The 57,671-nt window shown below is 59.7% G+C and carries 44 protein-coding genes (1 of these 44 running past the window's edge); 16 read left to right on the top strand and 28 right to left on the bottom strand.

Features of this window, described 5'->3' with window-relative positions; all coding sequences use genetic code 11:
- From fdhF to BMX61_RS20560, 13 genes are all read right to left on the bottom strand, one after another.
- Window positions 1–2,819: the 5' portion of a formate dehydrogenase subunit alpha gene (gene fdhF / locus BMX61_RS20625; protein WP_075628122.1), read on the bottom strand. It extends 64 nt beyond the left edge of the window; 2,819 of the gene's 2,883 nt are visible here — the first part of the coding sequence; its start codon is at window positions 2,817–2,819; its stop codon lies off the left edge, out of view.
- 4 nt (window positions 2,820–2,823) lie between these two features.
- Window positions 2,824–4,395: a formate dehydrogenase beta subunit gene (locus BMX61_RS20620; RefSeq protein WP_075628123.1), complete on the bottom strand. Its 1,572-nt coding sequence runs from the start codon at window positions 4,393–4,395 to the stop codon at window positions 2,824–2,826.
- Window positions 4,392–4,895, bottom strand: coding sequence for a formate dehydrogenase subunit gamma (locus BMX61_RS20615; RefSeq protein WP_075628124.1), 504 nt, complete (start codon window positions 4,893–4,895; stop codon window positions 4,392–4,394). Before BMX61_RS20615 ends, BMX61_RS20620 begins: the two co-directional genes overlap by 4 nt.
- A 169-nt stretch (window positions 4,896–5,064) precedes the next feature.
- Window positions 5,065–6,000, bottom strand: a complete 936-nt coding sequence (locus BMX61_RS20610) for a LysR family transcriptional regulator (protein WP_075628167.1) — start codon at window positions 5,998–6,000, stop codon at window positions 5,065–5,067.
- 174 nt (window positions 6,001–6,174) lie between these two features.
- Window positions 6,175–6,849 (bottom strand): sugar transferase, encoded by a 675-nt coding sequence (locus BMX61_RS20605; RefSeq protein WP_234794770.1) that lies wholly within the window; start codon window positions 6,847–6,849, stop codon window positions 6,175–6,177.
- 428 nt (window positions 6,850–7,277) lie between these two features.
- Window positions 7,278–8,270: a DUF6030 family protein gene (locus tag BMX61_RS20600; protein ID WP_075628125.1), complete on the bottom strand. Its 993-nt coding sequence runs from the start codon at window positions 8,268–8,270 to the stop codon at window positions 7,278–7,280.
- Window positions 8,271–8,538: 268 nt separating this feature from the next.
- Complete coding sequence (locus BMX61_RS20595) at window positions 8,539–8,757, bottom strand: hypothetical protein (RefSeq protein ID WP_075628126.1); 219 nt, start codon at window positions 8,755–8,757, stop codon at window positions 8,539–8,541.
- A gap of 244 nt (window positions 8,758–9,001) precedes the next feature.
- The gene (locus BMX61_RS20590) at window positions 9,002–9,796 is read right to left on the bottom strand and encodes a potassium channel family protein (RefSeq protein WP_075628127.1); all 795 of its coding nucleotides are present in this window, start codon (window positions 9,794–9,796) and stop codon (window positions 9,002–9,004) included.
- A gap of 335 nt (window positions 9,797–10,131) precedes the next feature.
- Window positions 10,132–10,611: a chemotaxis protein CheW gene (locus tag BMX61_RS20585; RefSeq protein ID WP_075628128.1), complete on the bottom strand. Its 480-nt coding sequence runs from the start codon at window positions 10,609–10,611 to the stop codon at window positions 10,132–10,134.
- A gap of 146 nt (window positions 10,612–10,757) precedes the next feature.
- Window positions 10,758–11,708, bottom strand: coding sequence for an arginase (gene rocF / locus BMX61_RS20580; protein ID WP_075628129.1), 951 nt, complete (start codon window positions 11,706–11,708; stop codon window positions 10,758–10,760).
- Between the two features lie 211 nt (window positions 11,709–11,919).
- On the bottom strand, window positions 11,920–17,670 hold the full coding sequence (locus tag BMX61_RS20575) for a translocation/assembly module TamB domain-containing protein (protein WP_075628130.1): 5,751 nt from the start codon (window positions 17,668–17,670) through the stop codon (window positions 11,920–11,922).
- A 74-nt stretch (window positions 17,671–17,744) separates the two neighbouring features.
- Window positions 17,745–19,673: an autotransporter assembly complex protein TamA gene (locus BMX61_RS20570; protein ID WP_083639474.1), complete on the bottom strand. Its 1,929-nt coding sequence runs from the start codon at window positions 19,671–19,673 to the stop codon at window positions 17,745–17,747.
- A 415-nt stretch (window positions 19,674–20,088) separates the two neighbouring features.
- Window positions 20,089–20,346, bottom strand: a complete 258-nt coding sequence (locus BMX61_RS20560) for a YMGG-like glycine zipper-containing protein (protein ID WP_075628132.1) — start codon at window positions 20,344–20,346, stop codon at window positions 20,089–20,091.
- Between the two features lie 527 nt (window positions 20,347–20,873).
- Between BMX61_RS20560 and hemA the strand changes: the two genes are divergently transcribed.
- Window positions 20,874–22,088, top strand: a complete 1,215-nt coding sequence (hemA, locus tag BMX61_RS20550; RefSeq protein WP_075628134.1) for a 5-aminolevulinate synthase — start codon at window positions 20,874–20,876, stop codon at window positions 22,086–22,088.
- A 179-nt stretch (window positions 22,089–22,267) separates the two neighbouring features.
- Here hemA and dxr read toward each other — a convergent pair whose 3' ends face one another.
- Window positions 22,268–23,467 carry a 1-deoxy-D-xylulose-5-phosphate reductoisomerase gene (gene dxr, locus BMX61_RS20545; RefSeq protein ID WP_075628135.1) on the bottom strand — a complete coding sequence of 400 codons (1,200 nt, stop codon included), beginning with the start codon at window positions 23,465–23,467 and terminating at the stop codon, window positions 22,268–22,270.
- Between the two features lie 221 nt (window positions 23,468–23,688).
- Here dxr and BMX61_RS20540 point away from each other — a divergent pair, with 221 nt between their 5' ends.
- The gene (locus BMX61_RS20540) at window positions 23,689–23,877 is read left to right on the top strand and encodes a type II toxin-antitoxin system HicA family toxin (protein WP_075628136.1); all 189 of its coding nucleotides are present in this window, start codon (window positions 23,689–23,691) and stop codon (window positions 23,875–23,877) included.
- 5 nt (window positions 23,878–23,882) lie between these two features.
- A complete protein-coding gene (locus BMX61_RS20535) occupies window positions 23,883–24,278 on the top strand; it encodes a type II toxin-antitoxin system HicB family antitoxin (protein WP_075628170.1) in 396 nt (131 codons plus the stop codon).
- A gap of 846 nt (window positions 24,279–25,124) precedes the next feature.
- On the opposite strand, the gene BMX61_RS20525 is transcribed toward BMX61_RS20535, so the two are convergent.
- The gene (locus BMX61_RS20525) at window positions 25,125–25,679 is read right to left on the bottom strand and encodes a transcriptional regulator (protein WP_075628137.1); all 555 of its coding nucleotides are present in this window, start codon (window positions 25,677–25,679) and stop codon (window positions 25,125–25,127) included.
- 1,652 nt (window positions 25,680–27,331) lie between these two features.
- On the opposite strand from BMX61_RS20525, the gene BMX61_RS20510 reads away from it, so the two are divergent.
- On the top strand, window positions 27,332–28,372 hold the full coding sequence (locus BMX61_RS20510) for a hypothetical protein (protein WP_083639475.1): 1,041 nt from the start codon (window positions 27,332–27,334) through the stop codon (window positions 28,370–28,372).
- A 115-nt stretch (window positions 28,373–28,487) separates the two neighbouring features.
- A complete protein-coding gene (locus BMX61_RS20505) occupies window positions 28,488–29,252 on the top strand; it encodes a metallophosphoesterase (RefSeq protein ID WP_075628140.1) in 765 nt (254 codons plus the stop codon).
- Between the two features lie 365 nt (window positions 29,253–29,617).
- On the opposite strand, the gene BMX61_RS20500 is transcribed toward BMX61_RS20505, so the two are convergent.
- Window positions 29,618–30,331: a hypothetical protein gene (locus BMX61_RS20500; protein WP_075628141.1), complete on the bottom strand. Its 714-nt coding sequence runs from the start codon at window positions 30,329–30,331 to the stop codon at window positions 29,618–29,620.
- Entirely contained in the window at window positions 30,328–32,106 is a 1,779-nt protein-coding gene (locus BMX61_RS20495; protein WP_075628142.1) for a VPA1269 family protein, read from the bottom strand. Before BMX61_RS20495 ends, BMX61_RS20500 begins: the two co-directional genes overlap by 4 nt.
- A gap of 223 nt (window positions 32,107–32,329) precedes the next feature.
- Here BMX61_RS20495 and BMX61_RS20490 point away from each other — a divergent pair.
- A protein-coding gene (locus BMX61_RS20490) for an IS630 family transposase (protein WP_092742964.1) occupies window positions 32,330–33,276 on the top strand; the annotation gives its coding sequence in 2 pieces (ribosomal slippage) (window positions 32,330–32,678 and window positions 32,678–33,276; 948 coding nt in all).
- Here BMX61_RS20490 and BMX61_RS24395 read toward each other — a convergent pair.
- Both BMX61_RS24395 and BMX61_RS20480 read right to left on the bottom strand, forming a co-directional pair.
- Window positions 33,243–33,782, bottom strand: coding sequence for a hypothetical protein (locus BMX61_RS24395; RefSeq protein ID WP_139198974.1), 540 nt, complete (start codon window positions 33,780–33,782; stop codon window positions 33,243–33,245). The genes BMX61_RS20490 and BMX61_RS24395 overlap by 34 nt on opposite strands.
- Before the next feature lie 774 nt (window positions 33,783–34,556).
- Entirely contained in the window at window positions 34,557–36,035 is a 1,479-nt protein-coding gene (locus BMX61_RS20480) for a hypothetical protein (protein WP_139198973.1), read from the bottom strand.
- Between the two features lie 234 nt (window positions 36,036–36,269).
- Here BMX61_RS20480 and BMX61_RS20475 point away from each other — a divergent pair, with 234 nt between their 5' ends.
- Window positions 36,270–36,716 carry a hypothetical protein gene (locus BMX61_RS20475; protein WP_075628147.1) on the top strand — a complete coding sequence of 149 codons (447 nt, stop codon included), beginning with the start codon at window positions 36,270–36,272 and terminating at the stop codon, window positions 36,714–36,716.
- 906 nt (window positions 36,717–37,622) lie between these two features.
- A complete protein-coding gene (locus BMX61_RS25470; protein ID WP_075628148.1) occupies window positions 37,623–37,964 on the top strand; it encodes a toll/interleukin-1 receptor domain-containing protein in 342 nt (113 codons plus the stop codon).
- A 67-nt stretch (window positions 37,965–38,031) separates the two neighbouring features.
- Here the strand turns inward: BMX61_RS25470 and BMX61_RS25360 are convergent, their stop codons facing one another.
- Complete coding sequence (locus tag BMX61_RS25360) at window positions 38,032–38,166, bottom strand: hypothetical protein (protein ID WP_267890859.1); 135 nt, start codon at window positions 38,164–38,166, stop codon at window positions 38,032–38,034.
- A 66-nt stretch (window positions 38,167–38,232) separates the two neighbouring features.
- Here BMX61_RS25360 and drt2 point away from each other — a divergent pair, with 66 nt between their 5' ends.
- The 3 genes from drt2 (at window position 38,233) to BMX61_RS20455 (ending at window position 41,512) form a co-directional block, all read left to right on the top strand.
- Window positions 38,233–39,594 carry an antiviral reverse transcriptase Drt2 gene (drt2, locus tag BMX61_RS20465; RefSeq protein WP_083639477.1) on the top strand — a complete coding sequence of 454 codons (1,362 nt, stop codon included), beginning with the start codon at window positions 38,233–38,235 and terminating at the stop codon, window positions 39,592–39,594.
- Window positions 39,595–39,621: 27 nt separating this feature from the next.
- Window positions 39,622–40,425 carry a competence protein CoiA gene (locus BMX61_RS20460; RefSeq protein ID WP_075628149.1) on the top strand — a complete coding sequence of 268 codons (804 nt, stop codon included), beginning with the start codon at window positions 39,622–39,624 and terminating at the stop codon, window positions 40,423–40,425.
- Window positions 40,426–40,579: 154 nt separating this feature from the next.
- Window positions 40,580–41,512 carry a hypothetical protein gene (locus tag BMX61_RS20455; protein WP_075628150.1) on the top strand — a complete coding sequence of 311 codons (933 nt, stop codon included), beginning with the start codon at window positions 40,580–40,582 and terminating at the stop codon, window positions 41,510–41,512.
- A 98-nt stretch (window positions 41,513–41,610) separates the two neighbouring features.
- Here the strand turns inward: BMX61_RS20455 and BMX61_RS20450 are convergent, their stop codons facing one another.
- The 5 genes from BMX61_RS20450 to BMX61_RS20425 all read right to left on the bottom strand — a co-directional run bounded on the left by BMX61_RS20450 (window position 41,611) and on the right by BMX61_RS20425 (window position 46,360).
- Window positions 41,611–42,249 (bottom strand): hypothetical protein, encoded by a 639-nt coding sequence (locus tag BMX61_RS20450; protein WP_075628151.1) that lies wholly within the window; start codon window positions 42,247–42,249, stop codon window positions 41,611–41,613.
- Window positions 42,250–42,759: 510 nt separating this feature from the next.
- Window positions 42,760–42,996: an AAA family ATPase gene (locus BMX61_RS20445; RefSeq protein WP_075628152.1), complete on the bottom strand. Its 237-nt coding sequence runs from the start codon at window positions 42,994–42,996 to the stop codon at window positions 42,760–42,762.
- A 111-nt stretch (window positions 42,997–43,107) separates the two neighbouring features.
- Window positions 43,108–43,716, bottom strand: coding sequence for a Cap15 family cyclic dinucleotide receptor domain-containing protein (locus BMX61_RS20440; RefSeq protein WP_075628153.1), 609 nt, complete (start codon window positions 43,714–43,716; stop codon window positions 43,108–43,110).
- Window positions 43,716–44,780, bottom strand: coding sequence for a nucleotidyltransferase-like protein (locus tag BMX61_RS20435; protein WP_075628154.1), 1,065 nt, complete (start codon window positions 44,778–44,780; stop codon window positions 43,716–43,718). Before BMX61_RS20435 ends, BMX61_RS20440 begins: the two co-directional genes overlap by 1 nt.
- A 1,277-nt stretch (window positions 44,781–46,057) precedes the next feature.
- Window positions 46,058–46,360, bottom strand: coding sequence for a hypothetical protein (locus tag BMX61_RS20425; RefSeq protein ID WP_075628156.1), 303 nt, complete (start codon window positions 46,358–46,360; stop codon window positions 46,058–46,060).
- Between the two features lie 89 nt (window positions 46,361–46,449).
- Between BMX61_RS20425 and BMX61_RS20420 the strand changes: the two genes are divergently transcribed.
- Entirely contained in the window at window positions 46,450–47,574 is a 1,125-nt protein-coding gene (locus tag BMX61_RS20420) for an ImmA/IrrE family metallo-endopeptidase (protein ID WP_075628157.1), read from the top strand.
- Here BMX61_RS20420 and BMX61_RS20415 read toward each other — a convergent pair.
- Together BMX61_RS20415 and BMX61_RS20410 are read right to left on the bottom strand one after the other, a co-directional pair.
- Window positions 47,564–48,496, bottom strand: coding sequence for an alpha-glutamyl/putrescinyl thymine pyrophosphorylase clade 3 protein (locus tag BMX61_RS20415; RefSeq protein ID WP_075628158.1), 933 nt, complete (start codon window positions 48,494–48,496; stop codon window positions 47,564–47,566). The genes BMX61_RS20420 and BMX61_RS20415 overlap by 11 nt on opposite strands.
- Window positions 48,474–49,481 carry a thymidylate synthase gene (locus BMX61_RS20410; protein ID WP_075628159.1) on the bottom strand — a complete coding sequence of 336 codons (1,008 nt, stop codon included), beginning with the start codon at window positions 49,479–49,481 and terminating at the stop codon, window positions 48,474–48,476. The genes BMX61_RS20415 and BMX61_RS20410 overlap by 23 nt, the downstream gene beginning before the upstream one ends.
- A gap of 864 nt (window positions 49,482–50,345) precedes the next feature.
- Here BMX61_RS20410 and BMX61_RS20405 point away from each other — a divergent pair.
- The 4 genes from BMX61_RS20405 to metH all read left to right on the top strand — a co-directional run bounded on the left by BMX61_RS20405 (window position 50,346) and on the right by metH (window position 57,010).
- Entirely contained in the window at window positions 50,346–51,245 is a 900-nt protein-coding gene (locus BMX61_RS20405) for an ROK family protein (protein ID WP_075628173.1), read from the top strand.
- 143 nt (window positions 51,246–51,388) lie between these two features.
- Window positions 51,389–51,883 (top strand): heme-degrading domain-containing protein, encoded by a 495-nt coding sequence (locus BMX61_RS20400; RefSeq protein WP_075628160.1) that lies wholly within the window; start codon window positions 51,389–51,391, stop codon window positions 51,881–51,883.
- Window positions 51,884–51,911: 28 nt separating this feature from the next.
- The gene (locus BMX61_RS20395; protein WP_075628174.1) at window positions 51,912–53,072 is read left to right on the top strand and encodes an AGE family epimerase/isomerase; all 1,161 of its coding nucleotides are present in this window, start codon (window positions 51,912–51,914) and stop codon (window positions 53,070–53,072) included.
- A gap of 155 nt (window positions 53,073–53,227) precedes the next feature.
- Window positions 53,228–57,010, top strand: a complete 3,783-nt coding sequence (gene metH / locus BMX61_RS20390) for a methionine synthase (protein WP_075628161.1) — start codon at window positions 53,228–53,230, stop codon at window positions 57,008–57,010.
- Window positions 57,011–57,254: 244 nt separating this feature from the next.
- Here metH and BMX61_RS24390 read toward each other — a convergent pair whose 3' ends face one another.
- Complete coding sequence (locus tag BMX61_RS24390) at window positions 57,255–57,584, bottom strand: hypothetical protein (RefSeq protein ID WP_139198972.1); 330 nt, start codon at window positions 57,582–57,584, stop codon at window positions 57,255–57,257.
- Window positions 57,585–57,671: the final 87 nt, after the last annotated feature.

Genomic DNA, 57,671 nt, shown 5'->3' with positions numbered 1-57,671 from the left:
TGCTGCCATTCGCTCGGGCCGTTGGAAGGGGAGACCTGCACGGCCGTCACCTTGTACTCAGGGCAATTGGTCGCCCAGTCGGAGAAGTCGGTGGTGATCACATTGGCCTGCGTATCGGGATGGTGGAAGGTGGTATAGACCACGCCCGGCGCCACGCGATCAGTGATCAGCGCGCGCAAGGTCGTATCGCCGGAGCGGCTGGCGAGCTTGATCCAGTCTCCCTCCTTGATGCCGCGCTGCTCGGCATCATGCGGATGGATTTCCAGCCGGTCCTCCTGGTGCCAGGCGACATTCTCCGTGCGCCGGGTCTGGGCCCCGACATTATATTGCGAGAGAATGCGGCCGGTGGTGAGCAGCAGCGGAAAGCGCGGGCCGGTCTTTTCGTCGGTCGGCACATATTCCGTGCGGATGAACTTGCCCTTGCCGCGCACGAAGCCATCGACATGCATGATCGGCGAGCCCAAGGGGAACGCCTCGTTGCAGGGCCACTGCACCGAACCCTTTTCCTCCAGATAGGCGTAGGAGACGCCGGCAAAGCTCGGCGTGGTCGCGGCAATCTCGTCCATGATTTCGGAAGGATGGGCATAGGTCCAGGCGAGGCCCATGGCCTTCGCCAGTTCCTGTGTCACCTCCCAGTCGGCATAGCCATTCTTCGGTGTCATCACCTTGCGCACCCGGTTGATGCGCCGCTCGGCATTGGTAAACGTGCCGTCCTTTTCCAGGAAGGTCGAGCCGGGCAGGAAGACATGGGCGTAATTGGCGGTTTCGTTGAGGAAGAGATCGTGAACCACCACGCATTCCATGGCGGCGAGACCCGCCGAAACATGCTTGGTGTCGGGATCGGACTGCAGAATATCCTCGCCCTGAATATAGAGGCCCTTGAACGAGCCATCGACGGCGGCATCCAGCATATTGGGAATGCGAAGGCCCGGCTCATTGTCGAGCTTGACGCCCCAGAGCTTTTCGAAGGTCTCGCGCGTGGCATCGTCGGAGACGTGGCGATAGCCGGGCAGCTCATGCGGGAAGGATCCCATGTCGCAGGAGCCCTGGACATTATTCTGCCCGCGCAAGGGATTCACACCGACGCCGGGGCGGCCGATATTGCCTGTCGCCATGGCGAGATTGGCGATCGCCATGACCGTCGTCGAGCCCTGGCTGTGCTCGGTGACGCCGAGGCCGTAATAGATCGCGCCGTTGCCGCCGGTGGCATAAAGCCGGGCCGCACCGCGCACCAGTGCGGCCGGAACGCCGGTATAGGCTTCGCTGACTTCGGGACTATGCTGCGGCTCGGCGACGAAGGCCGCCCAATCCTCAAATTCCGACCAGTCGCAGCGCGCGCGGATGAAGGCTTCATTGGCGAGCCCCTCTGTGACGATCACATGGGCAAGCGCGGTCAGCACCGCAACATTGGTGCCGGGCTTCAGCGGCAGGTGGAAGGCAGCCTCTACATGCGGCGTGCGCACGAGGTCGATCCGGCGCGGATCGATGACGATCAGCTTGGCGCCCTGTCTCAGCCGTTTCTTCAGCCGCGAGCCGAACACCGGATGGCCGTCAGTGGGGTTGGCGCCGATGACGAGCACGACATCCGCGTGTTCGACCGAATCGAAATTCTGCGTGCCGGCCGAGGTGCCGAACGCCTGGCCGAGACCGTAGCCGGTGGGCGAATGGCAGACGCGGGCGCAGGTGTCGACATTGTTGTTGCCGAAGCCGGCGCGCACCAGCTTCTGCACCAGATAGGTTTCCTCATTGGTGCAGCGCGAGGAGGTGATGCCGCCAACCGCTTCCCGTCCATATTGATACTGGATGCGACGGAATTCCGCGGCGACATGGGAAAACGCCTCTTCCCAGCTGACCTCTCGCCAGGGATCGGAGATCTTCTCGCGGATCATCGGATTGAGGATGCGGTCCTTATGCGTGGCGTAGCCATAGGCGAAGCGGCCCTTGACGCAGGAATGGCCGCGATTGGCCTGCCCGTCCTTCCACGGCACCATCCGCACCAGCTCTTGCCCACGCATCTCCGCCTTGAACGAGCAGCCGACGCCGCAATAGGCGCAGGTGGTGACTTCGGAATGCTCCGGCTGGCCGATGGCGATGACCGATTTTTCCGTCAGAGTCGCTGTCGGGCAGGCCTGCACGCAAGCGCCACAGGAAACGCATTCGGAAGAGAGGAAGCTTTCATGCGCGCCGGGCGAAACCCGGCTGTCGAATCCGCGTCCCTCGATCGTCAGCGCGAAGGTGCCCTGCACCTCTTCGCAGGCGCGCACGCAACGCGAACAGACGATGCATTTGGAGGGATCATAGGTGAAATAGGGGTTCGACTCGTCTTTTGGCAGATAGCGGGCATTGGCAACGCCATCGCTTGCGCGCGCCTTGACGTGATTGCCCCCGTCCGTGCCGTAGCGCACGTCGCGCAGGCCCACCGCGCCAGCCATGTCCTGCAGTTCGCAATCGCCATTGGCCGCGCAGGTCAGGCAGTCCAGCGGGTGGTCGGAGATGTAAAGCTCCATCACCCCCTTACGGATGGCCTTCAGCCGCTTGGTCTGGGTGTGGACCACAAGCCCCGGCATCACCGGCGTCGTGCAGGAGGCCGGCGTGCCGCCGCGCCCCTCGATCTCGATCAGACAGAGGCGGCAGGAGCCGAAGGCGTCGACCATGTCGGTGGCGCAGAGCTTCGGCACCTGAATACCGGCTTCCATGGAGGCCCGCATGATCGAGGTGCCGGCGGGCACGGTGATTTCGCGGCCATCGATGGTCAGCGTCACCTGCTCCTCGGCCTGCGAGGCTGGGGTGCCGTAGTCGATTTCGTGGATGAGGGCCATGGAATCACTCCGCCGCTTCAACGAGGGACGCAGGCTGGAAATCCTGCGGGAAATGGTTGAGCGCGCTCATCACCGGATAGGGCGTGAAGCCGCCCAACGCGCAGAGCGAGCCGAATTTCATCGTGTTGCAGAGATCGGTCAGCAGCAGCCTGTTCGCCTCCGGCTCGATGCCTTGCGCGATGCGGTCGACCACCTCGACTCCGCGCGTCGAACCGATGCGGCAGGGCGTGCATTTGCCACAGCTCTCCACCGCGCAGAATTCGAAGGCGAAGCGGGCCTGGGCGAGCATGTCGACCGTCTCGTCAAAGACGGTGATGCCGGCATGGCCGATGAGCCCGTCGGCGGCGGTGAAGGCCTCGTAGTCGAAAACCGTATCGAACAGCGAAGGCGGAAAATAGGCGCCGAGCGGGCCGCCGACTTGCACGGCCTTGACCGGACGTCCCGAAGCCGTGCCGCCGCCAATGCCCTCGACGATCTCCCCGAGCGTCAGCCCGAAGGCGATCTCGTAGAGCCCGCCATGCCTGACGTTTCCGGCAAGCTGGATCGGGATCGTGCCCTTGGAGCGGCCGACGCCGAAATCACGGTAGAAACCCGCGCCCTTCTCAAGAATGATCGGCACGGAGGTGAGCGACAGCACGTTGTTGACCACGGTCGGTCGGCCGAACAGACCCTGCAGTGCCGGCAGCGGCGGCTTGGCGCGCACCACGCCGCGCTTGCCTTCGAGACTGTTGAGCAGCGAGGTTTCCTCGCCGCAGACATAGGCGCCGGCGCCGGAGCGCACTTCCATGTCGAAAGCATGGGCCGAGCCCAGCACCGAAGGACCGAGTAGGCCTGCGGACCGGGCCCGTGCGACCGCCTCCTCCATCACCGCGATCGCATGCGGATATTCCGAGCGGATATAGACATAACCTTTGGTAGCGCCGACCGCGATGCCGGCAATCGTCATGCCCTCGATCAGCACGAAGGGATCGCCCTCCATGATCATCCGGTCGGCAAAGGTGCCGGAATCGCCCTCGTCGGCATTGCAGACGATATATTTCCGGTCGGCCTTGGCATCCGCGACCGTCTTCCATTTGATTCCGGTCGGAAAGCCCGCGCCGCCGCGGCCGCGCAGGCCGCTGTCGGTCACTTCGGCCAGGATCTGGGCAGGGCTCAAGGCGAGGGCGCGCGTGAGTCCCTTCAGCCCATCATGACGGCGATAATCCTCCAGCGAGAGCGGATCGGTGATGCCGCAGCGGGAGAATGTCAGCCGCGTCTGCCCTTTGAGAAACGGGATCTCCTCGGTTTTCCCGAGACATAGAGGATGGTCGGCGCCATCCAGCAGGCTTGCATTGAGGAGCCCGGCATCGAGGAGGCCGGGGACATCTTTTGCGCTGACCGGACCATAGGCGATGCGTCCTTCCGGTGTCTCGACCTCGACCAGCGGCTCCAGCCAGAAGAGGCCGCGCGAGCCATTGCGCACGAGGGTGATGTCGAGACCGCGCGCTGCCGCTTCCTGTGTCAGCGCCCTGGCGACCCGGTCGGCGCCGAGCGCGACGGCCGCCGCATCTGCGGGAATGAAGAGGGTGATGCTCATCGGCCGATCTCCGTGATCAGCTCAGCAAGGCCGTCGGCATCGAGCCGCGCATGAAGCTCGCCATCAAGCATGGCGGCAGGGCCACAGGCGCAGAGCCCGAGACAGAAGACCGGCTCCAGGGTGATCGTGCCATCGGCGGCGGTCTCGTGCCAGTCGATGCCAAGCATCGCGCGGGCCTGGTCGCCCAGCGCATGGCCGCCCAGCGCCTGACAGGCTTCGGCGCGACAGAGCTTCAGCACATGACGGCCGGCGGGATGCGCGCGAAAATCGGGATAGAAGGTGACGGTGCCATGCACTTCGGCGCGCGAAAGATTGAGCGCCGAGGCGATCACCGGCTTGGCGCCTTCGGGAATATAGCCGAATTCATGCTGGACCGCATGCAGGATGGGAAGGAGCGGGCCTTCCAGGCTTCGACAGTCGGCGACGATCTCCAGGATCCGTTCCTTGGCCGAAGCGGGAAGGCGGTCTGCCTCTTCGGGCGCGGTCGTATGCAGGGTCATCAGGTCAGTCCTCCCAAACCGACAAGCGGACGAAGATCGGCCCACTGGCGGATCCAGCCCCGGTCGGCGCGGCGATCAAAGCCTCTTGGCCTTTGCCCGCCCAGCCACTGTTGAAATCCGGGTGCGAGGCTCGTCGTCTACATCCGCCGACAATGAGGAGCGAGAGGGATCAGGTCAATAATGGTAATCCGTCGCTTGATAGCTTTTCTCTATCAAAGGCGGAGGCCGCGACGCCGGAGCGGGCGGCATGCAGCAGAGCGGAGACCAGCGGCGTATGCGGCTCGCGATGTGTGGCGACCAGGCCGACCATATGCTCGGCCTCCGGCTCGATGATCGGGATCATGCGAATTTCCTCGGAAAAACCGAAGGATTCCGCCACATTGCGCGGCATGACCGACGCCCATTTCCCGGTTCGGATATGGGAGAAGAGAACGATCATCGAGTTGGACTCGAGCGTCGGATGGGCGCTGACGCCGGCTTGGGCCATATGGGCATTGATGATGCGCCGGTTCTGCATATCGGCCGTCAATAGACAAAGCCGAAGACGCGACACTTCGGCCCAACTGACCTCAGCGCGATCGGCCAGCGGTGTTTCCGCACCGGTGATCAGATGATAGCGCTCGCTATAGAGCGGCACGGTGGTCACGCGCCCCAGCGGCTCGTTGTCGAGATAGGTGATGCCGGCATCGATCTCGAGATTCTCAAGCTGGCTCAGCACCTGCAGCGAGGTGCGGGAGGTTACGGAGAAAGTGACGTCGGGATGGCGTGCCTGAAAGGGTTCGGTCAGCCTGGGGACCATGGACAGTGCGGTGGGAATGACGGCGAGCCGCACATGGCCGGCGAGCCCCTTGCGCGCCGCGCGCATCTCCTCGCGCATGGTGCGCGCGTCTCCGACAATGCGGCGCGCCCATTCCAGCACGCGCTGGCCTTCCGGCGTCAGCCCTTGGAAACGCGAGCCACGCACCACCAGCGCCACGCCCAGCTGGTCCTCCAGCTGGCGCAGCGCGGCCGAAAGGGTTGGCTGCGAAATGCCCAGCTCCTCGGCCGCCCGGCCGAAGTGGCGCTCTTGCGCGAGGGTGATGAAGAATTCCAGCTTGTCGATCATGCGCCGCTCCGGCTCGTCAATCGGGACGCGCGCGGGCATGGCAGCAAGCGCGACGAGGCGCAACGGGGCGGTTTCGGCAAAGTGTCGATGATGAGCCGGATCATCATGTCACCCCATGCGCCCGTCAGGCCTGTCTGCCGGTTCCTGATATCAGGATCGGGCGCGCGTTCAGCTTCAAAAGCCCGTGCCGCCCCTCAGCTCGTTGGAAATGGTCCGCAGGATGATCTTCATATCGAGGAGAAGGGAGAAACGGCGAACATATTCCACATCGCAGACGATGCGGCGGATCGCCTTCCAGCGCTGCACGGTCGGCCCGCGCAAGCCGCGTGCCTGAGACAGGCCGGTGAGGCCCGGACGCATCAGGTGGCGATACTCATAGCCTTGGACGAGATCCGAATAGACCCGACCGGCTGCAAGCATGTCAGGCACATGGGGGCGTGGTCCGACCAGCGACATATCACCGATCAGCACGTTGAAGAGCTGCGGAATCTCGTCGAGATTGGTCTTGCGCAGGAAGCGCCCGATCCGTGTGACGCGCGGATCGCCATCGACCGTCTGCATCACGCCGGTCCTGTCCCCACGGTCGGTATACATCGAACGGAATTTCAGGATTTCGAAGGGGACCTCGTAGCGGCCGGTGCGCATCTGGCGAAACAGCACCGGCCCGCGGCTTTCCCATTTGATGGCGAGCGCGATGAGCGCCAGCACGGGGGCGAGCAGGACGAGCATAAAGCCGGATACGAGAATATCGATCAGCCGCTTGACGGCGAGCTGCACCGGCATGTCGGGAACGGCAACGGGCGTAATGAAGACATTGGCGCGCACGTCATAGGTGCTGGACGACTGCATCGACAACTTCTCCGACGTTGGGTCAAGCTTCTGCAATCCGTCAAGGCCGCGCGCGCCGTGGCTCCTGATGGTGAGATGCTCCTTGCTGCCTGGTTCTTGAGCAGATCGATTGGTCAAACGGTTCCTCCCGACTTGGCCAGTCCGCTCCTGCATATAACGGACAAGCACCATGCCTCGCTCACCGCTAGGTGAGACGGTGCATGTTCATTGACCCCGCTCGTCCGCTTTTGTCGCACTGGTGTCTCACATCGGGAATCGTTGTTGCATTTCGAAACACACCAACGTTTCTCTTCGTGTGAGACGCCTGTCCCCGTTCAGTTTTAAAAACTTAAGTTTTTTTGTTGGATAATGAGATATTAAACTAATGCCGATCTGGCAAGATGGCCCAGCGCAGACTCATGGTGCTTGGTTAATCCCGCCGTTGCTGCTCAAGGACGGTGCGCGGCCATGGCGGCGCTGTGCGGCAGGCCGCCGGTCACATGCTCCAGCGGCACGGTGCCCTTGGTGAAGAGCAGGCCGTCGCGAAACAGGGGCAGCCACTGCTCGCGGTCGAAGAAACGCTCGGACGGAGCGCGCGCCTGCGACCGCCGTGCTTCGGCGGCAAGGAAATTGTAGCGCGGGGTTTCGCCGAATTCCTTCTTCAGCTGAAGACGGCTGCCGAATTTGCGCTGGTCGAACTCTTCGGCATGCAGGATGCGACTGGCAATGTCGCCCGCATCCTCCCACTGCACCTGCTTGAAGAACAGCGCCGCCGCGCGGCTTGCCAGTCTGAGCACGGCTTCGCGGTCCTCGGGATGCTCGATGTTCATCTTGATGCGGAAGGTGTCGAACGCATCGAGCCGCGGCCCATGCACATAAATGAAGACCGAGGATTGCTCCGGCGCGGGGTCTTCCTCGGCCAGCGCATTGGCGGCCTTCGAGGGCGCAATCGACGGGCGCAGCGGCGGCTTGCCGACCGGCATGATGACGGAGCACTCGAAGCCGGAGGCGCCCTGACCGCCCAGTCCTTCGGCGCTGGGCTCCCAGGCCATGGGGTTGAAGCCGGCTTTGTCGAAAGCCTGGCAGATCCCGGCGGGCGGATCGAGGATCCGGCGCAGGAAGGATTGCTGCGGCGCCTTGAGGTCTCGGAACATGAGCGAGGGCAGCCTGATCTGCAACGCCGCGAGCCTTTCGCTCTTGCGCACCGTGGTCAGGGGCGAAGCTTCTGGCGGTGTGGACGAGGAGAAGCTTGTCAGCTCGTAGAGCCGCGCAACGACATGGGTCGAATCAAGCCCGAAACGCGCCATCAGGAATTTCAGGTTCCGCATGTCTTCGGCCAAGAGAACCGTCAGGCCGATTGCCAGGCTGATGAACAGAAGCATGATGAAAAAGAAGTTCCGGGCCGAGCGGCTTTTGCGCTTGCGCTCGCGGATCTTATCCATGACGTGGCTGGAGCTCCTGCTGTTCTGCGTGCGAAAGGGAGAGGCTGTCGCTCCTTGTGCGCCATGGCGGGGGAGGTCTGCAAGAACCTTCTTAAAAAGAGAATGGAAGAGGAGGCGCGACCCCCAGCTTTATCCCAGGTCCCGTTAACAAAAGTTCTATGATCGCGTTTCCTGCGGCGGAAGGCGCGAAAAATGTTCTCATCGCTTCAGCCGAGACGACCGACGGGGTGAGGCAGGATCCTTGGGCCCTGGCCTCCGATCAAGGATATTACAGCATCCAGCGGCCGGATTGAGGCAGACGGCCTCGTAAGGCGACGATGATGGCATAGGCGACCAGAAGCGGCCAGATGGAACAGGCGGCAATGCCGATCAGCCGCATCATGTCCCAGCGGCCGGCGCCGATGGTCTGGCCTTCCCGTAACGTATTGTCGAGGAAGACCACCGCGATAACGGCATACAGCGCCACGAAAATGTTGAACAGCATCATCGCTCCGCTGGAGCCGCAGCGGTGTGGCCGTTTCCGTCTGGCCCCTGCATGCAACTCCAAAGCTGAAATAAGACTGGGATTCCGACCCTCGGCCAGGCGGGCCGGCGGTCATCCCGATCTGGCGTCTTCTTTCCAAGACGCCGGATGTCTCAATCCAGATTGGCGATCATGGCTCAGTAAGGCGCGCACATCACTGTCTGTCGCCAAGCCTGCCTCAGCCTGACCTCCTGGGCGAACGCACCGATCACGATCCCTCGTCGGGGATGTTGAGCACTTGGCCGCACGCCTTGCAATGCACCGCATCGGCATCATGGCGCATCAATCCGCATTGCGGGCAGGGGAAAGTGACCTTGTAGGGCCGCACGATCGCTTGGGCGAGGCGGACGAAGAGCGAGATGCCGAAGATCATCGTCACGATCGAGGTCAGTTTCCCAAGCGTACCCGGCAAGGTGATATCGCCGAACCCGGTGGTGGTGATGGTTGCGACGGTAAAGTACAGCGCATCGACGAAGCCGTTGATCCCGGAATCCTGATAGAAGAAGGCGGTGTAGACGAAGCCCGTGACCAGGAAGAGAAAGGTGACGAAATTGATCACCGCGCGAATGATGTCTTCATAGGCCCTGCCGCCCAGCCGCGCGACGAGCACGCCGAACATGCGGCTCTGGCTGAGCGACCAGATGCGCAAGGCCCGAAGAAAAGCGAAATTGGAAAACAGCGCCGGGAAGAGCAGCGTGGCAAGGATGGCGAAGTCCACAAGCGTCATCGGGCGGACGAGCCAGCGCAGCGGCTTCTGCGCTACAAGGCCACGGGCGACAAGCTCCAGCGCGATGACGCCGGCCACCGTATAATCGACCGCCAGATAAGTGTTGCGCGATGTCAGATAGGGGCCGGCAAGGAAGAATAGGATAATCGCCAGATCGACCAGCGCAATGGTGACCTGAAAGCGCAATGCGGCCGCTCCGGTGCCGAGATAGAGCGCGCGCAGCCTTTCGCGCAGACGCCAGAAGCCTGTGCGGTCCCGTGTCTTGTCCTGCGCCATCCTCTGGGTTCCTATCAGCGAGACTGGGTATGAGGCCCGCCGCTCGTCTCTTCAGGCCGAGCTAAAGCGCCAGGGCGCTGCGTCAAGGGTTGCATCAGGGCAGGGCGATCGGGGCTACAGAGAAAAGCCAGGGCGGAGACGCGCGAACTGGCGAATGCACCCTACGCAAAAGCCCAGCCTGCGGGGCCGGGCTTTTGTCGATCGTCAGGCCGAATCGACACGCTGCTGGAAGCTGAGATCCGGTGCGGGCAGCAATCGCAATCGATGGCCGGGACATCCGATGCAAGAGCGAAGAATCGAGAGCGTCGGCCGATAACGACTTCCCGCTCGATGCTTTACGCTGCCCAGTCGTCGGTGTCGCGTTCCTTGAACATGCGGGCGAGATTGAGGAAGCAGATCATGCCGGCATCGCTGGCGATGATGCCTTCCGCGAAGCTGCGGTCGAAGGAGGTGGTGATTTCCGGAACCGGCTGCACTTGGCTGCCCTGAACCGTCAGAATGTCGGAGACGCGATCGACCACCAGGCCGACGACCATATTGTGCACTTCCGCCACGACGATGGCGCTGCGCTCGTTGGCAACAGTGCTTTCCATGCCGAGCTTGTGGGCGAGGTCGATGATGGGAATAACCGTGCCGCGCAGGTTCATCACGCCGATCACCTCGGCCGGCGAATGCGGGATGGGCGTGGAGGGGGCCCAGCCGCGGATTTCGCGGATGGTCGTGGTCTTCACGCAGAATTCCTGCTCATGCAGCCTGAAAGCGATGATTTCGAGGGTCTCGCCGTCGAAGCCGGCCATTTTCAAAGGGCTGCTCATAATCTCGTCCTTCCGATCCTCAAGCGCCGCCGTCAGTAGAGCGGCGCCGCAATAGCCTCTTGAAGCAAGATTAGCGATGATTTCTTAAGAGTTCTTATCGCTTTGGCACTCGAATTCGCAGGTTGCTTGGTGTTCGGATGCCCTTGTCAGGCGCTGCGCGTCGGCCGGTCGAAAATGCGCCGGCCAAAGAGGCTGGCGGTCAGCTCCACCAGGATGCGCGCGCTTTTGCCGCGATCATCCAGAAAGGGGTTGAGCTCGACCAGATCGAGCGAACTGACCAAGCCGCTGTCGCACAGCATTTCCATGATCAGATGCGCCTCGCGAAAGGTCGCACCACCCGGCACGGTGGTTCCGACGCCCGGTGCGACCTCCGGATCGAGGAAATCGACGTCGAGGCTGACATGGAGAAGGCCGTTTTCAGCCTCCACGGCCGCCAGGATTTCGCGCATGATCGCGGCGGCTCCCATTTCGTCGAGCGCGCGCATGTCATAGACATTGACCCCGTGCTCGGCGACCTCTTCGCGCTCGCGCGCATCGACCGAGCGAATGCCGACCTGGTAGACGCGGCGCGGATCGACCAGCGGCCGGTCGTCGGGCAGGATGCCGGGCAAAGCTGCCTCTCCGCAGAAAAAGGCAACCGGCATGCCGTGCATATTGCCGGATGGGGACGTCTCGCTCGAATTGAAATCGGCATGGGCATCGAGCCAGAGCACGAAGAGCGGGCGGCCGCGTTCGCTCGCATGCCGGGCCATGCCGGAGACGCTGCCCATGGACAGGGCATGATCGCCACCCAGCAGGATCGGCAGCTGTCCGGCGCTGGCGGCCGCATGGGTCGCCGCTTCCAGTGCGCGGGTAAAGCCGGCGACGATGGCAAGGTTTTTCGCCTGCGCCTGTGGTGGCAGACCGACCTCCAGCCCTTCGACGGGCTCGGGCTTCAAGTCACCCGCGTCGCTCACGCGGAAGCCGAGTTCCGCCAGCACCCTGTCGACACCGGCGATGCGAAGCGCCGTCGGCCCCATGACGCAGCCACGCCGGCCGGACCCCTCTTCCAGCGGCACGCCGATCAGGGTCACCGGGGTCTTGTTCGGTTCGGTCATGGCATTCAGCTCCTTGATTCTGCGGCTCGCGGCTGGACATGCAGCACCGACAGCATCATGCGGTCAATCCGATGCATCGTGATGTCAGGCAGGAATTCGGCTTCCTCTGTCCTACGCCGCGGCGGACGCCACGGGAGGCCCGAAAACGATGCCGCCATCGCGCCGAGATCCGGAGGACAGCCAAGACATGGCGTTCGCCAATCGCGTCCGATCAATATTCCCGCTCATAGAAGATGCCTGCGCCGCCGCCTTCGCTGCCGGCCTCGCCCTTCAGCTTGACGCCGCGTCCGACATCCAGATTGATAACCGCCTTTGCGCCATCCTCGGCGCTTTGCTGGAGTTCCAGGTAGGTGCGGTCGTTCAGGTAGCGCCCGGCGCGCACCAGGGCGCCGCCGCCGGCATCGGTGGAGACATCGAGGTCGTCGACGCCGAGCTGGTTGCGCAGCCCGTCGAGCAGCGAGGTGGAGCTGCCGCCGGCAAGCTGGGCAACGGCGCTCGCCAGCTGGGCGATCTGCACGGGCGACAGATTGGACAGCGAGCGGCGGAAGATCAGCTGCGCCAGGATCTCATCCTGCGGCAGGGACGGCGATGAGCTGAAGACGATGTTGGGATCGTTCGCCTCGCCGGCAACCGTCACGGTGACCGTTGCCGTATCGGTGGTCGATGTGGCCGAGAGGTTGAGTGTCGGGATCAGCCCGCCGCCGAAGGTGATCGTGCCTTCGCTGAAGGTGAGACGCCGGCCGATGACGTCGAGGCGGCCGCGCCGCATGGTGAAGCCGCCGGAGACGGCTGGCGCTGCCGCCGTGCCCTGGATCGTCAGGTCGCCACCCAGTTCGGCATCGATGCCACGGCCGCGCACATAAAGCTTGCTCGGTGCGGAGAGTTTGACATCGAGCGCGATGCCGCGATCGGTGCGTTCACCGGGCTGGCCTTGGTCCTTCGTCAGCAGCTTCTCCATCCGTTTGACATCGGCAGGCGCCTTGCGGTGCTTGATGTCGAGTTCCGACAAGGCACCGGGCAGGCGCTGCGGCACGGTGATCGCGGCCTTTTCAATATTGATCGTGCCGGCCAGTGTCGGCTGACCAAGGAGAGGCCCCTTCAGCGTCAGGGCGCCCGTGACATCGGCCGTCACCAGCGTGCCATCGACGTAAGTTGCTTTGTCCAGGCGGATGGCGAGATCGGCGGGATAGTTCGCTCCGGGGGCATAGCCGACCGTGCCGGTGACGGTCAGGCTGCCACCCGTCGCCAGCCGGCCCGTCAGCCTGTTGATCCGCGCCTGCTGCCCTTCGAGCGTGATCGCGGCCGTCAGATTGTTGAGCGTCAGATTGCGGCGCACATCCGTCAGCCGCGCGCCCGCCGTGTTGATCGTCCCGGAGATGGCGGGTGCAGAGACCGAGCCGCCGACGGCAATGTCGAGATCGGCCGTACCGGACGCGGTAAAGCCTTGGGCGGCGAGGATGGGCTCGGCAAGGCCGAAGGGCAGCCGGCCGGCAAAACGCATGTTCAGCGGCCGATTGCCCTCAAGCCTCAGCGTGCCGCCGCCCTTGAACGAAAGACCGCCACTGCCTGAAAGCGTCGTGTCGACACGCAGGTTCTGGTTTGCCAGTTGCCCCTTGGCCGTGATCGCCAGCTTGCCGACACCGGCCGAGCGGGTCTGGGCGAGCGAGGCATCGCGCCAGCCGAGATCGAAGGTGACGTCAGGGCGCTGCGCCGTGCCCTTGGCGGTGATGGTGCCGCTGATGGCGCCTTCCGCGCCGATAGTGGGTGCCACCGCATTGATCAGCCGCGCCGGCACGGCGTCGAGCCGCACGGCAAGATCCAGTGCCTGTCCGGCCGAGCCGTTGACAGTGATCGTGCCGTCGGACGCGCCGATGCGCGCACCAGAGAGAGACACCGTGCCGTTTTCGATGGCGATCGCTGTGGGCGCGGCCAGCTTCAAAGCAATCCGGCGCGGCGCGGCCTGAAGCTCGGCCAGGTTCAGGGTCAGCTTTGCGCCTTGCGCAGCGATATCGCCTCGGATCACCAGCGGAGCTTCATCATAGCGTCCGTTGACGGCGAAGCGCGTGGTGTCGCCACTGCGATCGAAATCGGCAGACAGGCCGGTCACGCGGTTTGCACCTTGGGCAAGCGTTGCCACTTGGAGCCGGCCATTGATGGCGAGCTTGGCGAGGTCGCTGATGGTCAGGTCCACCACAGGCCGTTCGATCACCAGATCGTCACGCTTCAAGCCGGTGCCGTTGGCCTTGAGGACGATGGAGGTCACCGCATCTCGCGTCGTGATATCCGCCGTGCCTGCGAGATCGCCGCTTGCACGCTGGCCGGCCAGGGCCGCGATCAGGCTGATATCCGGCAGCGTGAAGGTGAGGTTGCCGCTGGGCTTGAAATCGGGCGAAAAGGCGAGCGCCCCGTTGATTCGGTTTGGCCCGACTGTCACATTGAGCGCGGGCACCGTCGTGCCGCCGCTTTCCGCGCTCTGCACGGCAACGTCGATTGCCACAGGCTGCGTGTCGATGCTGCCCGTGCCCTTGATGGTGGCCTGCGGCGCGGTACGGCTGGCGGTGCCAGTCGCGTTGATCGTCAGATCGCGCAAGGGGCGGCCAACCAGGGTCGCCTGCGCCGAATTGAGCTGCAGGTTGAAGGCCGGCGCTGCCACCGGACCATTGGCCGAGAGCGTAAAGCCGGCGCTGCCCTTGGCATCGCCAAGCAGCTTGCCAAGATCGGGAAAACTGCCCTTCAGATCGGCGGCGAGCGTCTCGCCTTCCAGCGATACCTGACCGTCGGCTTTGATGCTTCCCGAATCGAGCCTGAGCCCATGAACATTGAGCGCACCATCGGCGGCACGCGCGACTTTGGCATTGACGGTGAGCGGCGTGTCGATCCGGCCGGCGAGAGCGGCAGGCAGGGCTGCCGGCGGGCTGGTCAGCGCGATATCGGCGTCGAGGCTGCCGTCCGTGAGGGTGAAGGCGCCGGTCACGCGGCCATCCAGGCCTGCCGTGTCGAGGGTCACCGGATTGAAGCCGATTCTCTCAGGCGTGACATCGACCGTTCCGTTCAGCACCAGTGGCCCGGCGACAAGCCGTGCAAGATCGGCATTGGGCGTGTTGAGCCGAGCCGCTTCGACGCGCGCCGTCGCCGTGCCCTGCCGTCCCGTCAGGTTGAAGCCCGGGCTTTGCACCTTCAGGCGGATCGCCTCGAGCCGTGCCTGTGGCGTGGCAAGCCAGGCAAGGTCGGCCGTGGCGTCGATCCGGGCCGATGTCATCGGGCCCTTGACCGTGGCGAGCGCCGAGGCAATGGCCACCCGTGCTTCACCGCCGGCAATTGGGGTGGCGAATTCGACAGCCGGCTTGCCTTCGACCTTCAGCGTCACGTCGAGGTCCGTACCGATGCGGCCGGAAAGCCGGGCTTCGCCGCCTTTCAGCGCGATTACCGTTTCCGGAAGGGCCAGCGCGCCCTGGTCAAGCGCCAGGGTCGTGGGATTGTCCAGCGTCAATGGAATGCCGCGCGGCGTAGCCTGAAGAGACTGAACGGTGACGGAGGGAGAGCCGCCTGCGCCGGCGCCGATCGTCGCGCGCAAGGCCAGCGGCGCTTTGTCATACGTGCCGTTGAGCGCCAGCGCGGTTTCGCCACCTGCACCGGTTCCGCCCGGGTGCTTCAAGGTGACCGTTGCGTCGGCAACCCGGTTTTCGCCCTGGGCCACCGCGCGCGCGGTGATCCGGCCTTCAGCCGCCAGTGTCTTGAGGTCGCTCACGGTCAGATCGACGCGGGGTTGATCAACCGACAGCGCGCCGCGCTCGATCTTCTGCCCTTCGGCCTGCATGGAGAGGGTGGAGCGACCATTGTCGGCGCCAAAGCGGGCGGTGCCCTTGAGATCGCCGGTCAGTTCCTGGCCTTCGCCCGTCTGCCCCGCCAAGGTGCCGACGCTTTTCAGGTCGGGCAGGTCGAAGGCAATAGACCCGGTCGGCATCAGGTCCGGTGTGAAGGCGAGCGCGCCGGTGATCTTGTTCTCGCCGATCGTGGCGGCGAGATCCGGCAAGGAGAGCGTGCCGTCGGCGCGCTCCAGCTTGGCCTGGGCCTCGACGGCCTGACCGTTGAGAGCGCCTGTGGCCGTCAGCGCAATCGTCTGCTCGGCCGCAAGCGTGCCCTGCGCATTGAGCGCCAGATTGTCGATCTGCCGGCCGGCGACGGTAGCCTGGGGCGAGGTGACCTGCGCCTTGACCGCGAGATCGGCAAGCGGACCGGAAAGCTCGGCGGAAAACTGTGCAGCCCCACTGGCATTGGGCGCCAGCTTGCCAAGATCCGGCACCTGGCCCGACAGAGCCGCCTTCAACTGGCCGTTTTCCAGCTTGGCCGACCCCGTGGCCGTCAGGCTCGATGCCTTAAGATCGAGATCGTTGAGGGCGAGGGCGCCGGTCGCAGCACGGCTGAGCCGGCCCGACAGCGCGACCGGACCCTCGACCCTCGCCTGCACGGCATCCGGCAGGCCTGTCTGCGGAATGGCCAGGTCAAAGGCGGCTTCGAGCGCCTGCGTCGCCCGACCGAAAAAGCCGTTGACCGTGCCGCTCACGCCTTGGCTCGACAGGATCAGGCGGTCGAAGCGGATGGTCTCGGGCGTGATGTCGATGGGGCCTGCCACCGTCAGAGGTGCCTTGACCAACCGGTCCAGATTGGGATCGGCAAAATGCGAACCTTGTGCCGCGAGAGCGAGATCGAGACGGCCCGTGCGGGCGCTGAGATTAAAGCTGTCAGTGCGTGCGGTCAGATGCATGGCTTCGACGCTAACTTGCGGCAGTGCTGCCTTGGCCAGCGAGGCGGAGAGGTCGACACGCGCGGCCTCGGGCCGGCCGGTGACCGAGAGGGCCGCGCGGTCGAGCGTGATGTCGGCCTGTCCTCCCTCCACCGGCAGGTTCAGCACCAGCGGGCCGTTCGGTCCGGTCAGCTCTGCCTGGAGGTTGCTCTTGCCTGCGGTCGTCACGGCGCCGGATGCCGTCAGGTTCAGTGCCCCGGTCGTGATGCGGCCACGGTCGATGCGGATCGGCGTCTGTGCATCCATGGAGGCGGCGATATCGATCGCCGTCTCGCCTTCGAAAAGCGGACGGCTGGCGGGCGGCATGAGCCCGGCGAACCGGCCGCCGCCGGCCAGCGCGAAGCTGCGTACACCGTCTGCCGTCAACTGATGGCGCCCGTTGAGCGAAAGCACCTGTTCCCCGTCGAGCGCGCCGGTGATGGCGCCCTGCCAGTCGGTCAAAGGTCCATCGCCCTTCAGCGTCAGGCCAACGGCCGGATCGTTGGGCAATTGCAGAAGTCGGGCGAGAACACCGCCCTTCGGTTCGGACAGCGCTGCATCGAGCTTCAGGGTTGCCGCCTCGGGCGCATAGGCGAAATCGGCGTTGAGCTTGGCATCGGGGCGGGCAAGTTCGGCGGCATTCAACTTGGCGGCGATCTGCCGAGAGGTGGCGGCGAGGCTGCCTTGCAGGGTCAGGCGCTCGTCCTGGCCGACCAGCGCCTTGCCGAGCATCAATTCCCTGATGTCGATCACATCGGCCTGGATCTCGATCGGCAGGGTGAAGCCGCCTGACGATGGCTGGCTGGGCTGGGTGCTGACCGGCTGGCGCTCGATGCGAACCGCCTGCGCCGTGAGGCTGTCGGCATCGAGACGGCCCGACAGAAGCGCCAGCGGATGCCAGACGAGTTCAGCACTGTCGATGACGGCATAGGCGCCGCGGCTATCGCTCAGCGTGATGCGTCCGGCCCTGAAGCGGCCCGTGAGCAGGGGGCCGGGTTCGGAAATGGAAATCGTCAGGTCCGGCGTGGCGGCGTAGCGCTCCACCAGGCCGGCGACGATCCGCGCACCCGGCGTGGTCAATCCGAGAAGGGCGACGGCAAAGACGAGGATCACCACGAGAATGCCGAGCGTGGCGGCAAGCCAGCGCAGAACACGTCCGGTCGGGCTGGTCGGCGTCATCGCTGTGTCCTCTCTCGTCATGCCATTGCCTGCACGCCATGTGCCTTCGGGAAAGGGCTAAAGCGTGTCGCGGATCAAAAGGTCTGGCCGATCCCGGCATAGATGCCGTAGCGCGTGCCGCCCGGATAGGGATTGAGCGGTAAGGCCACATCCACGCGGATCGGCCCGAAACCGGTATTATAGCGCACGCCAATGCCGGCGCCTGTCCGGATATCCTTGAAATCGGGCACGGCCTGGGCGGAGACGGCCGCCGCATCGATAAAGGGCACGATGCTGATCGTCTCGGTCACGCCGATGCGGGCTTCGAGGTTGACATTGACATAGGACCGTCCGCCCAGCGGATCGTCCTTGGCATTGCGCGGACTGATCTCCTGATAGGCAAAACCGCGCACCGTGCCGCCGCCGCCCAGGAAAAAGCGGCGGGTCGCGGGAATGTCATCCAGCGTATCGTCTCCGCCGCCAACGATGCCGGCGGCCAGACGGCCGGCCAGAACCGTGTTCCCCGTCGCGCCAAGGCCATAATAGCCGGTGATCGAACCCTCGGTCGAAACGAATGGCGTCTGCCCGTAAATTTCGTAGCTCGGCTTGATGGCAAGGCTGGCGCGGTAGCCGTTCTTGGGATTGAGCTTGTCGTCGCGTGCGTCGCGTACGAATTCGATCGGCACGGAAGCGGTCAGGTAATCGCGCTTGCCGAAGGCGTCGTCCACATCCGCCCAGGCCAGCTCGCCGCCGGCCGAAACGGTATCGGTGTCGTTGAGCTCGTAGCTTGCCATGACCAGGCCGGTGATGGTCTTGGCCTCATAGCTATCGGGATCCATCAACGCGGCCTTCAGGCTGACGGTCAGCGCCGTCGGCGGACCGAAGGCGCCGGGTTTGGTAAAGATGATGCCGGCCGAATAGTCGAAGTCGGTGACGTCCTTCAGGCCGAGCCGGCTGACCTCGCCCTCGATGCGCAGCGATTCGGCCTGACCAAAGAGATTGCGATGGCCCCAATAGCCCTGCGCGCCGAACCCATCGGCCGAGGAGAAATTCGCCCCGACGCCGAAATAGCGCTGCTTGCCTTCCGAGACCTCGATGGTCAGCGGCAGGCCACCGAGCTGGTCGAGCGCCGTACCCTCCTTGATCGAGATCGAGGAGAAGACGCCGAGCGCGCGCAGCCGCTCCTGCGCCTTGCGCAACTCTTCCGGCGAGTAGGGCTTGCGCGTGTCGAGCCGCGAATAGGATGCGACGAACGCCGGATTCATCGTCTTGGTGCCGGTGACGGCGACGTCGCCGAACGTGGCCTTCGGCCCGCTTTGCGCGCCGAGAGTCACATCGACGGTGTCATTGCCGTGATCGGCCACGGCCTGGCGATCGGTCAGCTTGGCAAAGGGGTAGGATTCCTGCTTGAGATCGTCGACTGCCTGACGGCCCGCCTTGAGTATCACGGTCGAATCGGCACGGCGACCGGTCTTCAGGTCATAGGCGGAAGGGTCGCCACCCGCGATGTCGCCCGTCAGCCGCACCTGGCCGATCGCGAAGACCGGGCCGGGCTTCACCCGCACGACCACCGGCACGGCCTGACCCCGCCGAAACTCCGGGCTCGGCGGAAGGCTGTCGATGGAACGCCCATCGATCAGCACATCGACCACGCCGCCATAGCGGGCCTGCTCATACAGCGCCGCCAGGAGCCGCTCGCGGTCGTCGCGTGCGCGGATCAGCAGGCCGAGATCGCCCGATGCCGGACGTTCACGCTCCTGGTAAAGCTGCGAGGCATTCTGCAGGGCTTCGGTCAGCGCATCGTCAGCGCTCGGCGCATCGATGGTGACGGAATAGGCGACCGGATCGGTGATCCGGGCAGCATCCTCATCCTCGTCGCTCTTGCCGAAGAAATTGATGCCGAAAAGCTTGAAGGCATGGGCCGGCGGGGCCGAAAGCGGGCCGCCAAGCGCCAGCGCCAGCGCCAGGGCGGCAAGGCCCAGGCCCGTTGTCCTTAGGAGTCGGCTGGCGGTCGATTGACGCATGTCGAGGCCCGTATCATCATGTCGAGGGGCCTTCCGGCATGTATCGTCGCCGCAATGGCCTGGCTGCGCGAGCAAGTCAGGATCATCCATTCCCATACAGACAAACTATACATTGTTTACCCCACGTTGAAGCCCTACTCTCTCCTTTGATTAAATTTGGATGAAAATAGGCCCCGTTGTGGCTTTGCCGAAACAGCCGCGCTGCGCCTCTGCCGGTCGAACATCTTCGATGAAGAAAGCATGACGCGGCCAATGCGAACCCAGCATCGGCATGAGAACGACCGAGATCAAACACCTTGCGATGGCGATCTGATCCGATCGGGTCTCCACGCCCGATGGACGGCTTTGAAGACACTCTGTCGTCACCGGCCGGGCGCTCATGAGGAACGCCGGCCGGTTTCCAGCATGGACGCGCTTAGCGCGGGCAGGCGTCGATGTAGCGGCGGCCGTAGCGGTCGCGGTAGTAGCACTGGCCAGGCTGTTCGGCGACCGAACCGATGACCGCGCCGGAGACGCCACCGATCGCCGCGCCGACAGCGGCGCCACGAACATTGCCGGTGACCGCGCCGCCGATAATGGCGCCCGACACCGCGCCGATGCCGGCGCCCTGTTCAGTCTGGGTGCAGCTTGCCAGGCCGAGTGCGACCACGACCAGCGCGATGGCTTTCTTCATTGCTCGTCTCCCTTTTGACGCCGCGGCCGCTTGATCGCTGAACCGCTCTTGACTGTCGGACGAACCGGCCGAGCCCGAAGGCTGAGCCTGGCGAAAGAGGCAATGCGCGGCGGCAATCGCGTCTTCATCCGTCCTGCGATGAAAACAATAGTTCGCACGGGGACAAAGTCTATCGCCGTCGCTCCGTGCGCAGCGCTCTTTTGCATTTGTCTACGCATTTTCGTTGATATGTCGGAACACGGGGCAATGGTCGATCGCAATCGGTATCGCCAATTTTACGGGATGGGGTTTTTCCTTCAGGCCTATCGTGTCAGTCTGGGCAAGGGGCCTGCGATCTCCGGAGCTTTGTGCCTGATATTGATTGACCGAAATCAATGACGGCCGAGGTCGGACCATGTAAGCATTGCAGGCATGAGAGGGTGTTTTGCCCGACGGGCGAATTGCCGCAGTGCGCGGCTCCGGCGCTGTTTGCGGTTGACGGGCGGGTCCGTCAGGCGCAGTCAGACGACGGATATCTGGAGACGGTGATGGATTTCGAAAGCTTCTTCAAATCGGAAATCGATGGACTGCACCAGGAAGGCCGCTACCGCGTGTTTGCCGACCTGAAGCGCCAGCGGGGCGAATTTCCCAAGGCGCTGCGCCATACCGGCGAAGGTGCAGGCGAGGTGACGGTTTGGTGTTCTAACGATTATCTCGGCATGGGCCAGCACCCGGCCGTGACCGAGGCGATGAAGCAGGCGATCGACGAATGCGGCGCCGGCGCCGGCGGCACGCGCAATATTTCCGGCACCAATCATTATCATGTGCTGCTCGAGCGCGAGCTTGCCGATCTGCATGGCAAGGAAGCCGCGCTGCTGTTCACCTCGGGCTATGTGTCCAACTGGGCCGCGCTCGGAACGCTCTGTTCGCGCATTCCCGGCGTGATCGTCTTTTCGGACGCCGGGAACCATGCCTCGATGATCGAGGGCATTCGCCACTCCAAGTGTCAGCGGGTGATCTTCCAGCATAATTCGGTGGACGATCTGCGCGCCAAGCTGATGGCGGCCGATCCGGCCGCGCCGAAGCTGATCGCGTTCGAGTCGGTCTATTCGATGGATGGCGACATCGCCCCTATCAAGGAGATCTGTGATCTCGCCGACGAGTTCGGCGCCATGACCTATCTCGACGAGGTCCATGCGGTCGGCATGTATGGCCCGCGCGGCGGCGGCATCGCCGAACGCGAAGGGCTGATGGACCGGCTGACGCTGATCGAGGGCACGCTGGGCAAGGCCTTCGGTGTGATGGGCGGCTATGTCGCGGCATCGGCCGCTTTGTGCGACTTCCTGCGCTCCTTCGCCTCAGGCTTCATCTTCACCACCGCGCTGCCGCCGGCGCTCGCCGCTGGCGCGCTTGCTTCGATTCGTCATCTCAAGGCCAGCAATGGCGAGCGCTTCGCGCATCAGTCCCGGGTTCGCCGCCTGCGGCACTGTCTTGATAAGAACGGCATTCCGCATCTGGCCAATCCCAGCCACATCGTGCCCGTGATCGTCGGCGATGCCGCCAAGTGCAAGTGGATCTCCGATCTGCTGCTCGACAATTGGGGCATCTACGTCCAGCCGATCAACTATCCGACCGTGCCGAAGAAGACCGAGCGCCTGCGCATCACCCCGACGCCGCTGCATACGGACGCGGACATCGATCATCTGGTCGGCGCCCTGCATGCGCTCTGGTCGCGCTGTGCCCTGGCGCGTGCGGTTGCCTGAGGCGATCGTCGTTCACAAGCCGATATGCGATGACGAGCCGCCTTCGGGCGGCTTTGTCGTTTCAGGGTGATGATGCCTGCCCTGAACCGTGGTCTAATCATCTAACATGTTGATGATCCACGTGAAACGCCTCTGTGAGATGCGTCTTTCAGACCTGTTTGGTTAGATTTGTGGCAGCCTCAAGCCGCCCGTTCCAGACGGCTGATCCGGCTTGCCGCCCGTGCGCGCGCTTCGGCATCGGCCGCGAAGACGACCTGCATGCCATCGCCGGCGGGCCAGTCGATCATCTCGTCCATTACCGCCTCGGCCACCTCCGCCATGGCGAGAAAGCCGATTCGGCCGGCAACAAAAGCGGCGCAGGCCACCTCCTCCGCCGCATTCATCACCGCGCTCTGCATGCCGCCCCGCGCCATGGCCAACCGTGCAAGGCGCAGGGCGGGAAAGCGCGCCTCGTCGGGCGCTTCGAAATCCAATCGGGCGAGCTTGGCGAAATCCAGGCGCTCGACATTGAGCTTCGGACGGCGTGGATAGGCGAGCGCATAGCCAATGGCCGTGCGCATGTCGGGCGCGCCGAGCTGGGCGATCACCGAGCCGTCGCTATAGCCGACCATGGAGTGGATGATCGATTGCGGATGGACGATCACTTCGATCGCCTCGGGCGCGACGGCAAACAGATGATGCGCCTCGATCATCTCCAGCGCCTTGTTGAACATGGTGGCGCTGCCGATCGAGATCTTGAGCCCCATGGACCAGTTGGGATGGGCGCGGGCGCGCTCCGGCGTGACGAGCGCCATCTCCTCCCGCGACATCTGGCGGAAAGGCCCTCCCGAGGCGGTGAGCACGATCCGCTCGACCGCATGGCGCTGATCGTCCTCCATCGACTGGAAGATGGCGCTGTGCTCGCTGTCGACAGGAATCAACGTGCCGCCGCCATCGGCCACCGCCGAGACGAAGAGCCGGCCGGCCGAGACGAGGCATTCCTTGTTGGCAAGCGCGATATCGGCACCGCGCCGCGCTGCTGCCAGTGTCGGCGCCAGTCCCGCCGTGCCGACAATTGCAGCCATCACCAGATCGACGTCGCGCTCTGCAGCCTCCATAAGGCCGGAGGCGCCAGCGGCAACCGCAATGCCCGTACCGGCCAAGGCGGATTTCAAGGCGCCATAGAGCGTCTCGTCCGCCGTCACGGCCATCTTGGCACCGACAGCCTTGGCCTGTTCGGCCAGAAGTCCGATATTGGCATGGCCAGTCAGCGCTTCGACCTCGAAGGCGTCGCGCCCGCCGAGTTGGCCAATCACGTCAAGCGTGTTGCACCCGATCGAGCCTGTCGCACCAAGAACCGTGATGCGCCGAGGGCTGCCCGTTCGTCCGCCTGAGGCCAAGATTCGTTCCTCCTGATCGAAGAAGGAGGCTTTACAGGCGAATAGGGGAGGGGACAAGGCAGGAGGAGATTGACCAACATCCTCGGCACGTGCGCAATCCAAAGCCTCGGCTCTGCTGCTTGAGCCGGGTGCAATAGATGCGGCGATTGCGTTTACCCCGCCGAAGACGACGTTCGAACTTTCCGGCTTGATGAACACACATTGGTGTGTATTCTTTCCGTATGGAAAGCGGTGAGATCATCAAGGCGCTGAAGGCAGATGGGTGGTATCACATCGCCACAAAGGGCAGTCATCTGCAGTTCAAACACCCTTCAAAGCCTGGACGAGTTACCGTTCCGCATCCTAAGCGGTATCTTCCCATAGGGACTATCAAGAGCGTTGAAAAGCAGGCCGGGTTGAAATTGAGGTGAACATCATGCGCAATTATATCGGATTGATCCACAAAGACGCCGATAGCGACTACGGTGTTTCGTTTCCTGATTTTCCAGGTCTTATTACAGCTGGCACAGACCTCGACGACGCACGACGCATGGCCGAAGAAGCTCTGTCTCTTCATGTTGAAGGGATGGTCGATGACGACGAAGCTGTGCCGGAACCTTCTAGTCTGGAACAGATCATGGCCAATCCAGAGAGCAATGGTAGCGTCGCGATTCTGGTGACCTTGAAATCTCCCGCTCCAAAGATCGTTCGCGTGAACATCACGCTCCCAGAGGATGTGCTCCGCCAGATCGACAGCTACGCAGCAAGCAATGGACTAACCCGCTCTGGATTTATCACAAAAGCTGCAAAGCGAGAGCTTGAAATCGTATAATCTAATAGCGGACTATGTGAATCGCTGGTGATCCCGGCGCGATTCGAACGCGCGACCCCCAGATTAGGAATCTGGTGCTCTTTTTGGGGCATACCAGTTCATACCGTTCGGAGCATTTACTAAGACGCATCCGCCGACTAGGCGGATTCCGTTTAGGTATACGAGCCGTTCGGACCAGCGACCCAACGTCTGGCGGTCCGTTCGGCCCGTATACAAAACAAAAGCCGGGCCCGTAGGGGCCCGTCATTATCGTCTCGCTTGCGAGACGCCTCGGCTTTAGCTTGGTCACTGTGAGCGCAACCGCGACATCAACAAACGGGCACACGTAACAAGTTGTCCGCCGCGTTAGGCGCGGTATTGGACGGGGGTCTCTCGTTTGAATTTCTTCCAACGGACACCGACGCCGCAGAAGTGTTTTGTGGCCACGTCGTTCCACCCATGGAACTCGACATGGTTCCATTCGTCGGACTCATGATAGAGACGTATAAGCTCCGTGACCGGGTCCTGCACGGGCACATCACGAAATGCGCGCCGGGGCGATCTCGCAAAGGTTGGATGCAGCGCTAACAGCAATGCTCTACGCGGGGAGTTGGAGCCGAGCGAGCTCGTGACCATTATGGGAGTCAGTGTGTGGTCAGCACGGCGAGGGACGGCAGCCCTACTCAAACCTGGCGTCATCCGCCATCGTATCGCTCAATTCGGAACGATTTCTTCGAAAATCTATCAAGGTGGACGCTGAAGAGCCTCAGTTTCCCCTACAACGCAGCAGATTCACCGAAACAGGCACTCTTCAATTTTTCCATTATTTGAGCATAGGCGTGAAGCTAAAATAGCGTGTTCGAAAAACTAGAGCTTCGCCGTCGCTTTCCGTTCTGCCTTCCACCGTACTCCGACGCCGTAAAACTTTCGAGTAGAAGGTTCTCCCCAGCCAGTAAATTCCACACCTTCCGCTTCGTAGAAAGCTACGAGTTTCTGATAGGATTCAGCCCATTTTTTCCCGGCTTCCAGACCCTTCACGGCAGCGATTGTAAGTCCAGCTGCTTTTGCGATGTCCCTCTGCTCTCTGTTCAAGAAGGCGCGGGCAGCCTTGAAGGAAACAGAGACGTTTTGAGCATGAAACGGTATTGAAGGGGCCACCATTGACGGACTTTCGGGAGCTGCCCACCTCGCTCCGCACCGGGCTATCTCAGAACCTATGACACCTTCGCCGAGAAATTGGATTCCTCGAGCAGTGTAGAAGTCTACGAGACGGAGATTTGTGTCTGCGAGTAGGTCGTCAGCATTTTCGATTATCGACAATGATTTCTGCAAGACACCTGAATGCTCCGCAACGTCACGCTGGGAGACGTTCAGAAGCGCGCGTGCGGCCCTAAGAGCCTCTGCGGGAGCGATGATCCTCATTCATTCGAAAAGCCGGTAGTCGAGGATAATGTCAACAACGGCCTCTTGAGGTCTTTTAATAACTCAAGAGATCGTTATAAAGGTTCCTTTGATACCGATTCGGGTATCTAAATCCGGAGACCGCAATGAAGACAGGCGATTCGCTCTTTCAGGCATGGTTCGGCAGGTCACGTCCTAGCTTCGCGGCGCACCTACGCCAGTTAGCTACCGACCTCGATAATGTGGATGATTTCGGGGGCGGTCTTACTCTGGAAGTCGCCATCAACTGCTGGGCTTTAGCGGAAAGGGCAGTCCCTTGCTTGATAGGTCTTCCTGTCGGACATCCAGGGATAGAGGACGGCAGACCTGCATGCTCTAGCGAACTCTTTTACCTGGACCCGGAACGACGGATCGCGCGGACGATGTCCCGATGGTATCGGTTAGGAACGCGTGTTGATCCGGAATTCTGGACCGCCCGGCTAACCATGGGCGATGAGGGCTAGGTTTCCGCCGCGAATTAGTCCCTTCCCAATCGAAACCTTGAATTTTGGGAGTGAACAATGCCGCTGATGGCAGGGTCCGGTAAATGTAAACGTGTGCCTTGGAAGGCGGATTCGCAGGTCCGTGACACAAACGTGATATTGCCCGTCTTTATGGCGTTTTGCGCGATTGCAGCTTCTATGCCATCTTGGAACAGACCGCATTCGAAATTCGTCGTGACCCTGCGGGCTAGGGCTGATTTCTACTACCCTGTCTATGCTGACGCGGTGGAGGTTTTCGCCGCCGCCATCTGGACGCGCCGGGAGTTCACCTCCTACGCCTGCGAGTGGAAGGACCGGTCATTTCGTGACGAAATGGAAGCCCAAAGAAACAGAAGAGCGAGCTCGTCGCTTCGCCTGATTACAATCTCGATGACGAGGACGGGCTGCTTTACGACGCCGTCCTGGATGTGGAGCGGCAGACGAAGCGGCATGTCGAGGCCGCGCTTCGTCGTGCCGGTCTGCCTCCCTGTGTGCGACGGCGTCTGGAAGATTTTCCGGAGGTCACGTTGTCGGCCAACTGCAGCCAATTACGGAACTTCCGGACGAATACCTTCTATACCTTGCTATCCACGAGGCGCGCCACGCCCTTGTCGCAAACGAAATCGCATACACGGGCAGGCCACCGAAATCAGAATTTCACGCTACCGGAGCGATACCATGAGGAGCGCATTGGGCTACGTCCGGTATCATCAAGCCGGAGTTCGACCCAAGACACGCTTCGACTATCGGCAGGCGATCGCGGTGTGCCTTGCCGGCATACCCGCGGAACTCAAAGTCTTCGGATCGTTTTTCGACGGCGCAACGAGCTTGGACACCGCCGACCTAAACAGAGCGACCGAGCCTGCGGTAATGCTCGAAGGGGGCTCGGCATGGGGATACCCTCGTCGTCGAGTACGAGGACCAACTTGAGCGATTGCGTACATACAATCTTGAATTCCGGAAACACGTTCACGCAGTTTTGCGAAGCGGGTTCGCGCGCGCGAAATCCGCAATTCGGACCCGGCGAACCGCTCTGGATGCCATCGTCGGACAGTTTATACAAGCAAACACAATGCCAGGCGACGAGGTCTTCAAAATCATGGAGCAACATCGGCGGCCGACCGTGAGCCTAGCGAAGAAGGCGACGACGTGATGGTAAAACCAAAGCGACTTGGCAACGGCCGAAAGGTCAAATCGAAAACGGCATTGCCCGGCTCATTGGGTGAGATGCTCAACAACGCCGGTGTCAGCCCCCTCGGACGCCGCATCATGGTCGGTGAGCCTAAGAATGGCGGTGAAAAACTACCAGCGACTACCGTACCGCAGGCCGAGGCGTCCACCAGTCGCCTCAAGCGACCGACTGCCCCTGCATGGACATTACCAGTCATAGAGTTCCTCGCGGACAATCTGCCCGGTGATTCCTCCGTCGGTTGGGACCACCTCTTCATCACCGCCTACGAGGCTGGCTGTGAAGCGTTGACAGCCCTTGGGCAGGCCAAGTGTACACCTTGCGGAGCGGAGCCACTTGTTGACCCGGAAATACCGGAAGTGCTTCCACGCTGGGACGACGTAGCGACCGCAGTGGTTTGTATCGCGGCGCAGAGCAACCTTCTCGGTTACCGCCACTTCGCCGGTTCGCGAGAGCAGGCCAACCTGCAGGGCCGCTTTCGGCCGAACATCCGTTCTTCTCACGGCTGCGGTCCAGCTTACCTCGCACCGGAAGCGTTCGAGGCTTTTCGAAGTTTGGGGCTGATTCTCGGCGGGTGTTGGACCGAGGCTGCTGAACCGATCTTGTGGCGCGACGATCCGCCCGAATGGGCGATAGATTTCACTCGGGACGAGCGTTTCCTCACAGCATGTCGTTACGCGCTGGAGAGTGTTCCCGCTGATATTGTCGCCGAGATCGAAACGATCGCGGTGGTAACCGACGAGGAAATTTCCGAAAGACATGCGCTCGAGGTGAGGCATCGAGTCCAGCCGAGAACAAAGCACGAAATCCGGCTTCTGCTGGAAAATTTTCATCGGGATCACCTGGATCACCTCTTCTGCCGCCGATGGCGTCTTCAGGACGGATGGCTCCCACCGGATGAAGTCAAACGGTCGCTCCGTTTCCCGTACGATCCGCTTGCCATGGAAATGAGGCGGGCCTTCGCGGCTCGATACCTGCCTCGCCAGCGGTTTCTCTCCAAATAGGACCTTTGTTAATTGGAAGACGTGGACTTGACTGGATCGACGCGCGTGAAGGTCGAAAACGCGGTCCCTCGATACCCGTCCGCTGGGATAGGTTAGCACGACAAAGGATAGATCAATGAGAATCTGGATCGTTTCCGATCTTCACCTGGAATTCGGATGGCCATTTGAGGAGACCCCGCCGACCAATGTCGACGTTTTAGTGTGCGCAGGGGACGTGCTCATAAAAGGCGTTGTGCCCAGCATCAAATGGCTGACCAAATTTGCTCCCGACATTCCGGTTGTTTTCGTCGCCGGCAACCACGAATTCTACAATTCGTGCCTGCAGTCAGACATTCTTGAAGCCCGCGAAGCAGCGAGGCATTATCCGCGCCTTCACTTCCTTGAGAACGATGCTATCGACATCGGCGGTGTTCGGTTTGTCGGTGGAACTCTTTGGACCGATTTCCGGCTCTGCGGACGAAGGCCGGAAGTGAGCATGTCGTATGCCCAACACGGGATGAACGACTTCAAGAAGATCAAATTTTCAAAGACCCCTTATTGCAGGTTCAAGCCAATTCACGCTTACCGGCAGCATGTCGAGACACGGGATTATATTGCTACCAAGCTCCGTGAAAATATGGGCCGGAAGACGGTAGTTGTCACGCATCACGCGCCATCTCCACGCTCCATCGAACCAGCCTTTCGCCACGACCCGCTATCGGCGTGCTATGCGTCGGATTTGGAAGACCTCATTTACGAGACCAGCCCATCGCTTTGGGTGCACGGTCACATTCATCACCGGAATGACTATGTGGTTGGAACTACCCGGGTTGTCTCGAATGCCCGGGGTTATCCGGACGAAGTAACGGGGTTTGATGCTGATTTCGTAGCCGAAGTCTAAAGCATTGTAACCGTTGTTTTAGTCACAGCTTGCCCGGAAAGAATTCGCAAGAACGCATGCTTGCCCCTCCCAAACGTCCTATTCCTGGGTTTAGCCGATGATCAATATCTACAATCGACGCCCCGCATCCGGGGTCGATGAATGGCCTTTTGCCATTCGCACCGCTCAACAGGCTGGCGACGGCCCACGACTACGCCGATGACGACCAGCGTTGGTGGCGTGCCCAATCCAGGACGTGGCGTACGGCGGCGGTATCGTGGCCCGATCTGATCGTTGACCGCATGCTTCGATACGCGCGACTAGGTCAGCCGCTGGAGGCGCGATCATGGTGCTCATCTCCACCGTTGAGTTTTCCAACAGGCAGGTCACAGCGATTTGAAAACCTCAAAAACGTCTTTAGGAACGATCGTGAAGTTCGGCCGGGCAAGGGGGCTGAGTTTGAGGCCGAGTTCCGTGATACGCAGGTAGGAATCGTCGCGTGAAAGGTCCTTTACCCACGCGCGAACAGGGCGCATATCTACGAAACTCGCGCCCGATGGTGCAGAAGCCCCGTCATCCATTGGGTCGGATACCTTGCGGAACCTGGATGGGTCACTCGAAGGCGTAACGACAAGGTCGGCGTTCGACATTCGAGACCGAAGATCGCAGTTCTCGATATACAGAACCCGTATGACGTCTTCGAGTGACTGTATTTCCGCGTCGATCTCGATGCCCCTCGACTTGCGCTTCCGCGGGTTCGCAAGACGATCGGATACCAGCAGCGCGACGAGCTTGGTGTGTGCCTCGATCCAGATTGCCGTCATGTTGCGATAGGAGTTTCTGATGGTCTGCACCGCCATCATCGGAACTCCTCCGATTGCCGCAAATCTAACCAGCCCTTCGGCGTCCGGCCGGATCGGTTGATCCTTGTCGGCCAGCAAGGCTTTGGAAATGTCGTGAATCCGTGTGTAGTTCTCGACCGACTTCTTATGCCTGGTGTTAAACTTGCGCGCCGCGATAATCTGGAGCGACGCCTTCTCCGCTTCCTCAAGGATGAACTCACGGGGATCATCGGCGGGTTTAGCGTTGTTGACCGTCATGCTCCTGCTCTTTCGAGCTGGTGTATATCACTTCGTGGCGATTGGTCGAGCCGTTCCAGCTGTAGTCCCTTTACGAAAATATCTTCGGCGACGTCGTCAGGCAGAAGTTCGCTCATTTCGATCGCACCAGCTTCCAACCTGATCAATTGTTGCTCGGTGACCTCTCGCAACATCTTTCTGACGGTGTATCGCGCGGCTCTATTTACCTGTTCGGGCGAGCGCGAGGGCATGGCTATAGGTCGGTATCCGCAACTCCGGGCCGCCTCCTGCGCAAACGATATAAGGATGTGGCTTACCTCCGGATCGTAAGTGCTCTTATAAATCTCCGCGTTTTCGGCCAGGCCGAGAGCCTGTCGAACTTCGGACAGTTCCGTATGTTCCAATGATGAGTTCGGCGAGGTGATTAGGGTCCGCCTTTGGTCGTCACCGAGGCCTCGACGTTCCATTTCCTCGAAAACTGCGAGCAGCCTGACGCATTCGGCAAGGGTTTTGGACAGAGGAACTTGATCTAGGGTCACGTTATTGCGAGTGGTTTCAGTCGTTCTCTTCTTCCCGTACAGCACCCGGAAGTCGTTGTGAATTTGGTCCATGATGTTCAATTCGGCATCGATCTGGTCGATTTCCTCGGTTAGCGCCATGACCCGACGGTTCATACGACCGAGACGGAACAAGAGGTGGCAACCGTACGACCATACAGCGTGAGCATATTCAGGCCCGGTCAGATGATGTTTGCACAGAAGACAGTTACCTGGGCCGCCCTCAACGATGCCACCTTCCGGATTTCCATCGAAACATCGTTGGCCGCTGTAGGGGCAAATTCCGAGGTCTCGTCTCTCCCATGAACCGACCGCCGATAGCGCCAGTTTCATGAGGTCTGGTGACGCGGCAACCAGCCGACTGCTGGCCTCGTCGAACTCCATTTCTTTGGCATTTCTGAACAGTTCGGCTCTCGCGCGCACCATCCCCGGAACATCCAGGTCATCAAACGAACTGGACATGAAGCTCGCCTCGAACTTCGCGTAGTAGATAGACTGCAGTATGGTCGCGTGTCCTGCGAACATTCGGCTGACAAGTTCAATCGACAGCCCGGCTTGGAGAAGAATAGTAATTCCCGCGACGCGCATCCCGTGAGAGGTATAGCGAGATTTTTGAACCTGTTTGCCAGATTTGGTCATCGTGACGAATTCGTCCCGATCTTCTGGAAGCGCGTGGGCGTTCCATCTCGTCTGAACCTCGAGCATCAAGTCGAGCCAAAACCTAGAGCACTGCTGGTATCTCAGCGGGTTAAATTTCGTCGCATGCCTGCCAGCCGGCATGCGAAATAGGGGAAAAACTTTTGGAAGCGCATCCTTTGCGCCCTCTTCGGGGTCGCCGTCGTATTCAAGTTGAACTGGGCCGTTAACGGGATTCCAAGTCTCCTGCCAAACCTTCAGGGCGTAGAGCATCCGGTGTAGGTCAACATTTTGCCAAGGAACGAGGTATGGCTCAGAATGCTTGTTGGTATTGATAAAGAACCCGGTTTTGCTCGGGTTGTTTGTCATTCGGGCATATCCTCTATACGGATCGGTCCGCTCGGTGTTCTGCCAATAGCTCGCGTGAGGTCCCTCGTTGGGACCCCAGACTAGCGTGTCCCCGTTGAAGGTTCGAGGATCGCCTTCTCCGCTGCACAGTCGACGAACCTGAACCGTTCTCAGGGGTATATCGAATAGAACCAGGTACAACGTCGGCAGGACCGGTACATATCGGTCTTGCCCTTTGATGAAGGCCCGGCACAACGGGTGCCTCCCCGGCCATCCGTTCTCGCCTTCTTCGAGTATCTCCCTCAATATTTGATAATAGTGATAGGGAAGAGGCGTAGCGCCCGCCTCGTGGCGCTTTATGGTTAGGCCTCTATCCTTGCGCTGCTTATTAGAGCGTTTCCCAGGCTGATTGAATCGAATGGCTTTGCAAATCGCGCGCGTTCTGATTCAAGCTATCTGCCGATGGAGGTCGGCAGATATGTCGAAAGCCCTTTCCATTGATCTTCGCATACGTGTTCTTGCCGCCGTCGAAGGGGGAGCGTCGCATAGAGAGGCGGCCGAGCGTTTCGGCGTGAGTGCGGCCAGCGTGAGCCGTTGGCGTAGCCTGCAACTCCGGCAAGGGAACGTTCGTCCCGGTCCGCTCGGTGGCGACCGTAGCTCCCACAAGATTGAAGCCCATGCCGATCTGATCATGGCCTGGCTCGGAGAGCACCGGGATGGGACATTGTTCGAGCTTCGTGACACTCTTGCGGCCCAGGGCATCATTGCCAGCAAGTCGGCGCTGCACCGGTTTCTGGTTCGGCACGACCAGACGCGCAAAAAAAGACTGGCCATGCGGTAGAGCAGAGCCGTCCGGACATCCAGGAAAAACGACAATGCTGGTTCGAGGACCAGCTCGATCTCGACCCGGAGCGGCTCGTGTTCATCGACGAGACCTGGACGGCGACGAATATGGCCCGCACGCATGGACGATGCAAGAAAGGCGAGCGGTTGCGAATGGGGTTCCCTCATGGTCACCGCAAGACAACGACGTTGGTCGCAGGCCTACGCAGCACGGGAATGGTCGCACCGCTTGTTATCGACGGGCCAATCAACGGTGAGTGGTTTGAGGCCTATGTCGCCCAGGTTCTGGTTCCGACCTTGAAGCCCGGGGACATTGTCATCCTCGATAATCTGTCGAGCCACAAGCGACCGGCGGCGCGGGAAATGATCGAGGCTGCAGGCGCAACAATGATGTTCCTTCCGCCCTATAGTCCCGACTTCAACCCGATAGAGAAGGCCTTCTCCAAGCTGAAGGCACTCCTGCGGAAAGCTGCAGAGAGAACCGTCACAGGACTGTGGGATCAGATTGCAAAGAGCATCGAACTCATCGAGCCGAAGGAGGCCCGAAACTACTTCAATTCCTGCGGATACGATCCAGCATGAAAGGGAAACGCTCTAAAGGTGCGGTCGTCTTCCGCTGATATGCGTGGAAACAATACACCTGTTTTGGAGCTTCCCAGTTGTCTATCCAGATGATTGGAGAACCGCCGGATGAGCGGGAACTCGTCGCCGCCGGACAATTCACTAAGCCCTCTTTCAAGCCTTTTGTTCTTGTAAAATTCGTAGAAACTCACTTTACGGTTGGTGCGGAGCAAAACATTGAGATCGGTTGCTATATCTTTGTGAAGGCTAAGGTAGTCCGCCAGATACCTTAATGACCCTTTCGGAGATTTTGACAGTGGGGCCTCGCTGTTTCGCCACTGCTTCCAGTGACGAACCAAATCCGCCAAATGTTCGGGTGGGTTCTCAAGCAGGTTTTTTGCAAACGACCCCTCTGTGCGCCGAACCATGCCAAGTCCCAATATATCTTGGTCATTGAAGTGGCGGCCGAGAGATTTTGCGATTACCTTGAATATTTTTTTGTGTATCTCAAGGTTGGATGTAAACAAATCTGGTCTATTGAAGCTAAGTTTATTATGGTTATAGTAGAACGATAGCCACTTCGATATATTTTTTTTCCGATATCATCGAAGCGAGTTGCTCCTGAAATGCACATTACCATCGCTGCTAGATGGTATCGGTAAAACCGTTCATATCTCACCCTGTTGTCAGAGAACTCAAGCTTTCCAAAAATATCGTTCGGAATTTCAAGCTTGTCGAAAATCCGAAGAACGTCCGCTCCCAAATCACTGTTGTCGAGCATGTGATCGGCGACTTGCACCGGGATGCTATCCTTCGCCCCATAGACGAAGTCATGAAGGCGCAATTGAAGGTTGCCGCTCGCGTTGTGTTTCACGAGCGTGCTGGCGTAGATAGACAGAAGTGGGAAGTCCGACGTAGAGCCGGCTTTCCGCCTATCTAGTCTGGAGCGGAAGCTTGGCTGCAGGTTAGTGAGATTGGTTACTATCTCCGCAATGAATTCTTTCTCCGTCTCGTTTTTGACGATGATGGACGGACCGTTGTTGAAATGGACGACTTTAGGTGCTGGCAAGGTACAACTCGGCTGCTCGGTTTGGGTTGGGATAAAGACCCGGCTGCCCTCACAGGCCCGAATCGTGCGAGAATTTGGTAGTCTATGGCCGCGTTTTGCTGATGTTCGGATGTTCGCGGCGTCGGGAGTTAGTGCGCGAGGCGGGAGGGCGACGCCGGATTCGCGGCCCGCAGGGCTCGACTGACGTCTGCAAGTCTTCGACGACAGGATTGAGTAGGAACGAGATGGGCGCTCACCACCGCCGAAACCTCCCGCCCAGTACGCTCTCGGCGTAGGTCCGCACAGATTCTTCCATGGTGGCAAACTGCCGAAAGTCCGCTTTGAATTTACCGGATTTTATCCGCTCTTTGACCTCTTCAGCGGCCTTATGAATCTCCTCATCGTCAGGAATTGTGTAGACAATACTGCTGAGGATGGATTTGTGATGTAGCTTGATTTGGATGCGCTGAATGCCGTCCCCATCTTCCTGATGCGTCTTGCCAGATAGATGCCGAACTGCATGGATGGTCGTTCCAAGATATTTTGCCACGTCCATATCGCGCAATTTTGCAATTCTGGCGTAACGTCGCACAGCCCGTTTCCAGGAGCTCCGAAACGCTCCCATCGTGTAGGGGTCACCTACAACAATCCCGAGGTGCGGGATCGATTTGGGAAAAACGAGAAGATACGGATGGTCCGGATAGCCGAGCGCCCGCCGTTCAGCCATAGCCGGCGCACGTACGTTTAGGATATATCTCGCGAACGATTGCCCAAGGAACTCCTCGCTGCCCACCATCCAGTATATCGTCGCTGAATGGCCGCCATCGAGCGCGGGCGATTTAAATCCGGCCCTGTTCTTGCCCCTGATCTCGGTGCGCGGAAGAAGGCCGTATTTCTTCTCTAGCTCTTCTCTGCGGGTCCGTCCGCTCTGCTCTTTAAACAGCGTTGGGCTTCTGAGGTATCCACGTCGCCGGCCACCGAGAAGAGTCAGATCACTCACCCAGAGGTTGATAACTTCGGACCCGCGGATGCCGCCAAGGAGCAGCCTCGCTGCAAATTCGCCTGTTTCGTCGCGTGGGTGAGCCTTTGAGCCCACACGGAAACCCTTAGTCAGGAAGGGGATAAGGTGGTCCTTGGGAAACCGTTTCGTCGGGGACAGGATATATGGTTTTTTTCTCTCGTTCTTCGGCTTGAGTTTATCAAGTATCGGCTTCGGGGCAGCTGGTTCAGGCTCAGGAGGGCCGTTGTGTCCGATACTTGCTTCTCCGCGGTGGGCGACGCGGCTGAAACCAGAGCTGTCCCTTCTAGCCTTCTTGTAGGCTACGGAAAACGATCCACCGAAGAGGCCCGGGCATCTGCTTAGGAACGGGTCATCAGATGAAACGCTGGACGGTAGGTCTCTGACGAACGCATCGAACGCTAAGCCCAGACCATCGACAACGCGTTCCGACCTCGGTGACCAACCCAACGACGATATATTATGTTGTCCGGCGGTAAACGAACGCGCGCCATAAAGAAGGAACCGGCATATCGCGATCATCAGATTTTTGACCGCTGCGACGTCCGCTAAACTGTCAGGAGAAATCTCAAGCTCGACAAGGCAATCCCATATCAAGCCGAGCATGGAGGGAAGCTTCTTCAGGGTGGTCGGTGAAGCTGAAATTCCGAACAGATAGTTTGTAGCCGGTAGATATTCCCGGGACGTCACTTCTCCCTTGTTGCGCAGCAGCAAGACAGGTAGCTGCAGATGAGGATCACTGGGATGCGGCCTCCAGCTGACTGTGTGGTAGGTCCCTGCGGGACGTAAGCGCCCATTCCACATATTACCGCCCGTTATTAACCACGACAAAGGCCGCCGCACTCCATGGACCAACCGTGCGGCAATCATTAGTGTGGAATCACCCACAAGCCGGTTGGACTCCAATCGGCTATCATACTCCAGATGAGATGCCAATAGTGATTTGAGATGACAGACGAGACGGAACAGAGAGACAGCGACGGGACCATTCTGGACTCGCTTGAGCTGCTAAAAGCGAAAAAGGTCACATTGCTGCAGGAGATGCGCACGAAGAACGCATCGTGGAAGCGTGACTTAGAGAAAATTGAAAACGCCATCACTGCGCTCGAGGATGTGATGACCACCAAGGGCTCGCCTTCTTCGGCGAGCGGTAAAAGAAAGAGAAAAGGCAAAAAAAATAGTATTTCTAGTAAGATAAGGGATTTCGCGATCGCTGAATTAACTGCATCGGACCGCCCACTTGACCGCAGCGAGATACTCGAAAAAATTGTCGACGCCGGGATTGTGATCCAAACGCGCGACCCTGCGAAATTCCTGAGCCGCGTGCTCTGGCGAACAAAGGAATTGATAAACGATGGAAGCGGTTATTGGTTGGCGTCGCGCCCCAGGAAATGATGGACTCCAATTCTGCTTGAGGTCTTGAATTATATTGGTGTCTACAAATTGGAGTCTCTGAATGTCTTCCAAAGGTGCGGCTTGTCTTATGGCGAATTAACGGGGAAAGGTGCCTTTCGGGTTGCCGAAAGGTGGGTATCTTCCCCTGTGGCTCATGTTGAAATGCCGAAGCTATGTCCGGGTGGCGCAACCGATGATGCTCAGAACAAAGGCGTTTCCTATCTAAACGAAATAGAAACCCGTTCGGTGCTGCTGGCGTCTGGCCGACGATTGTCTCCCCGGTGTCTTGCATTCATGGTTAGGCGCAGAACGCGATCCTCAAAAATCAAATGATCCGCTCGCTATCGCGAGGCTCTCCGACACAGATAAGGAAGAAGTCATGCCGCCTCGTTCAGACCGAGGCGCAGTTCTCGCAACCTTCATCTCGGGTGCGCATACCGATCGATAATCGTGACGAAAATAATTCGGCGGCCTGCCACAAGGGGCCACCGCAACGTCCGGGCAATCCGTTCCGATACTGCATTCAAGAATGGCTTATCGATTTCCAAGTGACCTGTTTCCGTCGGGTCCTGCAGACTGTCTCGGTGCACCACGGCAATACGGCAAAGCGGTTTGTGACGTTGCGCCGTGGCATCGCCTCACTGAGATTAAATTATGACGGCCTCTAAAGGTAAGCGACTAAAGCCGGCCATGGACTGTCCCTCTAACCTAGCTATCCTAGCTCGCGATTCCGATCCTGGGCCAGTCGTTCCCCAATATCCTGAGAAACAGCATCTTAATATAAACCTGCAAAGGACACGATGAGACGCGTTGGAAACTGATCGCGGGTACTACGATGAAAGTCCCTGTCAGCTTTAGTGCGCCGGATAGCCGTCACGCCAACCGCATCGCCAATGCGGTCAAATCATGGGGTATGAGGCCCTATTGGACGCGGCGAACATTGCGCCTGGCGTCAACGCGGCGCGAAATGTCGCTAACGACGCTGAGGGCGTAGATGCAATCGTTCCTATTATCAGCCGGTACCTGCTAAGTTCGAGCCAATCCCGGAAAGAGGTCGCAAGCCTCGCATTGAAATCGCTTTCGAAGCCAGAGCTTCGGATCATCCCTGTCAAAATAGACGATAGTGTCGCGCCATGCTATCTCGGAAACACGGTGTATGTCGACTTATCCGAGAATGTTGAGGCTGGCCTAGAGGCTCTGAGGGTAGGGTGTGCCACAACTCACCTTCAGCTTGGCATCCTGAGCTGACGGCTACGGCATTGAAGTAATTTGTGTATTTGCGGCGAGTCGAGATTGCAGAATCGGGTCTGCACACCTACGTTGTATTTGCCCCTGGAATTGGCCGACGGGTCGGACCGTTGAGACTGTCAAGTTCGAAGTTGCTTCCCGGCAGGACGAGATCGATGATCTTCGCCACCAGGTATGGAATGATGAACGAGATATCGAGCATGGCTCGGACCTCCGTGGTTACACAATACCGCCTCGCGTTAAAAGACCCGTGTCGGGATCGCATTCGATGCAATCGATTGAGGTGCAGACAGATGGCGGCGTGCGTTCGGGAAGTGTCCAGCTCTACGAGCTGGGGTCCAGGGTCAGGATCAACTCCCCGAACTCTGCGGAGCCGCAACGCTTGATCCATTTTGGCTGGTTTGCTCCTCGAGGATATAGGCATTTCGATCGCCAGGTCGGCCAGTCGTTCGCGAGAAAAGTACTGCAGCCGGACTTCGTCGAGGCTCATTCGTTCTCACCCCTCATCCACTACGTTAAATCCGAAAAGCGCTACAAGCCGAAGGATCACAAGACCAGGCTAAAGGACCGCGCGATCATGTTCGCGTCACATCGCGACGCCTGCGTCCTCTCATATTATGCTTGGTTGTTGAACCATCGGTTGGAGGCGGCCTATGCCTCGCACGAGATCGATGAAAACGTCATCGCATACCGGTCGCTTGGTAAGGGCAATTATCATTTCGCATCCGACGTGTATCGCTACGCCCGCTCCAATGCACCCGTAGCCATATTAGCCTACGATGTAACGAAATTCTTCGATACACTCGATCACCGACTGCTCAAGACCCGGCTCCGACGATTGCTCGGTGTCAAAAACCTCCCAGAAAGCTGGTTCAAGGTCTTTCGATTCATGACGAAATTCCGCTTCGTCCGCCTGGATGACCTCCGCGCGCAGCCTACCTTCTTACAAAGCCTTCAACGAAGGACGCGGGACCCGATCGCCACCATCGCGGAGGTGAAGGAAGCCGGCATCCCGATACACGAAAACCCCAACGCATTCGGAATACCGCAGGGAACACCGATCAGCGCCGCGTTTTCCAATTTGTACATGCTGGATTTCGATATCGCGATGAGCGCTTACTGCCGCTCTATCGGCGCGCTCTATCGGCGTTACTCTGATGATATCCTCGTCGTGTGCACGCTTGAACATGCTCGAGACGTAGAGGTCAAAATCGAAGACCTTCTCGCGGCCGACGCGCTGGAGATCAGCAGGGGCAAGACAGAAGTGTCCGAGTTCGACCCTGCAAACGCTGCGCTCGCATCGCGGAAGGCCGCCCAGTATCTCGGCTTCACCTTCCACGGGGAAGGTGCGGCGATCCGCCCGAGCTCGCTGTCGCGGCAATGGCGCAAGATGCGCAAGGGATTCCGTCGCACCCGCGATGTTGCTGCGAAGGCGATTGCTCAAGGCAAGGCCAGCAAGGTTTACACCAAGAAACTGCGAAAGCGGTTCACTTCGGTCGCAGCCCGCAATTTCTCGTCATACGCTCGACGAAGCGCAAAGCTCTTTGACAATGGAGACATGATTTTGCGCCAGTTGCGGCGGTTCGAAAAGGAAGTCGAGCGAGAACTCCTGCGGTTGAAGGACCTTTGATCGCAGCCTGAGCGAAGGACTAGCTGAATGCTGACAGCAAACTGGAACGGCTCGAGCGTGGATGCCGCGACCTCCGCCAAAGGCTTTTCGTATCACTGCCCGGAATGCGGTCACGCCGTTACCCTTCGTAAAGGCCAGATCAAGGTCGCGCACTTCGCGCACAAGCCTCCAGCCGACTGCTATTGGGCAAAGGGGGAGACGGCAGCGCACCTCGAGGCCAAGGTCGCGCTGCGTGACGCATTTCGCAGACTGGGCTATGTCGCCAACTACGAAGTGAACGTGCTGTCCATTCAAGGAGATCGCCGCGCCGACGTGTTCGTCACCTCGCCTGATGGACAGAGCCGGTGGGCGTTCGAAATCCAGCACACGCCTATTCTGTATCCCGCCATCGAGGCGAGAACAAAGGCCTACATCGCAGCGCAGGTCCCGGTTCTATGGGTCGGCATCCTTTCGCCAGAGATGAAGGAGAATTCCAAGCCGACACCCGGCGGCATTGTTATCTCGAAATATTCGATCAAGCCTTGGGAAAAGTGGGCGAAGGCGCTCGGCTACAACGAACTGTGGTACGTCGATCCGTCGGACGGCAGCCTCTGGCGAGGCGAGTTCGGCGACCACACGATCGATGTCGCCTCGGCCACGTGGTATGAAACGGGAGGGGTTGAGCGTTCGGTCGGGGGATACACTCGAAAGTCAAAGCGCTGGAGAACCTTGACACTACACGGCCCGCACGGCGTTCACCAACTCACCATCGGCGCGAAGTGGCGCACGGCGTGGTCTTCGCCGGCATTCTCACTACCCCAAGGCATGATTGCATCTCTCACCGTCGTCTGACCGAAAACACGATTGGGTCTTAGTTGTGAAAAATCAGCGGGCGGATGCGACCTGCCGCCGGTGGCATCCTATGGCTACCCAATATCTCAAGTATGCCACTTGACCACTCGTCTCAAAATAATCGATGTGCTTCGACACAACAGGGAGTTCGGGAATGCTTCTACAGTTGAGTGACGCGATGCAGACCGTCGATCGGTTCGAGGCCCTCATTGCAGCTAAGGGAATAAGCATTCCCGCAAACGGCGTGTCGGGCGATGATATGCTTCCGTTGTGGCTAATTTTGAAGCGTATCCGTGAAGGTTTCACCGGAAACCCCGATGACTTGCGCGACGAGTACACTGCTGGAGTGGCGGTCCATGATCTGGCCGCCAAGGTCGTTGCAGTTGGAAACCATCCAGACTTCGATTTACTCGTCCCGCACCTGAAGATGTTGGCTTCTGGCGCGGTTCATCTTACCAAAGAGCCGCCGTACGGAAGTGCCGACGTCTATAATAAGCTTATCGAACTGTACTGGGCTTGCCTCTTGATGGGCAACGGGTTGCGCATCAATCTCGACCATCCCAAGCACTCGCTTGGAACCAATCCCGATGTAATCGCTCTAGGTCCGGCAACCAACCGGGCCTACGCGTTCAAGACAATTAGATCGCCCCATACTCAGAGCCTTTTAGATCACCTGAAAAAGGGGATCGACCAAATTGAACGATCTGAAGCCAGCGAAGGAATCGTTGCATTTCAACTGACGCCACGTATCGCGAAAGCCGATCTATGGCCGGAGAACAGTTACTACGTCGACTGGCGTATTCCCGCTGCAAAGGCGGTCGAATTGTTCACTCAGATGGTTTCCCAAGTTGTTATCGACAACGGACAAGCAGAAATTGATCGAATATTTGCTGGAAAGAAAGCGGTCGGCGCGGTCCTCTGTCTCGGCGTATTCCCGACAGTCGCCCGCAACCCCTTGACAGGAAATCCGGTTGTAATGCCGGTTAAGGTAGCTACTGTGGTTGAGGTGGCCCCAAATCATCCGATTTCAGATTCGCTACACGCTGAGATTGAGGCAGCAAACGACAAGATGCAGACCGAGCTTTGAGGAGCTATTCCTCGGCTGCACTTGTTTAATCGTCGCTTGTTAGCGGTTCCGGCCTCCGCCACGCGTAAGGCGCTCATAGCGCGTGCGCACAATTAGCCTCAGATGTCCTGATACATCGAGAACCCTACTCTCGTGGTCTGGAACGCCATCTGCGCCATTGCGGAATCCCCGACCTTGAAGCCGTGGCGGGCAAACACTTCGTACAGGCCCGGGCCACCAACCATCAGCGATAGCCTACCTGCACCACGGTCCCTAGCCACACCCTTCAGCCGTTCGAGGAAATCGTCGAAAATGTTGAGCCCATGGTAATTCCGAGCTCCCTTGACCGGCGGGGTATCGTCAATCGGACGCCGATTGTCGGCGAACTCGACGTCGGCAATATGGATGTCGTCGGGAAAGCATTGGAGCAGTGTCACGTCCACAAAGGACATGGTTGGATCGATCTCGTTGAAGAACCTCGTCGAATACACATCCGTTACAGGTTCCCGCCCGAGTTCCTTTCGAACGAAATCATAGATGCCGACCATGCCGCCATTGATGATGGGAGAGATTTTGAAAGGCTCTTTCGTCACTCCCCGATGCACCATCTCATCCCAGACGTAGAGAGAAACGCCCACCACATCATTGGGGCGATGCGCCTCCAGCGCATCGATATCGGTCGCGACGATCTCTTCCCGAACGTCGTCAAACATAGGAATGAAACGGCCGCGGGGAACCGCGTCGCATAGTTCGGCCATCTGTCTGCCCTCCCAGTAGGTGTGAACATGTACCTTATAGTTGTATAATCCGCAATTACTTCGTTGGCCGCACAAAAATATGTGGCAGCCGGCTGGAAATGGGCCTGCGTCATCGATTCGTGGATGGAAGTACCAGTTTGTTTCGCGCGTTCATGAAGCCGAGCTTCACCTCGTCCAATGAGTCCTCGAACATACAATCGCGGACTCGCGCTCGAGAAGATGATGCAAGACGTGATGCTTAAACGCCGAAAGGAAGAACTTGAGCTGTATAAGCTTTTCGCTTCTGATCCGGCGTTCAAAGCCGCCTGGAGCCAAAGCATCGAAATGGTCCTAAGGACCGGCGTGTGATGGTCGATCGAAACCAGAGCCCCATATGCTTACGAGAGCGATATAGCTGATGGAGAAAGCGAGGCGCGGCAGAGAAGATTTTTTCGCTTCTCAAATGTGGGCGACACAAAAAGGCAGACCTCGAGGACGTGATTGAACCCATCAGCGACGAGCCAAACGGGCTTACAAGTGACTAGGGCGGTTCGGTAGGTTTGTCTTAGAGGGACTAGACGAAGGTGATGGTGAGGATATTGCGACCCTGGCTTTGCCGTCGAGGAGGAGAATTTCGACCAGCGTTTCGAGCCGCCCCGATCTCAAGAGCGCGCGGTCGATCACGTCGGGATTGTTGGTCGCTCCGACCACCACCACGCCCTTACGCCATTTGGACGGGTCAAGGCACTCCAGGAGGCCGTTGATCACCTGACGGCGATAGTCGCGATGATCGTTGTCTCCTCTGACTCGCCGTCCTCGAACGAGCCCAATTCATCGATGAAGATTCGCACTCACGAATTCTGTGGGGCAAGGCGCGAGCTACTGAGACCGTCGAACGTCGATATCGCCCGAGGTCTTGCGTGCGGTGTAGTATGTACCCGTAAGTCTGTTTCGATCCGCATCCCAGTCCAAGTCGAGATACGCGACACCCTCGTGTTGGGAACTCCGATGCCAGAACTGGGCTTGCGGGTCGTTGTTGTAGCTGTACCAGACACGGTAGCGACGGTTTTCATAGTCCGGTTCGAGGAACACGCGCGTCGATTTCGAAAACGATTCTCCCGTCTTCAGTGTTACACTGGTCGTAAAGAAGGTCTGGCTTATTTTCAGGCTGGTCGGAATAGGCGGCAAAGTCGTCCCCGTCTCTGGATTGATCCAGGTGGATTTCAGATGCCCGACCCACTCGCCGTTGAGATCGGGAAACATTTTTGTCTGCATGAGGGGCATAATCCGTGCGAGCCTGAACCAGAGCAGTTCGGCCACGGCCACCATCACGACGCCAACGATGGATATAACGAACGAAATCCACTTTAGTGGTGTTGTTTGTTCTCCAAAGTACCAGAACCAAACGGCCTCAAGTCCCCATGCCGCGAGGATGGAGGCCGTTACAATGATCAATAACTGGGTCTTGCGCTGGAAAAGGGACCACATCAGCGACTGCCAAGATGGCGAAGCGCCGAGTTCACGAACCGCTGTGCCTTGTCCAGTGTCCAAGCCTGGCTGCTACCGAAAAGTGGCTTAATGCCGTTAATTTCGAGAAGCAGGTAGGGGGACAGGAAGCCTCCCTGCGAAAGGATTTCGGACACACGGCCAAGGACACGTTTCACGCGGTCATAGCGATCTTCGTTGTAGACGAAGTGATGGTCCTCGACGAGATAGACAAGGCATTCAATCAGAAACGACGGTACACGCTCCTCGAGAACGCCGTACTCTTCCATGTCTGTCTGTAGCCGCTTTACGATCCTGACCATTCGCTTGAACTGGTGACCTGTTGTCGCGCGTTTTAGCCGACCGTTCGCGATGTGCTGCTCTGGGTAGTTCATTGTCCAGCTGCCGTCTGTAGAGAGGATGGCGACGCCCTGAGCGGTGTTGAACGGTACAAAGCCAGCACCGGCGCGAATATGGTGGAGGGTGAAACAAGGAACTACATCCACTTCGCCGCGGCTGCCGTCGACGCCGTTCACACGGATCGCTTTCTTCCCGGTGTCGTCCACAGCGCCCTTGCCGAAGTAGGCTTTGAGATCGCGCGATATCTCGGTACGCATATATTGGGCGATATTGGCGAAAGACCTTCCTGTGTCGAAGTAGGTGCCAGCCTGGTAAGCCGCTTGGAAGTTGACATTGGGGTCGCATTCGATCCGAAGCGACGGATGCTGCACTCGCAGGTCGATATCAGCCTCGTTCCTGACGTTAGTGCGGTTGGTGAAACTGCCCTGCGGGCCGAACACCACGCCCTCGTTTGCGAGCCACTTGTTTTCGCGAAGGGCGCTGTGGACCATGTCACGCGCCCGTTCAATCGCTTTCGTCTCAGTGGTGCTCTCGGCGGTCTCCCAGTGGGAGAAGCGGTCATTCCACGAACTGCGGGTCCTGACGGAGTCTTGCTTTAACGAATCAAATAGCGAGCTGAGTCCGAACGGGTCCGGCAGCGTCGGCTTCTGGTTGAACAGTCCTGCCAAACCGGAGAACCCGGCATTCTGCTCCTCGAAATCATTCATGCCTGAGTCTCCACTACAATTTGAAGAAAAATGTAGTAACCGCAGGGCGTGTAAGCAATAGAGGCGAGGTCTTCGCTCAGCCGTTATTTCGAAGGCTGGGATTTCGAGAAAATCGTAAAAATTACTGTTTTGACTTCAGGGACAAGCCTATTAAAGCGTTAGGGACAAAACAGCGCCCGTAGGGACCAACCTATTGAGCGAACCCAAGCGGCACGAGGCCACCAATCCACCGGCGAAAAAATGGTGTCCACGAGAGGATTCGAACCTCCGACCCCAGGATTCATACCACTTCGGCTTTAGCCGCCGCCCGTGGGCGTTCGTGGTCTGGACTGTCCCTTCACCATGAGCCGAAGCCTTTAGGTGCTGCCCATCCAGTCTCTACACCTTCAACGGATTTCTCCGAAGCTTGGCTCGGGATTGGCATGCTGAGAGTTCAGCGAAGCGTTCCCCGACTTTGAGCAGATCGACTACACACTTTCGTTGTGTAGCCCCCAATTTACAACCAGGAATCCTGTGCTCTATCCTGCTGAGCTACGTGGACAAACTGTTATTCACGCGAGTTCGTAACCGATGCGATGGCGAATATCAACAGTAAGATGTTTCACGCGCGTTGGCTTGCCTCACAACAATAACGCTACATCGGAAGGCGCAATCAGAAAACCGCCGGTGTACAATACTTACGCCCCGTCCAACGACACCAAGCGTGACGGGCTGCAATGAGGTTTGAAACAAAACCATCAACTTCAAAGATGAAATCAGAGAGGAGGATCATCGCTTCCCGTGAGTTCATCATGGTCAACGGTTTCACTATGCCACTCAGACCATATTCGTATGACAGAGTATGCGGAAGGGTCATTGAAGCGTCAAGGCTCTTCGGATAGTCCACCACGGTCGCCACTCGCGTCCTCAAGAAATGCACTGTCAGTGGCACAAAAGGATTGCTGATTCGTTCCCGCGATCGCACGGCGGAGAAGCGCCAAGACGTAACTAACGCCAGCATCGTCCTCTATCTGGAAAGCCTTCGGGGCCTCGCCAGTCAGGACGAGAAGTGTGAAGAGGAACGATGGGAAGTTTGCCGCCATTTCATCGAAATCCGATTTCGCAACTGAAGCATCCCAGATTTCGAGCAGGGTATCGAGCTCAGCCTCTTTTCCGATTTATGCTAGGTAGTGGTGCACTCTCAAGAGCGGGCGTGGCAGCGCACTTCCCGATGCTTCGGTACGATACCTCGGGGCTGGCGAGGTTTCTGTGGGTGCGTTTCCATTTCTCTGGCGAATTCAACCGCAGGGCGTTACATAGAAAAGAATGACAGCGATAGAGCCATCTGGCTCACGGCAGGCGAATTGGAACTCTCGTTCGAAGATGAGCAGTTGCGTGCGGTGTGCACAACGCGAGGTCGAGCGCTTGCGGTGCACGGCCCTGAAATCGCGCAGCAGCTGAAAAAGCGATTGGCTGACATCCGAGCTGCCGAAACCGCCAGTGACTTGCTCGTCGGCACTCGGTTCGTCGAGGATGGTGAGTGTGAGGCAATCCATGTAGAGCTTGGCGGTGGGTTTGAATTGGTGATGGTCGCCAACCATGTCCAGAATCCAACAAAAGGCTCCGGCAAGATAGATTGGGATAAGGTGGCGCGGGTGAAGGTTTCGCGAATTTTCAGGATGGCTACCGAATGATTGGTGAACCAAATCCGGATTGGGCCTCGTCGCCGTGGGAGACCATCGCAGACGTGTTACGTCTCCGTGGCATCGACGAAGCCGAGTTCGAGGATATGGTCGGTGAGCACGCGGGTTTTGCCGCAGCTTTGCGTCGCGGCGACCGGTATATCGATCAGGCCCTTGCTGAAGCACTCTCGGAAAACCTCGGTGCTTCCGTCTCGTTTTGGCTGAAGCGGGAAAGCGACTTCCGGAAGTCGGGCGCAAAAAGCTCGGCGGCGGATTTCGACGATCCGTTTGTCTGGCTCAAGGAGCTGCCGCTCAAGGATATGGTCGCGGCAGGGTGGATGCGCAAACATACTTCCCGCCTTGATACCCTCGGCGAAGCACTATCGTTCTTTGGTCTCCGTGATTTCTCCGATTGGACAGCGAAATACCATGGAGTGATGAACTCGGTCGCGTTCCGCAAAAGCTCCTCGTTTACAGAGAACACTCTCTCGACCTTGGCTTGGCTTCGACAGGGAGAACGCGCCGCGGCAGAGATGGCTTGCGATCGCTGGAATTCGGATGCGTTGGAAGACGCGCTTTGGGACATCAGGCCACTGATGAGGCAAAGCTCTCCCAGCCACTTTCTTCCTCGGCTGCGGAACATTTGTGCGGAAGCCGGCGTCGCGGTAGTTGTCGCGAGAGCGCCCCAGGGATGCCGTGCCAGCGGGGCCGCACGCATCCTGTCCGACGAGAGAGCCGTGATCCAGTTGAGCTTCCGGTATCTTTCCGACGATCATTTCTGGTTCACCTTCTTCCACGAGGCGGGTCATCTTGTCTTGCATGGAGAGAACCACCTCTTCCTGGAGAACAGTTCCGGAATGATGGAAACTGAAGAGGCCCAAGCGAACGCGTTTTCCGAGAGATTTCTCATTCCGGAAGAGTTCGCCGACGAGCTCCTACAGGTGAAGCCCTTCCAGCGCGACGTAATTAGGTTTGCCTACAAAGCCGGCACTTCGCCTGGGATCGTGGTGGGACAGATGCAACATCGTAAGCTGATGGCGGAAAACCGGCTTAACTTCCTCAAGCGGAGGTATGATTGGAACGAGTTGTCGCACGACCCGAATGTCGTGCCCGCGTCTACAGTCAGCCCCTGAACAAGACGAACCTGTCCGGCGTTTTCTGCCAGTTGCACAGAGCGTCCTCCAGGACCTGTTTTCCTACCTGCAGTTGGGCATCCAACTGGTCGAGAATCTCCTCGAGTTCAGTCGGATCGGCATCGGCTTCAGGATCGCCGTGGACAAACAGCTTTGTCCCCCTCAGGGGTCCCGTGGCGTCGGCGAGGTAAGCACTTCCCGGCTCGATCGGCGCAATGCCCAACTTTCCAAGCATGGTCAGGAAGTCGAAGGTGCCCAACCGGCCAAAACGCTTGACCGCACGCATCCTTTTATAGAGTTCGTCAAATCCTGCATGCGGATGCTGCCCTACCGCCCTGTGGATGTCCTGCACCAGAGCTTGGTGGCTCCCGAACGTCGAAATGAAGTCTATGTAGGAGCCGAGGACGGCCTTCATCTGCGCCGGCGACTTGCTTTCATACTTCCGATGATTGCTGAAACGGCGCGACACGCCGTCGTTGAGGAGATCGGGCCACTGCTGATCGAGCCAACTGTGGAGGTCGGCCACGTTATTGGAAATGGTAGCCCAGGACCACGCAGCACGCGTGCCGAACGCGCCGTAGAAATCCTTGGTTAGTCGCCACCCGTCGTTGATGTGCTTCCCGAAATGGGTCGCGAGAAAAGACAGCCACCAGGCCTCGTCGTAGTTTCCCTGTCGTGTCGCCAGTGCGGCCGCCATAAGCGGATCGAAAATCTCGGATGCCGGATCGGCCCTGTTGGGGTGGAGAGCCTTCGTGGCGAGGTCCTTGACATAGTCGACGCGTCTCATGCTCGAAACGAGCTGTTCGGCGCAAGCCTGGCGCTCAGCGTCGCCGGCCACGCCTGCAAGCGGAAATACGTTTGCGCTGAAATTGGCAAGCGTATCCCGAATCTGATCGATTTTATCGCGATGAAGCCCCGGCACCCGTTTCCTCCATGACCCTGTCGAAAAGCGGCAGGTCGGTTTGCCGTCCGCGCAGTGATTGGCGCTTGCGGATAAAGTTTTCGTAAGTTCTCGACGACATTCCGTTCTTGATGGCAACAATATCTCGGGCCGTACTGGCCGAATATATCGCCAGCAGTCGTATGAGGTCCTGCCAATAGGGCGGTAGCTCGGGTGCGAGGACGGGCAGTTGCCGAGTGTCGCGGATCGTCTTTTCCGCTTGCTTCAAGGCCGTGATGCCGGTCGTGGGATCGCCGATCGGCATCGGGGGCATGGGAACATCATCCTGCAGCCCTTCCTTTAGGAAGAGTTCTGCCTTTTCGATATCGTCAGTGTAGAGATGCAGGCTGCCCACGGAATGATGATACTGCCCGAGACCCAAGCCCAGGGTTACCGCGAGAAACTCTTGGAGCATCGTAAACGAGAAGACGTCGTGCGGAAGACCCTTAAAGGCGTCGTTTGAACGCATGTTCACGTGGAGATAGAGCCTGTTTTGCCGCACGACGAACTGGAGTGTGCAGGTGCATGGAACGTCCTCGTGATCTTCGACAACATCACAGGCATCGAAAAGCTGGATGACGGCCTTCCTGGACGCCGAGTTCTCCTTCAACTTCGTCACGATGTAGTCGAGCTGATTTACGCCGCCTTTGTCAAACAGCCTTGGTCCGTACGCGCCGTATATGGTGACGCCGTCATCCGAATACTTTTTGTAGTCCTTGAAGTAATGTTCGATAAAGGCGAGCGAATTCGATCCGGACATATACCAAACGAACTCGCCGAGGCAGCTGAAGACAGTTCCCTTGGTTTCCGTTCTGCTCAACCGGGCCCTGGGATTCTTCAGAGTCAGCAGATTGCCAAACTCTTCGAGGTTATTTCCTTTGGTAGGCGCGATAACATCGTTTTTCCGAACGAGCCGGCGATATACTTTTCGGAGAAGATCGTCGAGGGAATTGGCGACGACGTGCATTTAGCGAATCGGCTCCATCTCTGGTTTTGATAGCGCCAGTTTACAAATGAAATGTGGTTTGTCCAACGGCCAATCCGACAACTTTAAGGAACCCTGAAATCTTCTCAGTGCACACAACGTTTGCTCCCGTCTCCGAAACTGCAAACGAAGACTTCAATTTCGACGATGCATTGCGAGCTCAGCCATACAGGTTGTATGAGCGTACCGGCATCGGGTTCCGTCGCATCAAGGTAGAGAGGACGCTGACGATAATTCTAAGGCTCCCTTCGACCAATTGCGTCCCCAATCTTTAGCCACGCCGCCTGCTATGGCCGTGGTGACGGTCGAGCCCGATCCAACCTTGAGAGCGATCCTGTCACACGCGGCCGGCACTTAGGCCTGGCCAGAAAACCGTTTCCGTCGTCGGAATAACAAGTTTTGGAAGTTATGGACAGGATGGAGAAGTGCCCTGATAAGCCCTGCGGATTGTGGAAAATTGCTGACGGACGATGAAGTCCTGTACCGGTCTCTGTACCGGCATTAAAATAGCGATTTCAATACGTTGCGAAACCGGTAAAAGCGGTATGCCCTAAAAACTGCTCTATCCTGCTGAGCTACGGGACCACAGACCAAAATCCTTACAAAAGCCAGTCCGGATTGCCAAGCCCTTTCCTCACGCTGCGACTTTGCGGCCTCTTCTTATAAAAACGTTTTTATTCGCATGCCCGTACCTCTTTCTTTCCCGCAGGAGAGAATGCTAAGCAGGCGCCGGATTGAGACGATGTCCAGACATCCGGACTTGGCGCATGACGCGTGCGCCTGGGCCTGATGCGAAGGCAAGGCAAGGGTTGCGGCGTGCGCCTAAGAGGGAGATGAGGCATGGCGATGCGGATCGGGATCGACTGGGGCGGAACCAAGATGGAGGTCGTCGCGCTCGATAGGGCCGGCACGGTGCGCGCGCGCCATCGCCGGGATACGCCCAAGACCTATGACGCTTGCATCGAGACCGTGCGTGATCTGGTCGCGCTGGCCGAGGCCGATGCAGGCGAGACCTGCACCGTGGGTCTCGGTATTCCCGGCAGCCCCAATCCGCGAACCGGCCTTGTGCGCAATTCCAACGCGGTGATCATCAATGGCAAGCCGCTTGGCCGCGATCTGGAGGCCGCGCTCGGCCGGCCGGTCCGGCTTGCCAATGATGCCAATTGTCTCGCGATATCCGAGGCCGTCGATGGTGCGGGCGCCGATGCGCGCGTCGTCTTCGGCGTCATCGTCGGCACGGGCCATGGCGGGGGCATTGCTATCGACAAGCGTGTTCATGCCGGCTTTCAAGGGATCGCGGCCGAGATCGGCCATTATTCCCTGCCCTGGATGACCCCGGCCGAATATCCGGGTCTGACCTGCTGGTGCGGCAAGAAGGGCTGCCTCGACATGTATGCCTGCGGCACGGGGCTTGAGCTCGACTATGCCGAGGTGACCGGCGCGCGCATCAAGGGTCGCGAGATCATCGAGGCCAAGCGCGCGGGCGACGCCGTTGCCGTTGCGGTCTATGATCGTTTTGTCGATCGGCTGGCGCGATCTCTGGCGCTGCTCACCAATATCGTCGATCCCGATGTTTTCGTGCTCGGCGGCGGTATGTCCAATGTCGACGAGATCTACGAGGATCTTCCGGGCCGCATCCTTCCCTATCTCTTCGGCGACAGTTTCGAGACGCCGATCCGCAAGGCGCTGCATGGCGACAGTTCCGGCGTGCGCGGCGCTGCCTGGCTCTGGCAGGATGGCGACTGATCTGATGCGAGGGTAAGGCCGGGAATGACAAGCCGCAATCCGGTCTTTCCCATGGCCATTTGCATCCCGCGAGACAAAAGGGCTTGCCTGGCATGCGTGGGCAAGCTTGTCTGGCGCGCATCGCAAGGGAGTTGGAGGAAAGCATGAGCATTGAGAAGGATCTGTCCGTCATCGCCGAGCAGGAGGCGCGCTTGGTCTTCCCGTCTTTCGATGCGGAACGCGCTCTGGCCCTCGGCATGCGCCTGCGCCAGATGGCCAGTGCGCGCCAAGCGCCTGTCGTGATCGATATCAGCCTGATCTCGATGCCGCTGTTTTTCACCGCGCTTTCGGGTGCGACACCGGATAATCCGCATTGGGTGCGCCGCAAGCGCGCCTGCGTCTTTCGCTTCTTCCGCTCCAGCTATGGGGTCGGCCTGTCTCTGAAGTTGAAGGGCAGCACCCTGGCGGAGACTTTTGGTCTGCCGGACGCCGATTTTGCCGCCCATGGCGGCAGCTTCCCGATCCATGTCGAGGGTGCCGGCTGCGTTGGCGCCGTCACCGTTTCCGGCCTGCCGCAGCGCGAGGATCATGCTCTGGTTGTCGCGGCGCTTGCCGATGAGCTCGGTCTCGATCCCACGTCTCTTGCTTTATCCGGCTAAATTTCCCTCTTTTTTCTGCGAGTCGATCATGGACCTTCGCCGTCAATCCCAGGACCTTCGCCATTGGCTGACCGAGCGCGCTTTGCCGCTCTGGGCCGAGAAAGGCTATGACGCCATCAGGGGCGGCTTTGTCGAAACCATCGCGCTGGATGGCGAGCCGACCGAGGCGCATCGCCGCGCCCGCGTGCAGCCGCGCCAGGTTTATTGCTTTGCCGAAGCCGGCCGGCGTGGCTGGTCGGGCGATTGGGCGCGCCTCGCCTCGGAAGGGCTCGCCTATTTCGACCGCGTCTATGCCCGCCCGGATGGGTTCTATGCAGCCCTTGCCAGCGCCGATGGAAAGGTGCTGGACGATAGTTTCGATATCTACAACCAAGCCTTCGCCTTCCTGGCCTTCGCCTATCTCGCTCAGGTCTTTCCCGAGCGGCTCGGGGAAATGGCCGAGCGCAGCAATGCCCTGCGCACTGCCCTGGAAAAGCGCGTCCGCCATCCGATCGCCGGCTTCGAGGAGGATCAGCCACCGCGCCTGCCGCTCTGCTCCAATCCTCATATGCACCTGTTCGAGGCGTCGCTCGCCAGCGAGGAGGTTGAGGGTTTCGACCGGACAGCCTGGGCAAACCTGGCCGATGAGATCGCCCAACTCGCCATGGATCGCTTCATCGATTCAGAAAGCGGCGCGCTGCGCGAATTCTTCGATCATGACTGGCAGCCGATGGCTGGCGAAAAGGGCCGCATCGTCGAACCGGGCCATCAGTTCGAATGGGCCTGGCTCCTCACCCGCTGGGGCGAGCGCCGTGGCCATGCGGGGGCGCTTGCCAAAGCCAGGCGCCTGTTTGCAATCGGCGAGGAACATGGCATTTGCCCCACCCGCAAGGTGGCCGTCATGCAGCTGCTCGACGATTTCTCGGTGCATGATCCGGTCGCCCGGCTCTGGCCGCAGACGGAATGGCTGAAATCGGCCATCCGCTTTGCCGCCTTGACCGATGGCGCCGAGCGCGAGGCCTATCTCGTCTCCGCGGATAGGGCGCTTGCAGCTTTCCGTCCATTCCTGGAAACAGAGGTAGAGGGTCTTTGGCGCGACAAGCAGCGGCCGGACGGCACCTTTGTCGAGGAGCCGGCACCGGCCAGCACCTTTTACCATATTCTCTGCGCGATCTACGAAGTTGAAGATTGCCTCGATCGCTTGGCTTGAGTGCGGCATGTTGACATAAACATATCTTTATGTGATCGCTCCTGATGGAAGGTCTGTTCCGGCGCAAGCTTGCATGCGCCGGAACGGCAACCCATAGTGAAGGGCCGGGCGCATCGGCTTCGGTCGAGGGTGCGCGCCCCAGAAGGAGCAACGCCATGTCCGCTATCGATGCCCTGTTCGAGGACGCCACGCCGCGTGATCGCCGCAGCGACGTTCGCGAAACCCTTCTGGAGGCTGCCCGCGCGCGTATCCTGATCATGGATGGCGCCATGGGGACGGAAATCCAGCAGCTGAAGCTGGAGGAGACGCATTTTCGCGGCGAGCGTTTCGTCGATTGCGCCTGCCATCTCAAGGGCAACAACGATCTCCTGACGCTGACCCAGCCGCAGATGATCGAGGATATCCACTATGCCTACGCCATGGCGGGTGCGGATATTCTGGAAACCAACACCTTCTCGTCCACCTCCATCGCCCAGGCCGATTACGGCATGGAAGCGGAAGTCTATGCGCTGAACCGCGATGGCGCACGGCTTGCCCGCCGCGCCGCGATTCGCGCTGAAGAGGCGGATGGCCGCCGGCGCTTCGTTGCCGGCGCCATCGGCCCGACCAACCGTACTGCCTCCATGTCGCCCGATGTCAATGATCCGGGTTTCCGCGCCGTGACGTTTGACGATCTGACAACGGCTTATGCCGAGCAGATCCGTGGCCTCATCGATGGCGGCGCCGATCTCCTGCTGATCGAGACGATCTTTGACACGCTCAACGCCAAGGCTGCCTATTTCGCGGCGACGATCGTCTTCGACGAGGTCGGCTTCGAGCTGCCTGTGATGATCTCCGGCACGATCACCGACCAGTCCGGCCGTACGCTTTCAGGCCAGACGCCGACGGCCTTTTGGTATTCGATGCGCCATGCGCGGCCGATCTCCATTGGTCTCAACTGTGCGCTGGGCGCCGATGCCATGCGTCCGCATCTGGCCGAGCTGTCGCCGATCGCCGATACGCTGATCTGCGCCTATCCCAATGCCGGCCTGCCCAATGCATTCGGCGATTATGATCAGGGACCCGAGCAAATGGCGGCACAGGTCGCCCGCTTTGCCGAAGAGGGCCTCGTCAATATCGTCGGCGGCTGCTGCGGCTCGACACCGGCCCATATCAAGGCCGTGGCGGAAGTAATTGCCGGGCGCACGCCCCGCGCCGTGCCCGAGATCGCGCCGCGCATGCGCCTGTCCGGCCTGGAGCCGTTCACGCTCACCGCGGAAATCCCTTTCGTCAATGTCGGCGAACGCACCAATGTCACCGGCTCCGCCCGCTTCCGCAAGCTCATCACCTCGGGCGATTTTACCGCCGCGCTCGCTGTCGCGCGTGACCAGGTGGAAAACGGCGCCCAGATCATCGACATCAACATGGACGAGGGCCTGATCGATTCGAAGGCGGCCATGGTCTCCTTCCTCAACCTCGCTGCGGCCGAGCCGGATATTGCCCGCGTGCCTGTGATGATCGACAGCTCCAAATGGGAGGTGATCGAGGCCGGGCTGAAATGCGTCCAGGGTAAGCCCTTGGTCAATTCCATCTCGCTCAAAGAGGGGGAAGCGAATTTCCTCGCCCAGGCGCGGCTTTGCCGGGCCTATGGCGCGGCCGTCGTCGTCATGGCCTTTGACGAGCAAGGGCAGGCCGACACCCAGGCGCGCAAGGTGGAGATCTCCACCCGCGCCTATCGCCTGCTGACCGAGAAGGCCGGCTTCCCGCCCGAGGATATCGTCTTCGATCCGAACATCTTCGCCGTTGCCACCGGCATCGAGGAGCATGACAATTACGGCGTCGATTTCATCGAGGCGACGCGGGCGATCCGCGCGACGCTGCCGCATGCGCATATTTCGGGCGGTGTTTCCAATCTCTCCTTCTCCTTCCGCGGCAATGAGCCGGTGCGCGAGGCCATGCATGCCGTGTTCCTCTACCATGCCATTCAGGCCGGCATGGATATGGGCATCGTCAATGCCGGCCAGCTCGCCGTCTACGAGTCGATCGAGCTGGATCTGCGTGAGGCCTGCGAGGATGTGGTACTCAACCGCCGTTCGGACTCCACCGAGCGCCTTTTGGAAATTGCCGAGCGCTTCAAGGGCACTGGCGCCAAGGAAGCGAAGGGGCGCGATCTCGCCTGGCGCGAATGGCCGGTCGAAAAGCGGCTGGAACATGCGCTCGTCAATGGCATCACCGATTTCATTGTCGAGGATACCGAAGAAGCCCGCCAGAATAGCCAGCGGCCGCTGCATGTGATCGAAGGGCCGCTGATGGCTGGGATGAATGTCGTCGGCGATCTCTTCGGTGCCGGCAAGATGTTCCTGCCACAGGTGGTCAAGTCCGCGCGCGTGATGAAGCAGGCCGTCTCCGTGCTTCTGCCCTATATGGAGGCGGAAAAAGCCGCCATGCGTGCCGAGGGCATTGAGGCTCAGGAGCGCAGCAGTGCCGGCCGCATCCTGCTCGCCACCGTCAAAGGCGACGTCCATGACATCGGCAAGAACATCGTCGGCGTCGTGCTCGCCTGCAACAATTACGAGATCATCGATCTCGGCGTCATGGTGCCGGCCACCAAGATCCTCGAAACCGCGCGCGCCGAGAAGGTCGATGTCATTGGCCTGTCCGGCCTGATCACGCCGTCGCTGGACGAAATGGCCTTTCTCGCCGCCGAGATGGAGCGCGAGGGCTTCGACGTGCCGCTGCTGATCGGCGGGGCGACGACCAGCCGCGTGCACACCGCCGTCAAGATCGACCCGAACTATCACCGCGGTGCCACGGTCTATGTGCCCGATGCCAGCCGCGCCGTCGGCGTCGTGTCCAGCCTGCTCTCGCCCGAGGCCCGTGATGGCTTCATTGCCGAGACCAAGGCGGAATATAGCCGCGTGGCCGAGAAGCACCGCAAGAGCGAGGTCGACAAGCAGCGCCTGCCGATCGCCAAGGCCCGCGCCAACCACCACCGCAGCGACTGGTCGGCCTATCGTCCGGTCAAGCCGAGCTTTCTCGGGACGCGGGTGTTCGATGGCTGGGATCTGGCGGAATTGCGCCGCTACATCGACTGGACGCCGTTCTTCCAGACCTGGGAGCTGAAGGGCAGCTATCCCGCTCTCCTGGAGGATGAGCGCCAGGGCGAGGCCGCACGCCAGCTTTATGCCGATGCCCAGGCCATGCTCGACAAGATCGTTGCGGAAAAATGGTTCGTGCCGCGCGCCGTTGTCGGCTTCTGGCCGGCCAATGCGATCGGTGACGACATCCGTCTCTTCACCGGCGACGATCGCACGGAAACGCTCGAAACCTTCTTCACGCTGCGCCAGCAGATGGTCAAGCGCGATGGAAGGCCAAACGTCGCGCTGTCGGACTTTGTGGCACCGCTTGAAGGCGGCCCGGCTGATTATATCGGTGGTTTCGCCGTTACGGCGGGCTTCGAGGAGATCGCCATTGCCGAGCGCTTCGAGCGCGCGAATGACGATTATGCCGCGATCATGGTCAAGGCATTGGCCGACCGTTTTGCCGAGGCTTTCGCCGAGCGGCTGCATGAAGTGGTTCGTCGCGAACTCTGGGCCTACGCGCCTGATGAGGATCTCTCGCCCGAGGATCTGATCCGTGAGCCCTATGCCGGCATTCGTCCGGCGCCGGGCTATCCGGCCCAGCCCGATCACACGGAAAAGGTCACGCTGTTCAAGCTGCTCGACGCACAGGCTGCGATCGGTCTCGAACTGACGGAGAGCTATGCCATGTGGCCCGGCTCCTCGGTATCGGGCCTCTATATCGCCCATCCCGAAGCCTATTATTTTGGTGTGGCGAAAATCGAGCATGACCAGGTCAGCGACTACGCCCGACGCAAGGGCATGAGCATCGAAGCGGTGGAGCGCTGGCTATCGCCGATCCTGAACTATACCCCGTCGAGCCGGTCAGAGGCGGCTTGATCGGTTTGACACGGCCGAAAGGCCTGCCAAGCCACCGGCGGCGGTCTTCGCCGCCGGTTCAGCCGGTGCAATCTGCACCTGATCGTCCTACGAAGCGACCAGATCTCGGTGCTTCAGCGGTATTTTGATAGCTCCGGCAGCCATCGACCTTACTCTTGCACTGTCGACATGGCGCGAAAGCGGGCAGACTGCCTCTTTCGAAGGCGAAAATTCTTATTTTAAATCAACAACTTGCGAATTCCTGTCATTTTTCTGTTTTGAAGCCATTGACGATCGGGCTCGGATCACAATATAAGGCGCTCATCGAACGAGGGGTTGCGGCGCTTCTGGCGCTGGTTTTCTTTGTTTTTGTTGTTTGGCCGGTTTTGGCTGAATGTTTTCCGACAGGATCTGCCGGATGGCGGCGTTTCTGCCTTGTTGGCCCTTGTGGCTGGTGGGGTTGATTTGGTGTCGTTTTGGGTTGGTTTTGTGTGGGTTTGAGGGCTGCTTTGCTCTCTGTTTTTTGACAATTGAAGATGGAAGAAAGAGAAACGTGGTCGGCGGAGTTTCGCCGGTCTGGTGGTTTTAGGATCATCAGGCCTTTGGAAGAGACTTATGGACGGTCACGTTTTGAGTATGAGAGCTTGGGCTCTGGCTGGCATGGATGTGCTGTCTGGAGCTT

Source organism: Xaviernesmea oryzae, assembly GCF_900109605.1.
Taxonomy (GTDB): domain Bacteria; phylum Pseudomonadota; class Alphaproteobacteria; order Rhizobiales; family Rhizobiaceae; genus Xaviernesmea; species Xaviernesmea oryzae.
Note: the sequence above shows the minus strand (reverse complement) of the source record. Positions and strands in the feature narration are given on the sequence as shown.

Bases quoted from the DNA above. Each gene is read 5' to 3' on its own strand.
- BMX61_RS20615 (WP_075628124.1), bottom strand. From the start codon at position 4,895: ATGACCCTGCATACGACCGCGCCCGAAGAGGCAGACCGCCTTCCCGCT.
- BMX61_RS20500 (WP_075628141.1), bottom strand. From the start codon at position 30,331: ATGACGGTCAACAACGCTAAACCCGCCGATGATCCCCGTGAGTTCATC.
- BMX61_RS20400 (WP_075628160.1), top strand. From the start codon at position 51,389: ATGAGCATTGAGAAGGATCTGTCCGTCATCGCCGAGCAGGAGGCGCGC.
- BMX61_RS20540 (WP_075628136.1), top strand. From the start codon at position 23,689: ATGGAAAGCGGTGAGATCATCAAGGCGCTGAAGGCAGATGGGTGGTAT.
- BMX61_RS20510 (WP_083639475.1), top strand. From the start codon at position 27,332: ATGGTAAAACCAAAGCGACTTGGCAACGGCCGAAAGGTCAAATCGAAA.
- BMX61_RS20410 (WP_075628159.1), bottom strand. From the start codon at position 49,481: ATGCACGTCGTCGCCAATTCCCTCGACGATCTTCTCCGAAAAGTATAT.
- BMX61_RS20505 (WP_075628140.1), top strand. From the start codon at position 28,488: ATGAGAATCTGGATCGTTTCCGATCTTCACCTGGAATTCGGATGGCCA.
- BMX61_RS25470 (WP_075628148.1), top strand. From the start codon at position 37,623: ATGGGGTATGAGGCCCTATTGGACGCGGCGAACATTGCGCCTGGCGTC.
- BMX61_RS20450 (WP_075628151.1), bottom strand. From the start codon at position 42,249: ATGGCCGAACTATGCGACGCGGTTCCCCGCGGCCGTTTCATTCCTATG.
- BMX61_RS20600 (WP_075628125.1), bottom strand. From the start codon at position 8,270: ATGGATAAGATCCGCGAGCGCAAGCGCAAAAGCCGCTCGGCCCGGAAC.
- BMX61_RS20425 (WP_075628156.1), bottom strand. From the start codon at position 46,360: ATGGTTGGCGACCATCACCAATTCAAACCCACCGCCAAGCTCTACATG.
- BMX61_RS20605 (WP_234794770.1), bottom strand. From the start codon at position 6,849: ATGCAGTCGTCCAGCACCTATGACGTGCGCGCCAATGTCTTCATTACG.
- BMX61_RS20525 (WP_075628137.1), bottom strand. From the start codon at position 25,679: ATGAGGATCATCGCTCCCGCAGAGGCTCTTAGGGCCGCACGCGCGCTT.
- BMX61_RS20595 (WP_075628126.1), bottom strand. From the start codon at position 8,757: ATGATGCTGTTCAACATTTTCGTGGCGCTGTATGCCGTTATCGCGGTG.
- BMX61_RS20570 (WP_083639474.1), bottom strand. From the start codon at position 19,673: ATGCGTCAATCGACCGCCAGCCGACTCCTAAGGACAACGGGCCTGGGC.
- BMX61_RS20590 (WP_075628127.1), bottom strand. From the start codon at position 9,796: ATGGCGCAGGACAAGACACGGGACCGCACAGGCTTCTGGCGTCTGCGC.
- BMX61_RS20435 (WP_075628154.1), bottom strand. From the start codon at position 44,780: ATGAATGATTTCGAGGAGCAGAATGCCGGGTTCTCCGGTTTGGCAGGA.
- hemA (WP_075628134.1), top strand. From the start codon at position 20,874: ATGGATTTCGAAAGCTTCTTCAAATCGGAAATCGATGGACTGCACCAG.
- BMX61_RS20560 (WP_075628132.1), bottom strand. From the start codon at position 20,346: ATGAAGAAAGCCATCGCGCTGGTCGTGGTCGCACTCGGCCTGGCAAGC.
- metH (WP_075628161.1), top strand. From the start codon at position 53,228: ATGTCCGCTATCGATGCCCTGTTCGAGGACGCCACGCCGCGTGATCGC.
- BMX61_RS20610 (WP_075628167.1), bottom strand. From the start codon at position 6,000: ATGATCGACAAGCTGGAATTCTTCATCACCCTCGCGCAAGAGCGCCAC.
- BMX61_RS20420 (WP_075628157.1), top strand. From the start codon at position 46,450: ATGATTGGTGAACCAAATCCGGATTGGGCCTCGTCGCCGTGGGAGACC.
- BMX61_RS20475 (WP_075628147.1), top strand. From the start codon at position 36,270: ATGACAGACGAGACGGAACAGAGAGACAGCGACGGGACCATTCTGGAC.
- BMX61_RS20455 (WP_075628150.1), top strand. From the start codon at position 40,580: ATGCTTCTACAGTTGAGTGACGCGATGCAGACCGTCGATCGGTTCGAG.
- BMX61_RS20620 (WP_075628123.1), bottom strand. From the start codon at position 4,395: ATGAGCATCACCCTCTTCATTCCCGCAGATGCGGCGGCCGTCGCGCTC.
- BMX61_RS20395 (WP_075628174.1), top strand. From the start codon at position 51,912: ATGGACCTTCGCCGTCAATCCCAGGACCTTCGCCATTGGCTGACCGAG.
- BMX61_RS25360 (WP_267890859.1), bottom strand. From the start codon at position 38,166: ATGCTCGATATCTCGTTCATCATTCCATACCTGGTGGCGAAGATCATC.
- BMX61_RS20535 (WP_075628170.1), top strand. From the start codon at position 23,883: ATGCGCAATTATATCGGATTGATCCACAAAGACGCCGATAGCGACTAC.
- BMX61_RS24390 (WP_139198972.1), bottom strand. From the start codon at position 57,584: ATGATCCTAAAACCACCAGACCGGCGAAACTCCGCCGACCACGTTTCT.
- rocF (WP_075628129.1), bottom strand. From the start codon at position 11,708: ATGACCGAACCGAACAAGACCCCGGTGACCCTGATCGGCGTGCCGCTG.
- BMX61_RS20440 (WP_075628153.1), bottom strand. From the start codon at position 43,716: ATGTGGTCCCTTTTCCAGCGCAAGACCCAGTTATTGATCATTGTAACG.
- BMX61_RS20575 (WP_075628130.1), bottom strand. From the start codon at position 17,670: ATGACGCCGACCAGCCCGACCGGACGTGTTCTGCGCTGGCTTGCCGCC.
- BMX61_RS20585 (WP_075628128.1), bottom strand. From the start codon at position 10,611: ATGAGCAGCCCTTTGAAAATGGCCGGCTTCGACGGCGAGACCCTCGAA.
- BMX61_RS20460 (WP_075628149.1), top strand. From the start codon at position 39,622: ATGCTGACAGCAAACTGGAACGGCTCGAGCGTGGATGCCGCGACCTCC.
- drt2 (WP_083639477.1), top strand. From the start codon at position 38,233: ATGCAATCGATTGAGGTGCAGACAGATGGCGGCGTGCGTTCGGGAAGT.
- BMX61_RS20405 (WP_075628173.1), top strand. From the start codon at position 50,346: ATGCGGATCGGGATCGACTGGGGCGGAACCAAGATGGAGGTCGTCGCG.